Here is a 46,273-nt window from a genome sequence, read left to right on the forward strand (position 1 = left end):
GGCGCTTGGCTCCGGCCAGCCGACCGAGATAGCCCGGACCGGTGACGGCCGGTGCCGACCGGTCGACCATCACGCGGACGGTCGGGTCGGCCGACTCCGTGCCCGACTCGCCCGTGCCGGAGTCGGGTGACTGGTCGGCCGACTCGGTCCGCGCTGATCGTGCCTTGCCGAGGTCGACCACCTCGGCCCGGGGGTCGGCTGTCATCTCTGCTTCCAGCCGGTTGAAGAGTTCGTTGTTGTCGGGGTGGTTCACTGAACTTCCTTCCGCTTTCGGGTGTGAGGGAGAGCGGGCCCGGCCGACGCTGTAGGAGGTGGGCGGCCGGGCCCGTGTCATGACTCTTTCTGGTGGCCTTAAGCGCCGCTAGGCCATACAGCGGCCACCTGCGGCCATCTGGTGGCCACGCCGGTCAGGCGGCGTGGGCGGCGGTGCGGGCCAGTGCTGCGGTGACGCGTTCGCCGATCCACTGGGCGACGTTGCAGGACACGGCGTTTCCGGCCTGCATGGTCTGCTCGCCCTTGTTGCCGTGGACGATGTAGTCGGCCGGGAAGCGCTGCGCGAGCAGTTGCTCGCGCGGCTGGATCATCCGGTAGTGGCAGTCGTCCAGTTCTGGTGCCGGGCCGAGCAGCCCGGCGGAGTCCTTGGTGCCGAGCGTGTGCAGCGGCTCGCCGACCGATTTGGCGAGCGCGTTGCGGTAGGGGATGACGAGCCAGTGGTGCCGCCCTTGCCCGGTCACCGTGTCGACCGGCGTTGAGACCGGGCGGGCGGTGGCGTTGCGGCGCAGCGTGACGATGAACGAGTCGTCGACCGGCGGCGGGGTGAGCAGTGCCTCGAAGCCCTTGGGGTTGGCCAGCCGGGTGCGCATCGGCTCGCCTGTGAGGGTCGGGGTGGTGTTCCAGGTTCCGCCGGTCGGTATGAGGACCGCGTCTCCGATCTTCACCGTGCGGGCCGCGAGCGGCGCCGTGTCGGCGGGGACCGCGCGGCCGTCGTGCCCGCCGTGGTTGACCGTGAGGACCATCCGGGCGTCACCGAGCAGGTTCAGCCCGGCGCGGATGCGCTTGATGGTGTTCGCGGCCAGCGGGCGCAGCCCGTGCACACTACGGTCGCCGATCCGCACGCCGAGGTTGGACCAGTCGATGATGGACGCGGCCGGCCGCACGTACGGCTCCACCAGGGCGTGACGGCAGGCCGTGTTCGGGCAGCGGTAGTCGTACTGCTGCTTGTACTTGCCCACCCGGCGGCCGTTGCGCCAGGTCTGCACCGCCCCAACGTCCTGCCCGCAGGCGGTGCAGTACGCCAGCGGCGAGGGCGTCAGGTCCGGAGCGGGGACGTCGGTGCGGGTGAACGCGACGTAGATCCGGTCCCGCCACTGCGGGGCGGGCAGGTTGTCTCCTCCCCCGACGTGGGCGGAGGAAACGGACACGACCTGGGAGCGGTAGCCGAGCAGTTCCATGCCGCCGCGCCACCAGTCGAACAGCTCCCAGTCGACAGCGAATTCGAGGACGTTCTCGCACAGCACGGCGGCGTAGCGGTGGACTTCCGTCGCGCGGATCACGTCGTAGGCGGTGGCCCGGGTGCGTTCCCAGCCTGCGTCTTCCACCCGCCCGTACTCCTCCAGTTCGAGGGCGAGCTGTCCGTGCGTGCGGCGCCTGCCGCCGGCCGGGGAGATCTCCGTGCAGATCGGTGACGCCCACAGGATGTCCGTCCGGGGCAGGCGCCGCATGTCGTAGTTGTTGATGTCCGCGCACAGGTGCTCCGCCTGGCGGTGGTTGGCGGCGTGCGTCTCCACGGCGCGCTGCCAGTGGTTCGCGGCGAGCCGCAGTTCAAGGCCCGCGCCGACCAGGCCGGTGGAGGACCCGCCCGCGCCGCAGAACAGATCGGTGAACGTCAGGCTCATGTCTGATCTCCCTTTCAGGTCAGAGGTCGAACAGGGCCGGTGCCTCAACAGGCTGGACCTCGCTGGTGCGCACCGAGCGGGCGACGGCGGTGTGGCACTGCGGGCACCAGGCCCGCAGCTCCGACGTGGGCAGAGCGGCCGCCTTGACGGGCGGGGTGAGCGGGTCGGCGGGCGCGGCGATCAGGCGGATGCGGTGGCCGTGCTTGCTGGTGTAGCCGTCGTGCTCGCGCGGGCAGCGGCCGTCGCTCTTGGCGTGCTCGTTGCCGCACGCGCCGACGCACTGGCAGCGGTGCCCGGCCGCTTCCATCACGGGCCGCCAGGTGCCGACGGCCGCGAGGGGCTCGCTCATGCCGCCACCCCCACGACCGCCCGGTCCGTCCGTGCGCCGGTGCGCCCGGCACGCCGTCCGGTGACGGTGGCGAACAGCCGGCCCAGTCCCGCGCGGCGCAGTCCGGCGCGGGCTTGCTTGGCCGCGTACATCGCCTCATCCGCCCGCCGCAACAGGCCGGACAGGTCGTCAGCCGGGAAGTCCGCTGCCCGCACCCAGCCCAGCGAGACCGTGGTGCGTACGGCGGGGTCCTGGCCGTCGACAGGGCGGGCGAGGACGCCGCGCAGGACGGTGAGCAGGTCGGCGGCGGTGCCGTTCTCGTCGATGAGGACGGCGGCGAACTCATCGCCCCCGAGCCTCCCGGCGACCCCAGCCCGGCCGACGTGCTGGGCGAGCCGGTCCGCGGTCGCCTTCAGCAGCGCGTCGCCGGCGGCGTGCCCGTAGGTATCGTTAATCTGCTTGAAGCGGTCCACGTCGGCCAGCACCACGACCGACCGAGGGTCCTTGAGCAGGGCGGCGGCGCGGCGGGTGAACCCGTCACGGGTCCATAAGCCGGTCAGCGGGTCACGCCGTGCCGTGTCGAGGCGGGAGCGCAGCCGCCACGCGTGGACAGCCCAGCCCGCAGCGGGCGGCAGAGCGGAGAGCAGAGCGGTTACCTGGGTGTTCATGCCACCGCCTCCGGGGCGCCCTCGATGCTGTCGGTGATGGGGTGCAGGCGTCGGCCGTCGGCGCGCTCGCTGAGCAACAGGTCGCGCAGCACTCGGGAGTTCGCGGCCGAGCAGTGCAGCGTGGTCCGGATCGCCTCCGCGTTGATCGCGTCATCCGTCCACTCCGCCGTGGCCGTCCGCGCCTCCGCGAGCAGCTCCGCGGGAGTCCGGGGCGCTTTGCTGGTCTTGGCCTTGGTGGTGCGGCGCTTGCGCGCCGGCTTCGCGGCGTCCTGGTTGGGCGGCTCCGGGTCCTGCGGCAGCACGGGCGGCAGGTCCTCGCTGGCCGGGGCGAGTTCTCCCAGCTTCAGCAGAACCCGCTCGGGGCGGGGTGTCTTGGAGCGCCAGCGGCGGCCGTGCTGCTGCCGCAGCTGGGCGCGGGCCAGCTGCCGTTCCCGCTCGCGTCCCAGCGCGTCCGCGTATGAGGTGATCTCCCACAGCGTCATGCGGCGCCACAGGGCGAACGTGGACAGCGGGGCGAGCAGCCAGCGAGAGCGGCGGATCTTCTCCATCCGCCGGCCGGTGACGGCGCCGATCCGGGAGGCGTAGACGTGCGCGGCCACCTCGGACAGGACCACCCACAGCAGCGGCATCGTGCCGTGCGCCACCTTCGCGGACAGCGAGTGTCCGGCCGCGATGTTGAGCCAGCACGTCACCCCGGTCAGAGCCCACGGAACGAAGCGCACCCAGCTCAGCGGCATGTCCGTACGGATCAGCAGCAGGAACGCCGCCGTGAACACCGGGATGGCCACGTCGATACCGACCGGCAGCATCCACGGGGAGGCGAACCCCCAGCGGGCGCCTGCTGCCGATACCGCCTCGAACGAGGACGCCAGGCCCAGCCCGCCGACCCCGGCCGCCGTCACGGCGACTGTGCCCAACAGCCACAGCTCGGGCCTCGACAGCTGCGGCACCGCAGGGACGGGTGTCTCGGTCGCGGTGCTCATGCCGCAGCCCCCTGTCGCGGGGTGCGGTGCCGCGCCGGTCGCGGCAGTTCGACGATGTTGAACAGTTGCGGCGCGTAGGCTTCGATCGCCTCGGCGGCGACTCGGCTCACGCGGTCGGGCAAGTCCTGGTACTCGGGGGTGGCGAGGATGTCGCGGGCTGCGTCCAGCCGGGCCGCTCGTTCCTCGTCGCTCTCGCCGTGGACCCCGAGCCACAGCTCAACCGGGGTCCCGAGGGCGAGTTCGAGGAAATCGGTGTCGTTCACGGCCTGGTGGCCGCCGATGTAGGCACGCATGGCAGCGCTCCTGATGTCGAAGGGGTGGAGAGGCGCCGGGCGGTCGTGGCCTGGTGGTGAGAGGCGACCGCTCGGGATGTGCGCCCCGACCGGCTTGGCGGCCATCGGGGCGAAGTGATCAGCGCTGGACGATGGGCTTGTCCAGGTCGCGGTGGTGGACGGACACGTCGTGTCCGGCGTCGCGCAGCAGTTCGGCCAGTGCTCGGGCGAAAACGGGGGCGCGGTGGCGGCCGCCGGCGCATCCGTCGGCGACGGTGACGGTGCCGCAGGACGGCCCGGACGCGAAGGCGTCGACTGCGGCTGCGGTCGCCAGTGCCAGTGCCGCGATGCCCGGGGTGGCCAGCACCGCGGCGCGGACGGGTTCGTCGTTCGCGGTCATGTACCGCAGTTCGGGACTCACGTGCGGGTCGCGGAAGTGGTCGCGCAGGTCAATGGTCAAGTGCGCGGCGGGCGGCTCGTCGTGCAGGTAGCCGAAGGAAACGATCTCAACGGCAGCGGGCATGAGTGCTCCTCTGGGGTGGAGGGAGGGGCGGCCGTGGTCGGGATGTGGTGAGAGACGGCCGCCCGCAGTACCCCGAGACGGATTCGATCCGTCGCCATCACGGCGCGTCGGGGCCGCAACGCCTAGTGCGCTGCGCAAGGACTGGTTGCGCTGTACCTCACGAGGGACGAAGTCCCACGTGGCTGCCTACTTGGCCGAGGAGAGGCGGCGTGATCCCCATTCAGTTGTCAAAGATCAACGGCTTCCTCGGGCCCGTTTCGCTAGACCCATCGGAAGCAAGTTCAGATTGACCTATGTCAATCTGAACCGTCAAGAGGGTTCGTCAAAAGATCAGAGATTGACCTAGGTCCAGCTACTCTCGAACCCATGGAGCAGAGCCCAGGAGCGCCCAAGCAGACGCCTACGGCCAAGGAGATCGCGGCGGAGTTCCGCGAGAAGATCACGGGACCGAACCGCGAGTACGACCCGGGAGACCAGCTCCCCGCAGCCCGCAAACTCGCCAAAGACCTTGGCGTGCAGCTCATGACCGTGCAGAGCGCGTTCGGCCAGCTCCGTGACGAGGGGCTGGTACTCACTCAGCAAGGCCGCGGGACGTTCGTCCGTGACCCTTCGGTGCCGCTCGGCACCCAGCCGGGCAGCAGCCCCGCGTTCACGGCACTGGCAGCGGAACTCAGCTCGATTCATGACGCTCTCCGTTTGCTCGGTGAACGCCTCGACCGCCTTGAGCACCTTGTCGGCGACGGGACTCCACCCTCGCCGTGAGTTCATCCGCACGCTGCACGAGTCGCTCGACCGTGGCGCGCACGTCACTCAAACTCGCTTCGATCAGGGCAAGTTCTGCGGGAGTGAGACTCCCTAACTCGCCGCCCCGCTCATTGCTCCCTGACATGACAACGAGCATGCGGCCGGATGCAGCAGAGGACCCGGACAGACTGTCCGGGTCCTCTTTCCTTACAGATCAGCTGTGTTGACGGTTCGTCATTGAGTCGCCTCGTCCACGGCGTCCAGCACTGCGCCCCATGGGAGTTCGCGCCCTGCCGGCGCCCCCCTCGGCTCGCACAACGGCCAAACGTCTGGCCCATAGACGACGCGTACTCCTCCAGCCCGAAGGGCGTCGATATGGCCTTGCCACGCGGGGTGGCGGGCGTGCGCGGCGTTCACCCGAGGGAAGACGATGACCGGCAGGCCAAGAGTGCCGATCGCCTCGCCAACCTGGGTCAGAGCTTGGTTGTCCATCAAGCCAGTCGCAAGCTTGGCAACCATGTTCGCCGACGCGGGAGCGACCACGTAGCAGTCGACGGGCGGATGAGGCCGAGCCTCTCCAGGGAGACGTGGTTCATCGCGTACAGGAAGACCTGTGAGCTTCTCCAGCCGCTCAACCTCACCGCTCATTCGCAACCACTGAGCTGCGGTCGGGGTGAGTGTCACGGCCACCCGCCATCCGCGGTCCATCGCGGGTTCGACGAGACCCGTACGCAGTGCCTCCACTCCCCCTGCCGCCGACCCGACGACTCCGAGCGTCCCGCGCTTGCCCGACCTCACTGCACCGCCCTGCACCGTTGCGCCATCACGAATACCTCGGACGAACGCGAACCGCCGGTTACCGGGGACTGCTTGATCAAGTCCCGCAACGTGTCACGCACCCTCGGATTGTTGCGCACGAGCTGCGGCGACGTGCGCTCAGCCGTGCGCAGTTCCGCATACGCCTCGTCCCCCTGGCCGGCGAGGGACAGAGCGCGCGCGTAGTCGATGCGATGCGAGACGCTGCGCTCTTTCGGCATGTGGTCGACGTTGATCCGACCGTGCGCCACGACATACGAGACGTTGTCGAGGTCCAACTCGATGGACAGACGGTGGAGCAACACGTTCGTCGGCCCGAATCCGGTCTGCCAGTAGTTCTCGTCCGCCCCGAGGTCGTCCGCGAGTTCTTCTGCGCGGTCCAAGAGTGCCGTAGCGGTGAGGCGGTCCTGATGCCGCGCTGCCGCGACTGCGGCGCGCAGGTGGATCATCCCCAACAGGCTGAGTGCTGCCGGATCATGCTCCGTCAACTGAGATGACAGCCATGCTGCGGCCGTGTTGCCCAATTCGAGGGCATCGTCATACCGGCCGTTGGCCAGCAGGGCATGCGTGCCGGACCGCGCAGCGGACGCCAGCACGAGCGGATCGTCCGACTCGTCGGCGGCTCGCATCGCGCGCTCAGCGGAGAGCCACGAGATGTCCGACTCACCGATCTTGGCGAGCGTCGTCGCCGCAAGGTGGTGGGTTCGGGCCGACACCGCCCAGCAATCACCCCGGTCCTCACCACGGCGCCCGGCTCGCTCCTCCAGCTCCTGGGCCGTCTGGAGCAATGCCGGAAGCGCGGCGATGACACTGCCGAGCCTTCCGCCCTGGTAGTCGTTCCAGGTCTGCTCCACGCGCACGGCCGCAGGGGCAGGCGTCGGAAGCTGTGTTTCAGCGTCGGGACCGAAGAGTAGACGTGAGAGGCGACGCGGGCTCATGAGGGCGTCGCGCACGGCGGGGACATCGTCTTGGTGCCGCTCGTCTTCCATGAGCACGACCTGGCCGAGCAGATCCCCGAGCGGCACGCGCAGGATGCGCGACAGTTCCGCGAGCATGTCGATCCGGGGCGGCTTCCGGCGCCCGGTCTCGATCTTCGCAAGCCAGTCAGTGCTACGGCCGACTAAGCCGGCCAACACCTCTTGCGTGTGGCCGCGACGCTTCCGGTAGAACGCGATGCGCTCACCGATGCTGAGGTGATCTCCAAGACCACGCATTGCGCGTTGCCTCCCGGTTGTAGGGGCCAGCTTCACGGTACCGAGCCAGCCGCCACGCTGGACAGATGGTTCTCCTGTCCTCCCGACCAAGCTTGAGGCGCCCAACAGCCGAGGACCCTGACAAATTGTCCGGGTCTAATCCGTGTGGCCGAGATCCACGGAGGGGACGGAAGGTGTCCCGACTGTCCGAATATGGACCGCGACCTGCACAAACAGGTGGGACAGCAGGAACCTGGGCTGCCCCACCCGTCCCAGCGGGTTGCCACACCGGCCCACTCAGCGACTCTGTATTTGCGTAACAGCCTCTACTGAGCCCAGGCACTCACTACTGTTCGTCCATGAGCGACGAGAGGTCCTCCACCCCAGAACAACCAGACGCAAAGCGTGGCCACAGAACCTTGGGACTATGGCCAATATGGTATGCACTCACAGCATGCTTGATCACGGCGATGTCTCTCGTCGTCTCTGCTTGGCTGCTTTTTAATTGGCTGATTGGGTCGCCACCAAAGGCATCACCTAAACCTTTGGACATCACAACCCAACTCGAATTGGCCAAGCTAGCGTTCGCTACAGTGGCGGGACTCGGCGCCCTGGTGGCATTGGTAACTGCCTACCGGAAACAACGCATAGACGAAGTGGCGCAAATACTCGCCCGCCAAGTGGCCCGCGACACCAATCACGACGCAACCGAACGTCGAATAACGGACCTGTTCGGCCAATCCGTAGAACAATTGGGGCACGAACAGGCGCCAGTTCGCCTTGGCGGTTTATACTCACTCGAGCGTCTAGCGCAAGACAACCCGGACCACCGCGACACAGTGGTATCCGTCATATGTGCTTATCTGAGAATGCCGTTTCTTGCTCAGCGCGCTCCTGGCGTGGCACGCCAAGGGGTTACCTACCCTCTCGAACTTCTTGACACCTTGGACCGGCCAGGGCAACAGGAATTGCAAGTTCGCTTGACGGCACAGGGAATCCTAACCAAGCATGTCTTTCGGAGCACCCACTCAAACTCGAACTACTGGCCAGGGATTCATCTCGACCTATCCGGAGCGGAGCTAATTCACTTCTCACTGTCTGAATGCAAGGTTCGGATAGCAAATTTCGAAGGCGCTCGATTCATCGGCGGAGCCGGATTCCGCAAGGCTGAATTCACACAGATCGCCACCTTTATTGGAGCCAGCTTCCAAGGCATGGCCAACTTCAAAGAGGCAAATTTCACGCATTCGGCAAACTTTGATGGCGCCATATTCCAAGGAGCAACCGACTTCACTAAATCAACATTTGGCAGCATGGTAACTTTCAGTGGAACAAGCTTCGACAATGACGTAAATTTCACCGAAGCCAAGTTCTCGGGTTCGGCAATTTTTACGTCAGCCAAATTCACTGCCGCCACCCACTTCAACCAAGCCTCGCTTCGGGAGTGCACATTCTACGGATCGGAATTCAGCGGTTTCGCTGTCTTTGACTCTGCACGCTTCCACGCAGAACCCGACTTTGATGGAGCATCAGCGAGCCATCCAAACGACGATCACTCATGGCCCGGCCGCTGGCGCACGGATCCGACCGCTGCAACGGGCTTGGCACCCTTGGTCAGTTGGGAGTAGGTATAGACCGACCCGCTTCGGGTGGACCTGACAGCAATCGAGAGTATGAAACTGGTTGTGTCCCAGCTGTCCGACTGTCCCAATACCGCACTTGAGCTGCACAAACAGGTAGGACACCTGAAGCAGTGGCTGTCCCACCTGTCCGGTCCCGCTGACGACTGTCCCACGTTTAGCGATCGGCAGTGGAGGGCGGGGCGGCGCGCTCACCTGACTGCCGAGTCGCGCTGCGCGCAGGGGGTTTATCTCCGACGACCACGCGCTGTCAGTGTGCTGTGCCACGATGTCGCTACGGCCCGCTCCGGGCTCATCACAGACGTTCGGGCCAACGCCTGGGGGGAACGCACAATGACAGAGGACGACCGCACGATGAGAGAGACCGTGGTGGTCCCAGTGACCCAGGACGGGGTGCGCATCCATGTATTCGCGGACTCCACCGAGTCCGAGGCAGGCGGCGAGGAGACCGAGATCAGCGCCCGTCGTCCCGACCTCGGCCACGTCATGTCCGGGCTGAACACGGTGGCACGAGCCATGGGTGAGCAAGCCCGGCAGAGCACAGCGAGCAAAGTGACGGTGGAGTTCGGCTGCGACATCGCCCTGGAGTCGGGCTCTCTGGTGGCCGCCATCGGCAAGGCGAGCGCCAAGTCGGCGTTCAAGGTCACGCTCGAATGGGACAGCACCTCGGCGTGACGGCCCGTCCCCCAGGGTGGCAGGAGTCAGCACTGTCGGACTCCGTCGTCGCACTCGAAGTTCCTTCGCCCGACGGCGATCCGCTCGCTGTGGGTACCGGCTTCTTCGTGGCGCCGGGCGTGGTCGCCACGTGTGCCCACGTGGTTGCCGCCTCGGCCGCGGAGTTGCCACGCAGGATCGTTGGCCGCATCGCCTCACGCTCGCTGGTCCTGGAGCTCCAGGCACATCCGGAGCAGTACTTCCTGACCCCGAGGGACGGGCTCGACCTGGCATTCCTCCAGGTCACCGACGCCGACCGACATGAGAGCCCCGCCGCCCTACCTCTGTCTGACCGGCTGACCGTTGGGGACGCGCTTTGGACCCATGGGCACCCGTCCGGCATGTTCCGCGCCGGGCAGTCCGCGACCTTCACCTATGAGGGCACGTCTGCACGTGCCTTCGAACGACCGAACAGCCTGCACCGTCTGCGCGGCGCAGTGGTGACCGGCGGGTTTAGCGGCAGTCCCGTACTCAACCGCCGGACGGGGTGCGTGGCCGGCATGCTCACCACCGCCGACCGGAACGGCAGTTCGCACATGGTCGGGGCGCGTGAGCTGACCGCCCGGCTTGATCCCGACTGGTGCGACACCCGGTGGAACGCCGACTGTCGAACCTGGCTGGGCACGCTGTCGGACGCGCAGATCGAGGCGGGCGGCTGGCCCTTTCTCGGACCACGGCTGCGCGAGTTCCTAGACATCTCCGCGCGGGCAGCCCGGGAGCACCCGTACCCAGGCGTGGTCCCGGGCACGGTGCCGCCGCCGCTGTCCTCGGTCTATGTCCACCAGCACGCAACAACGTATCGGGGCCTCGACTCGGTGCCGGGCGACGGAGTACGGACCCCCGCCGACGAGCTCTTGGACGACCCCGACGACGTGATCGTCTTCGGCGGACCAGGTTTCGGGAAGTCGAGTCTGCTGCGGTCCTGGATCACCACTGCCGCTCGCAGGTGGACCGAGGAGCATTTCTACCACTCGGTTCCCGTTTTGGTAAGGGCTGCAGACCTAGTCGGCGACCGGCCCTTCGCGATCCTTCTGCACGACGCCGTCTCACGGGAGTTGAGCGGCGCCGGGCTGGTCAGCCCTATCCGCGAGGACCTCTTCGCTTCTCCCCCGGCGCCGGGCGTGCGCTGGTTGCTGCTGGTGGACGGCTTGGACGAGGTGATGAACCCGGAGGAGCGGCAGCGTGTTCTGGGCAAGCTCGCCTCGATCCGGGAACAGGACGCGTACGCGCGCCAATTCCGTTTCGTCCTGGCGACCAGGCCCACCCTCGACGTCCGGGACATACCGGAACCTCGTTTTCGCTACTGTTCGTTGCTGCCCTTCGACATCCAGCAGTTGCCCGGGTTTGCCCGCGCCTGGTTCACCGCCTTGGGCCTACCTGAGCCAGAGGCGAGGACCAGCGCCTTCCTGGATCACGTCAGGATCCCGAGCGTGCGGCACCTGGCGACGGTGCCGCTGATGGCGACCATGCTCTGCCAGCTGCACGCCGACTCCGGCCAGGAGCCGCTGCCTCGGGGCCGCTGGGCGCTGTACACGCGGTTCATGGACCTGCTCCGCGCCAAGCAGTACGACGGGCCAGCCAACGTGCTGGAGCAGGCGCACGCCGTGCTGGACCGCCACGGCGCCGAGGGGGCCCGCGCGGCGGAAGGACTCGGTGCTCTAACGGATCACGTCCTGCGGGAGCTTGCACTGGCCAAGTACGGCGGAGACATCACACCCGAGCGGCAGTTGATCGAACGGTGGACGGGCCACCTGCGACCCGCCTCGCTCCATACCGAGCGGTGGAACGCATTGTGCGAGGAGGTACTGCTGCGCGGCGGGCTCGTCGTCCGGCGGGGCGGCGGCCTGGAGTTCGTCCACCAGACGCTACTCGAACACCTCGCGGCGCAGGCCACGGTCGGGGACCCTGAGCGGAACCGGGCCGCTTACCGGTCAATCATTGGCGGCTGGCCACGCGGACGCCGGGTGGCCCCGCTGGCCGCTGTCGAGAGTCCCTATGTCGACTTCCTCGTCTCCTCCTGGTCCGGCCGTCCGGGGTTCGCGCGGCTGCTCGCGCACTGGTCCAGGGAGCTGCACGGCGCTCAGTACGTCGCTCGGCTGAGCAGTGAGGGCGCCGCCCTTCCCCCGCGGGTGCTGCGGGTGGCCACGAGGGAACTGTTCGCGGTGGTCCGCGACGAGCGGCGCGACCCGTTTACCCGGCTACAGGCCGCCCGGGCGCTGGTGGACTTCGGGGACGCCCGGGGCACTGCGGAGATTTCCTCGTTCGCGGCCTTTCCCACGCACGACCTGGGATCCCGGCTGCACGCCGCAGAGATGCTCGCGGACCTCGGCGCCGCAGACGCCAATGAGCTGCCAGCCTCCGTGGCCAGCAACCAGGAAGCAGACGCGGGGCGCAGGATCAGGGCCGCCGAGATCCTGGGGCGGCTCGGTGATGAGCGCGGCGCGATGGCGCTGGCGGACCTCGCCCGGTCCTCCGAGACCTGGTGGGTGGACCGATTGCGCGCTGCGGAGTCACTGGACCGCATCGCGCCCGAGAGTGCCGTTGCCATCCTGCTCGGCATCGCCGTCGACGGCCGGGCCCTCCCCCATGTCCGGTCCGCCGCGGTGGAAGCGCTCGCTCGGCTCCACCCGCACTTCGCCTTCCGGTACCTGCGGGAGGCCGCCGGAAACCGGGAGCACCCCGTATCCTCCCGGAACCGAGCACTGGAGGCCATGGAGTGGCTGGGCGGAAAGGACTCAGTCGAGTTCATGGCCCGGATCGCCCAAGACCCTTCGGAGGACCGTCTCCTGCGATTGTCGGCCGCCGACAGGCTCTCCCGGCTCCGGGACCCCCGCGTCGTGGACACCCTGGTCCAGTTGCTAACTGGGCCGTCCGACGAGCCAGGGCTGATCCTACGGGCGGCCGAGGCGCTGGCCCGACATGGCGATCCCAGAGCGGCCGACGCGCTGACCGCGATCGAGACGATGGAGCGGGTGACCGGACCGGAGCGACTCCAGGCGGGCCGAGTATTGCTCTCCCTCTCCGACCCGCGGGGCCAGGACGTCCTGTACACCTTGGCCGTCGACCCCGCAGTCGAGATCGAGCTGCGACTCCAGGCCGCCGCAGCGCTAGACGGCGTACAGGATCCGCGGGCGCTATACCCGCTCACCGTCATCGCGCTGCATCCTTCAGCGCCCCGGGCATCTCAGATCCTGGCCGCCGAACACCTCGACCAGTTCCGCACGCGCAAGGCCGCCGACGCCCTACTGTCCGTACTGGTCAACCCGGAACTTCTGGAGCAGATGCGGGTGCGGGCCGGCACGCTACTAGCGGACCTCGGCGACGGCCGGGCACGCCACTGCCTGGAGAGGCTCACCCAATCGGCATTCAGTACAGCGGCGCGGATCCGCGCCGCCAGCGCGCTGGGCAAAATCGCCCCGAAGGACGGGTACCGGGCACTGGAGGAGCTACTAACGGACGCGTCAGTCGACGCGGATTCGTGCGTCCGGGTACTGGAGACCCTGTGCCGGGCGCACCCGGAGCGGGCCAGGCAGGTGCTGCCCGACGTGGCGGCTGACGCCCACCATGAGACGGCGGTTCGGCTCCGCGCGCTGGCGCTGACCCGGGGTCGCCTGCTGCCGGAGACGAGTGCCGCCCACCGGGCGATCGCCGCCGCCCCGTACACGTCAGCGACGGTCCGCGGGGGCGCGGTCCAGGTTTTGCAGCACATGGGCGGCGCGGACGCCCTGGATCTGCTCGAACGGCTAGCCAAGGAGGAACCCAACCGCTACGTCCAGACCAGGGTGCTGATCGCCCTGGCTCAGCTGCAGCATGCACCGGCGGCAGCTGCGGCTCGGGACTTCGTATCCGATCCCCAGGTGTCCGTGCAGAACAAGTTCGAAGTGCTCCAGGTGTTGGCTGGCTCCCCCGTTGGGGAGCTGCGCCAGATCGTCCGGGACGTCTCGCTCGGCGCGGTCCCCTCCGTTCTTCTGCAGAACCACTGCAGCGCACTGCTCGCAAAAGCAGGGGGATTCGCAGGCGCCGACTGACCGCCGACTACGACGAAGCCTTGGTCCGACCCCGATAGAGCATCTTGGCATCGGATCTGTCGCTCGTCGGCGTCATCACGGCGCGCAGGAGCGGGATGCTCTAGCTCTCCTCCAGAGCACCGAACCTCTCCGTCGGCGTTGGGAGTCAACTCCCCGATTACATCTCGCGAGTGAGGGGCGAGTGACTAACGTTTGCCGTCAGCCTCATAGTCAGGTCCTTGCAGGTCAGATACCCCTATGCGTTGCGATGGCTCTTGCCCTCCGGAGCCGTGTGCGCAGGTTCGAATCCTGTCGGGGGCACCCCTTATGAGGTGCCCAAAGACCCCGGCCTCAGCGGAAACGCTGAGGCCGGGGTCTTCGCGTTTGTGCAGGCGGATGCAGCCCGAAGCGGCTCTGTGTCGGGGGCCGTGGATGGGATCTTGGTCTGTTGCCGCGGGCCGAGCCCGGGAACGAACACATCCTCCGGGCAAGGACGCGGAGCCTCGGACACAGGGCCGGATATCACTACAACCTCAGCGGCGATCGGTGTGTCCTAGCCCGTAACGGGGCGAGGAGGCGCAGATGAGTGAGCGCAGGTCCGTACAGAGCGACAGCCGGGGGAAGTACCGCTTCCTCAAGGGGTGGGCCTCGCTGGCAGGCGTCTCGGCCTTCGTCGTGTGGCTCGTGTTCGATCCGTTCGAGCTGACCTGGAACCAGGTCTTCGGCGGCGCGGTGGCGCTGTCCGCAGCGGGCGCCATCGCGAGCTTGCTGTTACGCCGGTGGGGCTGGGCTCGTCGTTGGGCCGGTCGGATTCCTCCGCCGGGCCGCCTCGCGGCGGGGCTGGTCTCCAGGCTTGGTGTGCCATCGGCGCTGCTGGACCCCCGCTGGGCCAGAGCCCGATCGACTGCTGTGGGTTTCCTGTTGTTCGCCACCGTGGCCGGATTCATGGGATGGAAAGCCGGCCAGGAGGACCAGACGCTGCAGAACCTCCGGGAGCACGGGCACAGGACCGAAGCGACCGTAGTCGCCATTTCCGGCCGGTCGGAGGAAGGCCGGGCGAACTCCTTGACCGTGCGCTTCAGTACACCGTTCAGCACGGTGCAAGCGGATATCGATGTCGGAGACGGCTCGGGAAACGACGCGAAGCCCGGAGGCCACGTATCCATCGTCTACAACCCGTCGGACCCCACCGAGGTCCGCCACGTCAGCCGTCTGGACGGGTCCGACGCCGACGGGATTCGACAGGGTTCTGTGGTGATCGGACTGCTCGCGGCAGGTTTTCTGGTGGGGACCGCCCGGGAGGTGGTGCGTGTCAAGGAGCAGACGGAAGCAGGCAAGACGCCGGACACCCCCCGCCCCGGAGCCTGAAAGCCACGATGCAATTCGCGATCAGGCCTTGCGATGTCAGCCCGGCTTCGCCGGTCTGACAGGCCACCACATAGTGCTGGGTGGAAAGGATGAGGCCCCTGGCGGGGACGTCAGGGGCCTCGGATGCGGGCCGGGGTGCTGCCCGTACTCGCGAAGCAGGTCCTCGATCCGTCGGTTGGCGACATCCTGCCGCCCGTCGAGGCACTTCGCGTAGCGGGTCAGCAGGACCTCGACACTGTTGCCGACCCGCTCCGCGACCTCGGTGGGGTCGACGCCCGCATTGAGCCACGTCGACTGGGCAGAGTGCCGAAGGTCGTACGGACTCCTTGTGAGCGGCGAGGCCGCGACGGCCGACGGCAGCGCGAACACCTGAGCTTCCTGCCACACGCGGTGGTGCGTGGAGGACGGGACGACGGCCCCTTTCTCGCTTTTCTCACTGAACAGGCGTGGACCAGGACAGATTGTCCGGGTCCGGCAAACCTGAGTTTGGAGTGTCCGGGCTGTCCGGTCACAGACGGCTGCAACACTCTGGGTGGTGCAGCCCACCGGTGAAGCCGACTTCTCATAGGCGCAGGAGTCGTAGACGACTTCCAGAGCGATCTATGCCACTGCACCTTATTCGCGGCCGACTCCGAGCCAGTCATGCCCTGACTGCCTCGACCATCACTTGCAGGTCAAGTCTTCGGTTCCTCGGCATATCGGGCTCCGGTTCAGGCATTCGGAGACTGGCCGAGATCTGCACCGTTGAGCGCCCCGACCCGAGTTCACCTGGCTGCTCCGGCCGAGGGTTGTTCCGAAGCAGACCGACCAGGAGTTCGCCCCAACCTCCGATGAGTCGCACGCCCAATCACCCAAGGCCGTGCCCGAGGAGGTGTACAGGTCCATGGCCGCTCTCGCGCTGGAGAGGCTGGACCGGTCGTTGCGCACGATTACTGCCGCCTGCACCCTGCTTCCGCTTGACGACCTGATCGCACCGACCTGATCGCACAGGCCTGCGCGAGCACGTCGGTGGCGACCGTCTTGATGCCGGCGCAATGCCACGTGCTGGAGCTGGAAGTGATCGGATTCGTGTTGCCGTAAGCACGCCAGGCGTCGGCGTCCGTAGCTACCTCTCCGCGGAACGGAACGAATCCCCATCGCGGGGCGATGAGGGTCGGCCCGGCAGCAATCGGGCGTTTCGCGCAAGCGGTCGAGAGGTCAGGCGCGGCTGTCAATGGGCTCAGATTCGCGCCATCTGCGGTACAGAAAGCCACCACGCGATATTCGTGATCAAGGAAACTGCCCGGATGCCGTCCTGCGGTGGCCCTGTCGCGGTGACGGGTGCGCATCAAGGGCCCGGAAAGCGCGCGTTGTTCGCCCGTCCCGAAGTCTCCGTGAGGCTCGACCGTGGAGTCGGCCCTCGACCCGGGCGGTGACTCAGTTCGCCCAGTCCCAGGTGGTTCCGCGAGGCTGGGCGCCCATCTCGGACATGAACGAGTCGGTGCCGTCCGCCGGCAACGGGTTCTGCTTGGAGGCCAGCTCGGGCGCGCACACCTCCCAGTAAAGGGTCCTGGTCCCGTACGGGGCGATGCCGGCGTCCTGGCTGAGCGTCTTGAGCGGACCGTCCACGTCGTCGGGGTACTCCCCGTCGGCGTGCTTGGGTGTGTAGGACGTACAGAAAGCCTGCCTGATGGAGATGACGGCCGTGTCGGAGCGGTTCTCGTAGACGGTCATCACGTTCACGCATGTGCTGGTCGCGTCGCCGTCGTGCCATTCGGTCAGAGCGACCGATCCCTGTGGAACGCGGGCCCGCGCAGTCACCGGCGCCGGGGAGACAGCCGATTCGAGGGTGGCCGACGTGGAGCCGGCAGCCGGTGCGGAGGTCGGCGTGGGGGTGGCCGTGACGGTGATGGTCTCGGTGACCGTGACCGTGGGGGCCGCCTTGGCGGTGGACCGCGGGGCGTGGCTTCCGCGACCGGCAGCGAGGAGCGGGAGCGCGCAGGCAGCTACGGCGGGAAAGAACCGGCGGACCATGTCTGCCCTTCACGTTCGGCTGGATGACTGCGGCAGGCACGGGTCAGCCGGTTCGGTTCGTGTGGGCACGAAAGCGGGGGCAGCCACCTGACGTTCGGTACGACGCGGATCATAGCTGCGGAGAGAACCACGGGCAGAGCTCCGGGCGGAGCTGCGGAGACCGCCACGGGCAGAGCTCCGGGCAGAGCTGCGGACAGGACCCGGCTTCTCCCGTCGCCGCAGGTCGCTGTCCTCTTGTCCTCACCTCTGCGCACCCGTCTCCGCGCCGCAGGGCCCCGCGCCGTGGCTCCCTCCTGTGCTGCTCGGATGATCATGCCGATCGGGCTGGTGGTATTCGACTGCGACGGGGTCCTGGTCGACAGCGAGCGCATCGTTGTCCGGGTCCAGGTCGCCCTCGGTGCCGAGCTGGGCCGGCCGCTCACCGAGGGGGACGTGGTGGCCCGGTTCATCGGGCGGTCGCATGCCGCCGTCCAGGAGCAGGTCGCCGCGCGTCGAGGACAGCCGCCCCGGGGTCCTGGCCGCCCGTGCCGCCGGGATGCGCGTCCTCGGCTACGCCGGCGGGCTCACTCCGGCCGGACACCTCGAAGGCCCCGGCACCGTCGTCTTCCATGGCATGCGCGAGTTGCCTGAGCTGTTGGGGCAATCGGGCAGTTCGGGGCAGTAGGGCCAGGTGTGAACGCGGGCGTGCGTCAGGGCGTGCGTCAGGGCGTGCGTCAGGGCGTCCGGCCGGCCCCGCGGACGGCAGAGTGTCGCCTCCCGCTCAACCGCCTTACCGCCTTACCGCCTTACCGCCTTACCGCACAGCCTTCTCCAGCAGCGTGAACGACTTGGGTGTGCCGACCGGCTGTGGTTTGCCCTCCTTGTGGCCCACGATCCGGTAGCCGGCGTCGACGTAGTACCCGGTCAGACGGTCGTTGCCCGCCAGGCAGTCGAGGCGGGTCAGGGTGCGGCCCGCCTCGGCCACGCGCCGCTCGGCGGCCCGCAGAAGGCGTCGTCCCGTGCCCGGCGGAACGCGGGCGTGGTCGACCATCAGGCGGTGTACGTATCCGGCCGTCGGGGGCTGCGGGCCCCAGGCGTCCGGGTCCGCCCACCACAGTTCCCAGGCGCCCACCGCGCGGCCCCGGATCTCCGCGATCCAGACCTCTCCGTCCCGCATGATCCGGCGAAAGTGGTCCTCCCCCAGTTCGCCGGGCTGCCACTGGCCGCTGGTGCCACGGGAGTTCATCCAGCGGGCGGCGTCGTCCCGCAGGCGCACGAGGGTGGAAAGGTCTTCTCCGGCAGCCGGACGGAACTCCAGATCGCTGCGGAACTCCAGATCACTCACGCGTCGATCTTCACACAGGCCCGTACGGTGGCCGCAGCCCGAGCCGTCCTCACGCCGACGCCCGCTTGCGCGGTGCCGTCTTCTTCGCCGGCGTCTTCTTCGCGGTCGCTCTCGCCGTTGCCGTCTTCTTCGCGGCGTTCTTCTTGGCCGTCGTCCGGGAGGACACCGTGGTCCGGCCCTCCGTTCCCGGCTCCGCCGTCGTCTGTCTCGCGGTCGGCTTTCTCGCCGTGGCCCTCTTCGCCGTGGCCCTCTTCGCCGCGGTCTTCTTCGCCGCGGTCTTCTTCGCCGCGGTCTTCTTCGCCGCGGTCTTCTTCGCCGCGGTCTTCTTCGCCGCGGTCTTCTTCGCGGCGGACGTCGGCTTCTTTCCGCCCGCCTCCTTCGGCGCAGCACGGGCCAGCCCCCGGGACCTGGCCCTGCCGGACGGCAGCGGGGTGCCCTCGGCGTCCTCGCCCGTTTCGGCGGACTCCTCGCCCCGCGACTCCCTGGCCGCGCGCACGCTCTTCTCCAGGGCCGCCATCAGGTCCAGCACCTTGCCGCCGGCCTTCTCCCCGGAGGGGGCCGCGGGTGCCTCGTGGCCCTCGGCCTTGGCGGTGACGAGTTCCTCGACGGCCTCGCGGTAGTCGTCGTGCAGGTCTTCCAGGTCGATCTCGCCGAGGGTGTCCATCAGGGCGTCGGCCAGGTCGAGTTCCTTGTCGCGGACCGTGATGGCGGCGTCCGGGGCGACCTCGTCGGTGGCGCGGATCTCGTCCGGCCAGAGGAGGCCGTGCATGGCGCCGACGCCGTCCGCCGACGTCAGCGCGTACGCGAAGGAGCTGGCCGCGGAGGCGGAGAAGGCGCTGCCCCGGCAGGTCGTGCACCGGATGACGCGGAGCCTGCGGCCGGGAAAGGTGTTCGTCGACTGGAGCCAGAACTCCGGCTGGAAGACGACCGCCACCCCCTACACGCTACGGGCCCGGTCGGAGCCCACGGTGTCCGCGCCCGTGACCTGGGCGGAGGTCGAGGCATGCGGGTCGCCCGCCCAACTGGCCTTCTGGGCAACGGACATCACGCCCCGGGTGCGGGACTTCGGTGATCTCCTGGCTCCGCTGTCCGACCCGGAACGCGCCGGCCGGCTGCCCTGAACGCCATGGAACGGGGTGCCCGGTCCGGGGGTCGCCGGAGAGCGACGCTCTCGGTCCGGGGACGCTGGTGGAGCGATGCGCCCGGCCCGGGGACGCCGGCGAGTGAGCGCCGGGTCCGAAGTCGCCGCGGCGCGGGTGCCCGGTCCTGGTCTCCGTCGAACGGGTGCCCGGTCCGGGGTCACACCCGCAGCCACGTGTGCCGGTCGCGGGCCATCGCGTGCAGGGCCTCCACGTCCGCCGGTTTCAGTACGCCGCCGAGGCGTGCGAGGCCCGCGAGGTCGGTGTCGCGCAGGACCCGGACCTCGCGCGGAGGCACCGGGGTGTCCAGGCGGGCGGGGCCGACCACGACGAGGACGGCGCGGACCTCTGCCGTCAGGGCGTGGGACGCGCGGTCGGCGTCGGCGCGGATCCGGCGGAGCAGCGGGCGCGGCTCGCGCCGGCCGACGGTGACCATCGGGTCGGCGACCAGGACGCGCTGCTTGTGGGCGTACAGGGCGTGCAGGCAGAAGAGGCCGGCCGGGCCGATCAGCAGGTGGTGGATGCGGTCGCCGCCCGGGAGCGGGACCGAGTGCAGGGTGTGCCGGCCGCCGCCCTCCAGCCGGTCGAGGGCCGCCCCGACGGCCTGCTCGGCGGCGAGCGCGCGGCGGCGCGGGTCGGGGCGCAGCCGGTGCGCGGGGCCCGGGTCCCGGTCGAGGTCGATCACCAGGGCCTCGCCGGGCCGGTTCGGCGCGAGGTCGTCGTCCGGGTGCAGCGCCAGGCGGGCCAGCTCGGCCGGGGTCGGGACGGGCGGCGGCCCGACCGTCACCGGGCCGGTCAGAAACGGGCCCAGGACGTCGAGCACGTCCTCGCGCCGATCCTCGCTGAGCAGGTTGACCCTGGCCGTGTCACGGTCGTACCAGGCGACGCTCCTGCCGTCGGTCAGGCACACGTACAGGCGCTCCTGTCCGTGACGCCGGGCCGGTACGACGCGCAGTCCGTTCATGCACCATCACCCCATGACCATGGGAACAGGCGGGGTGCTCCAGGGGCAAGAACCCGGTTACCTTTGGCAGGAGTTGGGGCAGTTGGGTGGGAGGCGCCGTTGCGAACTCGCAGAAGGTATCCGGATGTTCCGGCCCCGGACAGCCCGTGGAGTGAGATCGTGCCCGGCCTGTGGATGGGCGGGCACGAATTCGCGGGACGTTCGGGACAACCGCAGTCCGCTGTCGTGCACGACGAGTTCGACCTGGTCCTGACGCTGCTGCGGCAGCCGGGGCACGGGCCCGATCCGGGGGTCGAGCATCATGTGTGGCCGATCCCGGACGGGCCGCTGGACGGCACGCAGCTCACCGGGGTCATGCGGCTCGCGCGGGCCGCCGACGACGCGCTGGAGGACGGGCGCAGGGTCCTCGTCCGCTGCCATCACGGGTACAACCGATCGGGGCTGGTCGTCGCGCACGCGCTCATCCTGGCGGGGCACACCGCCGACGACGCGATCCAGCTGATCCGGGCCCGGCGCTCGCCCTGGGCGCTGCACAACGAACTGTTCGTGGAGTACCTGCGGGCCGGGCTCCCCACGGCACGCCTCCTCGAAGAGCTCGCGGAGTAGGGCCCCGGGGCCAGGGGGCTCGTCAAGGACCGGGGGGCCGCGGCTCGGGCTCTCGCCCGGGAAGCGGGAACGGGGCGGGGAGGGGTCCCGGGCGCGGCGACCGTTCATGCGGGCAAAGGCGACCGTCCATGCGGGCAAAAGGGATTTCTGCATGAATAAGGGGTACGGGTCGGCCTGTCGTCCCGTGCCGTGCCCGCTCGCCCGGGGCGTGGCCGTCCTCGGCGGTCACCCCGCGGACGGCGCGGACGGCGTCCTTTCCTTCGCCGGTCTCGTGCGGCAGCAGCGCGGCAGCGCCCGCGGACGGGACGGCCCGGACCCGGGAGCGCAGTGATCCACAGCCGCCTCGCGCGAGGGCGCCGGCCCGGAGGAACCGGCGGGACCGCCGGGACCGGGCGCGCCGTTCTCGGCGCGGCCGCCCTCGTCACCGCCCTGGCGACGGCCCTGGCGGGCTGCGGGGACTCCGGGGAGCTGCACGGAGCGGGTACGACCCCCACCGCGGTCGGCCCGGCCAGGCTGTGGCCGCGGCTGCCGCCCGCCTCGACGCCCGCGATCGACTACGGCGAGGCGGACACCGAGACGGTCAAGGGGGTCACGGCGCCCGGCGACGACGTCCGTGCCCTGGACCCGGTCGCGGTCGTACGCGCCGAGGTCGCGGCCCATCCGGACGAGTACCGCGGGCCGCACGCGCCGTACGCCGAGACCGCCCGGCGGCTGAAGGACTGCGGGCGGCCGGGCGCGCAGGGTGGGAGGTGCCCGGTCCTGCGGGCGTACTACCGCGATCTGACCGGCGACGGGAAGGCCGACATGGTGCTCGGCATCCGCTTCCCGGCCCACCAGCTGGCGGTACGCGTGTACACGTTCCTCGGCCACCGGCTGGTGCAGGTCATGGGAACCGCGGACAGCGTGGTCAGCGTGGAACTGGCGGGCCGCGACGTGATCATCCGCTCGCCCTCGACCCTGCCGGGGTACGAGTTCCGTACGGTCTGGTCCTGGGACCCGCACCAGAGCGCCATGCTGGCGACCCGCGACGAGATCCTGCGGGTCGGACCGCCGACGCCGGCCGGGTCACCCGTACCGACGCCGGCCCCCTCCGCGCGCCGGGCCTCCCCGGCCCCCTCCCCCGCGCTCTCCCCGTCCGCGAGCGCCTCATGAGGCCGCCACTGCGTCTGCCGCACTGGACCGCCACCCTCACCTGGAAGGCGGCCGCCTTCATCGCGGTCATGTGCTGCTGTCTCGTCGCCCTGCTCGGTGCCCTCGTGCACGTCTCGGTGACCGACCAGACAGTCGGCGAGGCGCGCGACCGCGCGCTCGGCCGGCTCGCGGAGGTCACGGCGGCCTACGAGGCGGGCGACCGGCTGCCGCCGGACGCGGGTGTCGACCCTCCCGGGCTGCCCCCGCCGCTGCGGAGACTGGCGGCGGACGGGAAGCGGGGCACGATGGTCGGCGAACACGACACGCACCCGACGATGTGGGCGGCCGGGCCGGCCGGCGGAGGGCGCGCGCTGGCCGTCCGGTTCGACTACGCCCAGGGCGCGCACGCCATCGCCGCCCTGGACCGGGCGATCGTGTGGTCGTCGGCCCTGGCGATCGGCGTGACGCTGCTGGTGGGGGTGTTCGCGGTGACCCGGGTGACACGGCGGCTGCACGCGACGGCGCGGGTCGCGCGGCGGATCAGCGCGGGGGACCTGGACGCGCGCGTCAACGACCCGCGCGCCCAGGATCCGACGCGCCCGCAGGACGAGGTGGCCGCGGTCGCCGGCGCCCTCGACACGATGGCCTCGTCGTTGCAGGGCAAGCTGCTGAGCGAGCAGCGGTTCACGGCGGACGTCGCGCACGAGCTGCGCACTCCGCTGACCGGGCTGCACGCGGCGGCCGAACTGCTCCCGCCGGGACGGCCGACGGAACTGGTGCGCGACCGGGTCGCCACGCTGCGGACCCTCACCGAGGACCTGCTGGAGATCTCCCGGCTGGACGCCCGTACCGAACGTCTGGAGCTGGACTTCGAACCGCTGGTGCCGCTGGCCGAACGGGTGGTGCGCGCGTCGGGGACCGACACCGAGGTCCGGGTGGTACGGGGCACGCGGGTCGAGACCGACCGGCGCCGGCTGGAGCGGGTGCTCGGGAATCTGGTGGCGAACGCGCACAAGCACGGCAGGGGGCCGGTGGTGCTGACCCTGGACGGTCCGGTCGTCACCGTCCGGGACCACGGGGACGGTTACCCCGGTTACCTGCTGGAGCACGGTCCGCAGCGGTTCCGCACCGAGGGGGGCGCCAAGGGGCACGGGCTCGGTCTGACCATCGCGCTCGGCCAGGCCGAGGTCCTGGGGGCGCGGCTGGAGTTCTCCGACGCCCCGGACGGCGGAGCGGTGGCGACACTGACGCTCCCTCAGGACGGGCGGCGGGAGCCGGGCGTCTCCGATGGCGGAGTGTGAACTGCGGTCCCCGGCTCCCGATCCTAATGTGGCGGTAAGTCAGCTTCACCCCCTTCCTGGAGGAGCCCTCCATGTCCCTGCGGTCCACGTACACCCGAATCGGTATGGCCTTCGCCGCCGGCAGCCTCGTCGCCCTCGCCGGTGCCACCCCCGCCCTCGCCGACGGCGACGGCGGCACCGCAAGCAGTGACAACCACCAGTGGAGCAACGGCTCCGGCGGCCACCAGTGGAACGACGGCGGTGGCGACGGGGGCGGCGACGGCCGCGAGCAGAGCGGCGGGAGCGGCCACCAGTGGAGCAACGGCGACGGCGGAGGAGGGGGCGGCCAGACATGGAGCGGCGGTGGCGGTGACGGCGGGGGGCACGCTTGGAGCAACGGCGGCGGCAGCGGTGGCGGCCACACATGGAACAACGGCGGTGGCGGCAGCGGGGGCGGCCACCAGTGGGACAACGGGGGTGGCGGGGGTGACGGCCGCGAACCGGCGGCCGGGAACGCGAACGGAAACTGGAGCGGACACGGGACCGGGACCGGGAACGCGAACGGGACCGGGAACGCGAACGGGAACGCGAACGGGAACGGCTGGGGCGACGGCGCCGCGCAGAGCAACTCGCGCCTCTACCAGGGCCGGATCACCGCGCGCGGCGGGCTGGCCCTGCGCAGCTCCCCGACCCGCGGCAGCCAGCTGATCCGGGTCGCCCGGCAGGGGGAGATCGTCTCCATCTTCTGCAAGACCCCGGGCGAGAGCGTCGACGGCAACTCGCTCTGGTACCTCCTCACGGACGGCACCTGGGCCTGGGGCGCCGCGCGCTACATCGACAACATCGGCCCGGCCCCCCGCTGGTGCTGACAACCCCGGTGACGAACCGGGCCCGCCGGTTCGTCACCACATAACGGGACATCGGGTCGCCTGCTTGCTACGTTCCGGACATGATCCAGCCCGGAATGTCCGGAACGGCCGTGGCAGTGGACCCGGCCCCTCCCGCTGAACGCCTGCCCAGGCGCCGTGGCATCGAGCTCGCCCTCATCGTCGTCGCCGTCCTGCTCTGCGTGTACGGCTACTGCGCCGTCGGTCTCGCCCGGCACGGCGCCGTTCCGCCCGGCGCCGCCGGTTACGGCGCCGGGCTCGGCGTGCTCGCCCTCCTCGCCCATGTCGCCGTGCGCCTGCGGGCCCCGTACGCCGATCCGCTCGTACTGCCCATCGCCGTCCTCCTCAACGGCCTGGGCCTGGTGCTGATCTACCGGCTCGACCTGCAGACCCCGGACGACCAGGCGGCCCCCATCCAGCTCGTCTGGTCCACGCTCGGTGTCGCCTTCTTCATCGTCGTCGTGCTCTGCCTGCGCGACCACCGGGTCCTGCAGCGCTACACCTACGTCTCGGTGGCCGGAGCGCTCGCCCTGCTCGTCCTGCCGATCTTCTTCCCCGCGGTGAACGGCGCCCGCATCTGGATCCGGATCGCCGGATTCTCCATCCAGCCGGGCGAGTTCGCGAAGGTCCTGCTTGCCGTCTTCTTCGCCGGCTACCTCGCCGCCAACCGCAACGCGCTCGCCTACAGCGGCCGTCAGATCTGGCGGTTCCGGCGCCTCCAGCTGCCCACCGGCCGCGTACTCGGGCCGATCGTGGCGATCTGGCTGCTCAGCGTCCTGGTCCTGGTCCTGGAGCGGGACCTCGGAACCTCGCTGCTCTTCTTCGGCCTGTTCGTCATCCTGCTCTACGTCGCCACCGGCCGCACCGGGTGGATCGCGGTCGGGCTGCTGCTCGCCTGCGTGGGCGCGCTCGCCGTCGGCCGGCTCGAACCGCACGTCCACAGCAGGGTCGAGGACTGGCTGAACCCTTTCGCCTCGATCACCGCGGGCCAGGGCCCCAACCAACTCGCCCAGTCCCTCTTCGCGTTCGCCGCCGGCGGGATGCTGGGCACCGGTCTCGGACTCGGCCACTCGGTCCTCATCGGCTTCGCCGCCAAGTCCGACTTCATCCTGGCGACCGCGGGCGAGGAACTCGGACTGATCGGTCTGTCCGCCGTCTTCCTCCTCTACGCTCTCCTCGTCGAGCGCGGCTACCGCGCGGGCCTCGCGCTGCGCGACCCCTTCGGCCGGCTGCTCGCGGTCGGGCTCGCCTCGATCGTGGCGCTGCAGGTCTTCGTCATCGCGGGAGGCGTGACCGGCCTGATCCCGCTGACCGGCATGGCGATGCCGTTCCTCGCGCAGGGCGGCTCCTCGGTCGTCACCAACTGGATCATCGTGGCCCTGTTCATCCGGATCAGCGACTGCGCCCGCGGTCAGTACGACGGGACACCGGCGCCATGACCAAGTACATCCGCCGGGCCGTCGGACTGTGCGCCCTGCTGCTCGCGGCCCTTCTGGTCAACGCCGCCCGCGTCCAGGTCGTGCAGGCCCCGTCGTACGACCGCAATCCCGCCAACCGCCGTACGGCGATCGCCCGTTACGGCCAGCCGCGCGGGGACATCGTCGTCGACGGCCGGCCGGTCACCGGCTCCAGGGACACCGGCCGGCAGTTCCGCTACGAACGGACCTACCTGGACGGGCCGTTGTACGCGCCCGTCACCGGCTTCGCCTCGCAGCTGTACGGGAACACGCTGCTGGAGGGCACCGAGGACGGTGTCCTGTCCGGCAGCGACCCGATGCTCGCCCCGTACCCGCTGCTGAACGGACTCACCCGGGCCCGTGGCGCCGGCGGCAGGATCGTCACCACCATCGACGCGGCGGCGCAGCGGGTCGCCTACGAGGGGCTCGACGGCCGCCGGGGCGCGGTCGCCGCGATCGAGCCGTCCACCGGCCGGATCCTGGCCCTGGTCTCCACCCCGTCGTACGACCCCGGGCAGCTGGCCGGGACGGGGCCGACCGCGTCCCGGGCCTGGGCGCGGCTGAACAGCCAGGACGACAAACCGATGCTCAACCGGGCCATCCGGCAGACGTATCCGCCGGGATCGACGTTCAAGGTGCTGACCGCCGCGGCAGCGCTGGACTCGGGCGTCGTGGACGACGTGGACGCGCCGACCGGATCGCCGAACCCCTACCGGCTCCCCGGCACCACGACCAGGCTCACGAACGAGATCGAGGGCTGCGAGGACGCCTCCCTGCGGTACGCCTTCACCTGGTCCTGCAACACCGTCTTCGCGAAACTGGGCGTGGATGTCGGGCTCGACGGCATGACCCGGACGGCAGCCGGCTTCGGCTTCAACGACCGCAAGCTGCGCATCCCCCTCTCGGTGACGCCCAGCAACTTCGATCTGCGGCTCGACAACGCGCAGTTGGCGCTCTCCTCCATCGGCCAGTTCAACACCCGGGCGACACCCCTGCAGATGGCGATGATCGCGGCGGCCGTCGCGGGCGACGGCTCCGTCAAGACGCCCTATCTGGTGGATCGGACGACCTCGCGCGGCGGGGGGACGCTGACCACGACCGGGCCGCGGATCCTCCACCAGGCGATGAGCGCGTCGACGGCACAGCGCATGCGCGAGCTGATGACCGACGTGGTGGAGAAGGGCACCGGAACCGTGGCCGCCATCCCCGGTGCCACCGTCGGCGGCAAGACCGGCACCGCCCAGCACGGCCTCGGGAACTCCGGTACCCCGTACGCCTGGTTCATCTCCTGGGCCCGCGCCGACGGCGCCACGGAACCCGCGGTGGCCGTCGCGGTCGTCGTCGAGGACGCGGCGGCGGACCGGGGGGACATCACCGGGGGCGGGTTCGCGGGGCCGATCGCTCGGGCGGTGATGGAAGCGGTGCTGGACTCGTGAGAGGTCGCCCCCCCGACGCCGGGTTCGTCGCGCCTCGCGCCTGTACGGGTGCACTGTGCGGGTGCACTGTGGGCCCCCCTTCGGGCTTCCCTGTCGGGTGGCGGCCGTTGGTCCCCCGTCCGCGGCGGTGCCTCTCACTGCGTGAGACGGGGGCTGTGCCTGTCCTTGGGCCGACCTACCGTTCGGTCATGACTTCGTCGACAGCCTCGTTCGAGCTCGCCCAGGTCAACATCGCCCGCCTCGAAGCACCTTTGGATTCACCCCAGTTGAAGGACTTCGTGGATGCCCTCGAACCCGTGAACGCGGTGGCGGACGCCGCGGACGGATTCGTCTGGCGCCTTCAGGACGACTCCGGCGACGCCACGGACATCCGCGTCCTCGGCGACGCGTGGATGATGGTCAACATGTCCACCTGGCGCGACACGAACGCGCTGACGGCGTTCATGTACCAGGGCCTGCACCGCGAGCTGATGGCGCGGCGCCGCGAGTTCTTCGAGCGACTGGAGGAGGCGGTGACCGCCCTGTGGTGGGTCCCGGCCGGTCACCGCCCCACCGTCGCGGAGGCCGAGTCCCGCCTGCTGCACCTGCGCGAACACGGCCCCACCCCGCACGCCTTCACCCTGCGGACGTCCTTCCCGCCGGGGGCGGCGGACGGGCACTAGTCACTGCGGCCCGGGGATCCGGGTTCATTCTGTGGCGGCGGTCGTGTCCCTCCCCTGGCCGATCGTGCTCTCGATCTCCGCCACACGGTCCCGTTCCTCGGCGGCGAAGCGTTCGGCGTCCAGTTGTTCGGCCAGTTCCTCGTCCTGCGCCATCAGCAGGTCCAGGTTGGAGTCGCCCATGTCGAAGACGCCCATCTCCACGTAGGCGCGCTGGAGACGTTCGCCCCACAGGCCTATGTCCTTGACGCACGGGACGATGCGACTGAAGAGCAACCGGCGGAAGAGGTGCAGGAATTCGGAGTTCTCGCTGAACTCCTCGGCCTCCGCCTTCGGGATGCCGAAGTTCTCCAGCACCTCGACCCCGCGCAGCCTGTCCCGCATCAAGTAGCAGCCCTCGATGACGAATTCCTCGCGCTCGCGGAGTTCGGCGTCGGAGAGCTGGCGGTAGTAGTCGCGCAGGGCCATGCGGCCGAAGGCGACGTGGCGGGCCTCGTCCTGCATCACGTAGGACAGGATCTGTTTCGGCAGCGGCTTGTCGGTGGTGTCCCTGATCATCCCGAAGGCGGCCAGCGCGAGGCCCTCGATCAGGACCTGCATGCCCAGGTAGGGCATGTCCCAGCGGGAGTCGCGGAGGGTGTCGCCGAGGAGGGACTGCAGGTTGTCGTTGATCGGGTAGAGCATCCCGATCTTCTCGTGCAGGAAGCGGGAGTAGACCTCCGCGTGCCGGGCCTCGTCCATGGTCTGGGTGGCCGAGTAGAACTTGGCGTCGAGGTCGGGGACCGACTCCACGATCCGCGCCGCGCAGACCATCGCGCCCTGTTCGCCGTGCAGGAACTGGCTGAACTGCCAGGCGGCGTAGTGCTTGCGCAGTTCACCCTTGTCCCGGTCGGTCATCTTCGCCCAGTACGGGGTGCCGTGCAGGGTCATCGCCTCGTCGGGGGTGCCGAGCGGGTCGTCGGGGTCGACCTCCAGGCTCCAGTCGATGCGCTTCTGTCCGTCCCACTGTTTGTCCTTGCCCTTCTGGTAGAGGGCGAGCAGCCGGTCACGGCCGTCGTCGTACTCCCAGTTGAAGCGGGCCGCCCCCGAGGCCGGTATCTGCCAGAGGGGGTCTCCCGAGTCCGCGGCGTAGAGCTCATGCGTCGGCATACTTCGGAGGTTCACATGGAGTAGACGCGCCGTCAACAAGTCCGGCACAGGGGATTGACGAGCTTGCTGACGAGCAGTCTCATAAGTGGTGACCGCCGGTAACTCCTGAAGTGATCCCGTACGACGAGGTGGAACAGCCATGACGACGGTGCCCGAGGCCGATGTGCTCCGTGACGCGCTCGGTCTGCTCAAGGACCGGGAGCAGGTGGCCGAGCGCCTCCTCGACTCCTCCGCCAAGCACTCCTTCGACCCCGACAAGGAGCTCGACTGGGACGCGCCCTTCGAGGAGGGCAAGTGGTTCTGGCCGCCCGAGCTGGTGTCGCTGTACGACACGCCGCTGTGGCGGAAGATGGGCGAGGAGCAGCGGATCGCGCTGTCGCAGCACGAGGCGGCCGCGCTGGCCTCGCTGGGCATCTGGTTCGAGATCATCCTCATGCAGCTGCTGGTGCGGCACATCTACGACAAGGCGGCGACGAGCGCGCACGTGCGGTACGCGCTGACCGAGATCGAGGACGAGTGCCGGCACTCGAAGATGTTCGCGCGGCTGATCACGCGCGGGGGCACGCCGCACTACCCGGTGAGCCGGGCGCATCTGAATCTGGGGCGGGTCTTCAAGACCGTCTCGACCACTCCGGGGTCGTTCACGGCGACGCTGCTCGGGGAGGAGATCCTCGACTGGATGCAGCGGCTGACGTTCCCGGACGAGCGGGTGCAGACCCTCGTCCGGGGGGTCACGCGGATCCACGTGGTGGAGGAGGCGCGGCATGTCCGTTACGCCCGGGAGGAGTTGCGGCGCCAGATGCTGACCGCTCCGCGGTGGTCGCAGGAGTTCACCCGGATCACCTCGGGCGAGTTCGCCCGGGTGTTCTCGGTGGCGTTCGTCAATCCCGAGGTCTACACGAACGTCGGGCTCGACCGGCGTGAGGCCGTGGCGCAGGTGAAGGCCAGTGGGCACCGGCGGGACGTGATGCAGACCGGGGCCAAGAAGCTGACGGACTTCCTGGACGAGATCGGGGTGCTGCGGGGGGCCGGGCGGCGGCTGTGGAGGTCCTCGGGGCTGCTGGCCTGAGACCGGGGCGCCGCCGGGCCCGTGGTGCCCTCGCTCCGAGGGCGGGGCTCGGGTCGGGCTCGGGGCTCGGGGCTCGGGCCCGGGGAGGGGCGCCGGGCCTTCCGTGGGGGCGGGGCCGGTACATCCGCCCGCATCCGAACGGATCCCACCGGTGTTTCACGGTGGGCGCGGGTTCTGATCCGTCCGGCCTGCGGGTATCTGATGTACCGGCACGGCCCCTCGCGTCGTACGGCGGCTGCGGGAGGTGCGTGACCGGTGCCGCAGGAGTCGGCCCTCGCGTGGTTCGGCTCCTGCGGGGGCGGTGCGTGGCCGGCGTCGCACGGGGTGGCCCGGATGCGTGCCGTACGGCGGCTGCGGGGCTGTGTCCCGGGGGCTTTCTGTCCGTACGGGGGCGTCGGCTGGTGGGCGGTTACGCTGCCCGTCATGACCTCGCAGGCTTCCACCCCCGCTTACCGTCGGCTCAGTGTCGAGGAACGGCGCAGTCAGTTGCTCGAAGCCGCGCTGTCCCTGTTCGCCCAGCGGGTGCCCGAGGAGGTCTCGCTGGACGATGTGGCGGAGGCGGCCGGGGTGTCGCGGCCGCTCGTGTACCGGTATTTCCCGGGCGGCAAGCAGCAGTTGTACGAGGCCGCCCTGCGGTCCGCCGCGGAGGATCTGGAGCACTGTTTCGCGGAGCCCGCGGAGGGGCCGCTGACCGAGCGGCTCTCCCGGGCCCTCGACCGGTACCTCGCGTTCGTGGACCAGCACGACGCCGGATTCAGCGCTCTGCTGCAGGGCGGGAGCGTCATCGAGACCTCGCGGACCACGGCGATAGTCGACGGGGTCCGCCGGGCGGCGGCGGAGCACATCCTCGTCCATCTGGCGGTGAAGGATCCCGGCCCCCGGCTGCGGATGACCGTACGGATGTGGATCACGGCCGTGGAGGCCGCCTCGCTGGTCTGGCTCGACGAGGACAAGGAACCACCGCTGGACGAGCTGCGGGACTGGCTCGTCGAGCAGTTCGTGGCGGTGCTCGTGGCGAGCGCGGGGCGCGACGAACAGGCCGCGGCGGTGGTGCGGGCCGCGCTCGCGATGGAGAGCCCGGACGGCATCGTGGGAGCGCTGGTCCGCCGGGTGCTGCCCGTTGTCGGGAACGCGGCCCACCTGCTGTGACACTGGTCCGGTGAAGAGCGAAGACACCCCCTTTGTCGGCGGCCCGCTGGACGGGCGCGTCCTGCCCGTCCTGATCGGGATCACCGGTCATCCGCCGAAGACGTACCGGATCCCGGTGCCCGGCCTCGACGGTGGTCCGCCCACGGTGCTGGTCTACCGGCGCGTCCAGGCCGCGACGAGCAAGCGGCTCGGGCTCCATCAGGGGTGGAAGTACGAGTACGACCCCGAGGCCGACGCGTCGGAGCGCCGGTTCAAGCTGCCGTGGCCCCCGGGCACCCGCAAGGGCGGGGGCAGGGGCGGCGCCACGCCGGAGAACAACGCCGACGAGTGATGTTCTTGGGCCGAAGCGGTCGCCCGGCGCGCGGCCGGGGTGCGGCGGTCCGATCCTTCCGGTGCGAGACGGGCGGTGGACGGGCCGCCCCGGCACCGGAGGTGATGACGTGTCAGGAATGCTTCTGCGCCTGGTCTGTACGGGGGCGGTGCTTGTCGGGGGAATCCTTCCTTCGGCTCCCGCGGTGGCCGCTCCGGAGCCGGGGCAGGGTTCCGAGCGGTCCGTCGCCTCGTTGCTGACGGATCTTCAGCGCCTCTACCAGGAAGCCGAACGCGCCACCGAGACGTACAACGGGACCGCCGAGAAGCTGAAGAAGCAGCGCGCGGAGGTCGCCGGGCTCGACGCCCGCCTCGCCAGGGCCCGTCTGTCGCTGGAGGACAGCCGGGGCGCCGCCGGGCGGCTGGCCCGGCAGCAGTACCAGAGCGGCGATGAGATCTCCACGTACGTACGGCTGCTGCTGGCCCGGGATCCGCAGCACGCCCTCGACCAGGGGCACCTGATCGGACAGCTGTCGCTGGAGCGGGCCGCGACCGTGCGCCGGGTCGCGGGCGGCGAGAAGCGGACCGACGGGCTCGCGCGGGCGGCCCGCAAGGCGCTGGACGGACAGCTCGCGCTGGCCGCACGGCAGAAGAAGGAGCAGGACGATGTGCGCGAGCGCCTCGACGACGTCCAGCGGCTGCTCGCCTCCTTGACCGCGGACCAGATCGCCGAACTGGGCCGGGTCGAGCAGTCGGGAACGGCCACGGCGCAGAAGAAGATCATGGCGTCCGGTGCGCTCAGCAGCGTGCGTCCGCCCACCCGGGAGGGCGAGGAGGCGCTGCGCTACGCCGTCGAGCAGGTCGGGAAGCCGTACGAGTGGGGTGCCGAGGGACCGAAGGCCTATGACTGCTCGGGGCTGACGTCACAGGCCTGGGAGCGGGCCGGCCGGCCCATCCCGCGCACCAGCCAGGAACAGTGGGCCGAGCTTCCGCGCGTCCCGCTGGACGAGCTGCGTCCCGGAGATCTGGTGGTCTACTTCCCCGAGGCCACGCATGTCGCCCTCTACCTCGGCGACGGGATGGTGGTGCAGGCTCCGCGGCCCGGGGCGCGGATCAAGGTGTCCCCCATCGCGGCGAACCCGCTGCTGGGCGCCGTGCGCCCGGACCCGGACGGGGAGCCCCTGCGGCAGTACACGCCGCCGAAGCTCCCCGAGAGCGCCGCGCAGGGATCCGACGAGGGCTACGCTTCCGCCGCCCCGGCGACCGAGGCCAGGTAGGCGCCCGTCTTCTCCGGGTCGAAGAAGTAGTTCTCGAAGTCGGCCGGGTTGTCGAAGCCGTTGGCGAAACGGTCGGCCACGGGCGGGAGTTGGCCGGCCGCTCCGATCAGGTTCAGGACGTGCTCCGGCGGGACGCCCAGCATCGCGTTGGTCCACTTGGTGACGTGCTGCGCGGTGTCCCAGTAGCGGTCGAACGTCGCTTGCATCCACTCCTCGTCGAAGGGCTTGTCGCCCTGCTCGACGATCGAGGCGAGGTAGGCGGCGGCGCACTTGGCGGCCGAGTTGGAACCCTGGCCGGTGATCGGGTCGTTGGCCACGACGACGTCGGCGACGCCGAGGACCAGTCCGCCGCCGGGAAGACGGCCGATCGGGTTGCGCACGGTGGGGGCGTACCGCCCGGACAACGTGCCGCCCGCGTCGGTCAGTTCGACGTTGGTGGCGCGCGCGTACTCCCAGGGCGTGAACCGCTCCATGAGTTCCAGGGTCAGGGAGAGGTGCTCCGCGGGGTCCTTGACGCCGTTGAACACGTCGAGCGGGCCGCCGGGTATGCCCTCCCAGAAGAGGATGTCGGCGCGTCCCGAGGTGGTGAGGGTCGGCATGATGAACAGCTCGCCGACGCCGGGGACCAGGTTGCAGCGGACCGCGTCGTAGTCCGGGTGCTCCGGGCGCGGGCCCAGGCCGTGCACGTAGGACACCGCGAGGGCGCGCTGCGGCTCGGTGTACGGGGAGCGGTCGGCGTCACGGCCGAACATCGAGACGAGTTCGCCCTTGCCCGCCGAGACGAGCACCAGGTCGTACGCGCGGGAGAAGTAGTCGAGGTCGGAGACCGCGGCACCGTGGATGACCAGCTGGCCGCCGCGCTGCGCGAACGTCTCCATCCAGCCGGCCATCTTGACCCGCTGGTCGACGGACTGCGCGTACCCGTCGAGCTTGCCGACCCAGTCGATGGCACGCTGCGAGGGGCCCGGGTCGAAGGAGCCGGGGACCGCGACGGAGACGCCGAGTCCTTCGATCTTCGGGGCCTGGGACTCCCAGAAGTTGAGCTGGAGATCGCGCTCGTGCTGGAGCGCCGTGTCGAACATGCACTGCGTCGACATGACCCGGCCGGAGCGGATCTCGTCCGCCGTCCGGTTCGACATCAAGGTGACCTCGTACCCCTGCGACTGGAGTCCGAGGGCGAGCTGGAGTCCGGACTGGCCGGCTCCGACGACGAGTATCTTCCGCATGCGGGGTGCTTCTCCCAGTCCTCGGGCGTCCCTATTCGGGGCTGACTTCGAGCGCGTGGCCGACGAGCGCGAGCAGGGTCTCGACGACCGAGATCCGGCGGCGCGCGTCCATGATCATGACAGGTACGTGCGGAGGAACCGTGAGGGCTTCGCGCACATCCTCCGGCTCGAACACGTCGCTGCCGTCGAAGTGGTTGACGGCGACGACGTACGGCAGTCCGCAGCTCTCGAAGTAGTCGAGCGCCGGGAAGCAGTCCGAGAGGCGGCGGGTGTCGGCGAGGACCACCGCGCCGATCGCGCCGCGCACCAGGTCGTCCCACATGAACCAGAAGCGCTGCTGGCCCGGCGTGCCGAAGAGGTAGAGCACGAGGTCGTCGTCGAGCGTGATGCGCCCGAAGTCCATGGCCACCGTGGTGGTCAGCTTGTCCGGCGTCCCCGTGAGGTCGTCGGTCTCCTCGCTGGCCTGGGTCATCAGCGCCTCCGTCTGGAGAGGCGTGATCTCCGAGACGGAGGTGACGAGGGTGGTCTTGCCGGCGCCGAAGCCGCCGGCCACCACTATCTTCGTGGCGATCGGCGCGCGCGTGCGGTCCGTCTGCCAGGCCTGCAGGTTCTCCTCTTCGTCGAGGAGGGGGGCGACGCCGGGTTCGGCGTCGGAGGCGACGCCGGCTTCGGCGTCAGAGACGACGGAGTCCACTCAGTACCCTTTCCAGCAGGGCACGGTCGGGCTGTCCCGGACCGTGACCTGTTCCGTACACACGGATCTTTCCCTGGTCCGCCAGGTCGCTCAAGAGCACGCGCACCACTCCGAGCGGCATCCTGAGAAGAGCGGCGATCTCGGCCACCGTACGCATCCGGCGGCAGAGTTCGACGATGGCCCGCATCTCGGGCATGACCCGGGCGGTGAGGGAGCCCGCGGTCAGCTCCTTGCGCGTCTCCGGGGCGTCCAGCGCGGCCACGAACGTCTCCACCAGCAGGACGTGGCCGAAGCGCGTCCGTCCGCCGGTGAGCGAATAGGGGCGTACGCGGGCCGGCTTGCGGTCGCCACCGCGGACCGGGAGCTTCTTGACGCCGTTCGAAGCGGTCATCAGGCGCTCCCGGGAGCGTCGGCCTCGATGGATTTTCGGAGCTCGATGCGCAGCTCGGGGGTCAGGACGTGTCCGGCCCGGCCGACGAAGAGCGCCATGTGGTACGCCACGACGCTCATGTCGCAGTCCGCGGAGCCGTGCGCTCCGAGCAGCGAGCCGTCGCTGATCGCCATGACGAAGAGACTGCCCTCGTCCATCGCGATCATGGTCTGCTTGACGCCGCCGCTGTCCATCAGCTTGGCGGCGCCGAGGGTGAGGCTGCCGATGCCGGAGACGATGGTGGCGAGGTCGGCGGCGGAGCCCTTGGGGCCCTTCGGTTTGGCGCTGTCCGCCGTCCTCGCCTCGGCGTTGCGGCCGGGGTCCGAGGAGAGCAGGAGCAGGCCGTCGGAGGAGACGACCGCGACCGACTGGAGGCCGGGCACCTCCTCGACGAGATTGGTCAGCAGCCAGTGCAGGTTACGTGCTTCGCTGCTCAGGCCGAAGGTACTGGTCGCGGTCAACTGCTTGCCTCCTCGACTGTGCCCCCCGATGCTTCTACGTCCTGTGCGTCGGTCCGGTGCGCGGTGGGCGCGGGCCCTGCGGGCGCGTGTGCTGGTGTGGGGGCCGACGGGGCCTGTCCTTCGGGCGTGGGGGTCTCGCCCGTCCGTTCGGCGATCTCGGCCTCCACGTCGCGGCGGCCTTCGATCGCACCCCGGTGGAACCCGCCGAGCCTGCGGCGCAGTGCGTCGGCGTCCACGCCGCCCACGCGGGGCCGCGGTGCGGCGGCGGGGGCGGAGATCTTCGGCGTGCGTTTGGGCAGGCCCTTGTCGGTGAGCCTGGGCTGCTCGTCGGGGGCCCGCTCGTGGTGGTCGGGGCCGATGGCATAGGGGTCGGCGGCGGTCCCCGAGGGTGCCCCGGTGGCCGTCTCCGCGGATACGTCCGCCGAAGGGGCGGGCTCCGCGGCCGGTCCGCCGGGGTGGGAGGCGGCGGCGTCCGTGGCACCGGGAGCCGGCTCCGCGGGGACTCCGGTCGTCCCGGAGGAGCCGGGGACGGGTGCGGCGGCCGACCCGGGCGTGCCGGACGGCTCGTCGGCGGCGTCCGGGCCGGTGTTCTCCGGTGCGGGGGTCCGCGGTCCGGACGCGTCCGGGGCGAGTTCCGGGAGCAGCAGCTCCATCGTCGTCTCGGAGGTGGTTTCCGGCACGGCGGCCGGCTCGGGCTCACGGGGCGCCGGGATGACCGGGGTCTGCGCGGCCGGCCCGGACTCGGGCGCCGGCGTCCCCTCGGGTGCCGTCTCCGGGTCGGAGGCGGTCTCCCGTACGGCCGCCTCGGCCGCCGCGATCAGCGGGTCCTCGCCGCCGGCCGAGACCGGGACCGAGGCGCGCCGGATCGAACGGCCGCGCAGCACATTGGAGTTGGCCTCGGCGTCGGCGCCGGGCAGGGCCACCGCGGGGGCTCCGCCGACGAGCCGGACGGAGGAGGGGACGGTGGACGCGGGCGCGGCGGCCAGCAGCGCCTTCGGGAGGACGACCACGGCGGCCACTCCGCCCTGCTTCTGCTCGCGCAGCTTCACGCGTACGCCGTGGCGGTGGGCGAGCCGGGCCACGACGTACAGGCCGAGCCCGAGTCCCTCCCCGCTCTCCTGGTCGTACGAGTCCTCGGGGTCGAACTCGGTGAGGCGGGCGTTGAGGTGCCTCATCCGGTCGTCGGTCATGCCGATGCCCTCGTCCTGCACGGAGAGCATCACGTCACCGCTCTCCAGCAGCCAGCCGGAGACCTCGACGGGGACGTCGGGCGGCGAGAACGAGGTGGCGTTCTCCAGGAGTTCTGCCACCAGGTGGCTGATGTCGTCGGCGGCGAACCCGGCGATGTGCGCGTGCGGGGGCAGCGCGGCGATCCGTACGCGTTCGTAGCGCTCGATCTCGCTGACCGAGGCCCGGGCGACGTCGACGAGCGGCACCGGGTGCGCGTGGTGCTGGACGTGCTCGGCGCCGGCGAGGACGAGGAGGTTCTCGCTGTGCCGCCGCATGACGGTGGCGAAGTGGTCGAGCTTGAAGAGGGTGGCGAGGCGGTCCGGGTCCTGCTCGCGCTCCTCCAGTCCCTCGATGACGCCGAGCTGGCGCTCGACGAGGCCGAGGGTGCGCAGCGCGAGGTTGACGAAGGTGCTGTGGATGGTGCCGCGCACCTGCTCCAGGTGAGCGGCCGCCTCGGCGAGTTCGGCGCGCAGCCGGTCGCGCTCGTCGGCCATCTGCTGGCGCTGGCCGACGAGGTGCTTGCGGTCGGCCTCGAGGGTGGTGATCCGCTCGTGCAGGCCGGCCGCGTGGGCGTGCAGCGCGTTGACGGAGCGGACGACCTGGGCGAATTCGTCGTTGCGGCCGGTGAACTTGACCGGTTCCCCGGAGGCCGGGTCGGCGGCGAGCCGGGCGGAGCCGAGGCGCAGGACGGCGAGCGGCCGGGTGAGGGTGCGGGCCATGGCCATCGTCATGCCGGCCGCGACGAGCATCAGGACGCCGAGGAGCGTGACGCGCAGCTCCAGCGCGGTGACGTCGTCGTCGCGCAGCTTCTCGAGGTCCTTGGTGCGGTGGTCGTTGAGGGAGGACTCGGCGCCGCGCATCAGGTCGATCCGGGCGGACAGGGCGGCGTCGAGCTTCTTGACGCCGGTGCCGAGCGCGGAGTCGGAGAGCTTCGGCTGCCCGGTGAGGTTCGCCAGGTACTTGTCCGCGGTGCCGACGTCGGGGCCGGTGACCGTGGAGTCGTAGGACGACACGGCCTGCTCGGGCGCGGTCTCGCGGAAGTCCGCGACGGCCGCGTCGGAGCGGACGCGCGCCTGCTGGGCGGCGGCGCTCAGCGCGTCGCGCTGCTTGGTGTCGGCGGCCGACGAGACGTTCGTGGTGCTCGCCAGACCCGTGACCGGGTTGTAGACGCTCTGGGTGGTGTGCGGGACGGCGAGGGCCGCCAGGAGCAGTCCGCGGGCCGCGGCGGACTGCTGGACGGCGGTGTCCAGCTCGGCGAGGGCGTGCGCGCCGGAGCCCGCGCGCGGCGGCATCTCCTCGGCCAGCTGCTCGGCGAGGGCGTGGAGTTCGGCGATGGCCCCGGAGTACGCCTGGTGCGCCTCCAGGGCGGAGCTCTTCCCGGTGAGCGCAGCCCGCCTGAGGGTCTCGATGCCGTCGAGGTCCTCGATCAGCGCGGCGGGGGCGTCCGCGTCCGCGCGCAGCTCGTCGACCTGGCGGTCGACCAGGGCGCTGCGCTCCTCGGAGGGCGCCTTGGCCCTGGGCCTGCCGGCGGCGACGTAGGAGGTGACCTCGTCGCGCTCGTCGGCCAGCGCGTGCGCGAGGGTCAGTGCCTGCTGGGTGCGCTGGGCGAGCGTCACCAGATGCTGGGAATCGTTCAGTTCTTGTGAGGCCGACAGCACCATGGGCGCGCCGGCTCCGGCGATGGCGGCCGCGACGACCGCCACGGCCACGATCAGCCGGTTGCGTACATGGGCGGTCCTGCCCCGGCCCGTGGAGTCGGTGGCGTCGCCGACGGCGCCACCCTCTGTGGAGTTGGAGGCCGTCTTCTTGCCTGTGCGCCTCGGCCGCGTCTTCTGCACCGGTGCTCGCATTCCTGACTCGTGTACCCATTTGGGGCCCGGGTGACGTCCCGTCAATCGAGGCGTACGCCCGGTACGGCTCCCGACCCTCCCAGTGCCGGTGGGCAGTGGTCCCGCATCATCTGACCCGCCACCCGAAGGAGTGAACATCGGAGGGGAGTTGGCGAGCAAGTCTCCGGGGCGCTCGCGGCGGGCCCGCACGGCGGGCCGGTTGGACGTCCGGGGCGGGCTTTGACAGTATTCGCCGCCACGTTCCGCCGGAGTCGATCATTCCGGGCCAAACCCGGCGGCCGGGCCGCTGAACCGCACGTCGGGCGTTCCGCGGCGGCCTCGGGGGCCCCGGGTGAAGGGCTCGTGCAGACTGGCGGAATGCGCACTGAACTCGTGTCCGAGCCCGGGGACCCGGACCGTCCCAACGAGGACTTCGCATCGGTCGGGCTTCCCGCTTCAGGACAGGGCGGTTCGCTGGTCCTGCTCGACGGGGTGACGCCGCCGCGGGGTGACTACGGCTGTCTGCATCCGGTCCCCTGGTTCTGTGCGCGGCTCGGCGGAGCGCTGACCGAACTGTCCGTTTCGCAGGGGGATTTGCCCTTGCGGGAGGTCCTCGCGCGGGCCGTCCGCCGTGTCGCCGACGCGCACGCCGACACCTGTGACCTTTCTCACCCGCGCACGCCCCAGGCAACCGTGGTCCTCGCGCGGTGGTCCGCTTCGCAGGTCGAGTACCTGATCCTCTCGGACTCGGCCCTGCTGGTGGAATCCCCCGCCGGTGAGGTCACCGCCCTGCTGGACGACCGTCTCTCGCTGCTCCCGCGCGCCTCCCTCGTCTCGGACGCCGTCGCCGACGCCACCGTCCGCAACAAGGAGGGCGGCTTCTTCACGGCGGCCGCGGACCCCTCGGTGGCCTCGCGCGCGGTGACGGGCACGCTCCCCCGGTCCTCGGTCCGCGCCCTGGCGGCCCTCACGGACGGCGCCACCCGCTGGGTGGAGCGGTTCCACGCGGGCGACTGGACCGACTTGTTCGCCCTCGTGCGGGAAGAGGGCTCCGCCGCCCTCGTCGAGCGCGTACGGCGCCTGGAGCGCTCGGACGCGCGGGAGCGGCCGGGGGCCCGGCGGGGCAAGGTGCACGACGACGCGACGGTGGTGTTCGCGGAGCTCTGAGAACGCGCGGAGCTCCGGAGAAGGGGCGATGCTCCGCGAAGGGCCGACGCTCCGGGAAGGAGCGGGGCCGCGGACGGGCGGGGGTTACTTCTCCATGCCGCGGTTCAGCTGGTTCAGCAGCCGGGCGAGTTCCGCGACCTCGTCCTGGTCCCAGTGGGCGAGCTGGCGGACATAGCGGGCCCGGCGGGCCTCGCGGACGCTGGAGACCCGGCCGCGGCCCTCCTCGGTGAGGTGGACGAGCCAGGCGCGCCCGTCGGCGGGGTCGGGTTCGCGCGCGACCAGTCCCAGCTCCTCCAGGGCGCGCAACTGCCGGGACATCGTGGCCTTGCCGACGCCGATGTAGGCGGCGAGTTCCGTGGCGCGCTGGCGGCCGCACTCCTCCAGGCGGACGAGAAGTCCGTAGGCCGCGGACTCGAGGTCCGGGTGGACCTCGCGGGCCATCTCCCCCTGGCTGGCGCGGGCACGGCGCAGGAAAACCGTCAGCTCCCGTTCGAGAGAGAGGAATTCGCGTTCCACACCACCCTGCACCGCGGGCCGGTCCATACCATTTCCCGACACACCGGATTCGACCGGACGTCCGCCGTCGTTTCCGCCCTCGTGCACGTCAGCACCCCTGACCCGGTTTCCCGATCCTGAAAGTTTCTGCCAGAACTCGCCCGTTGCCGCAGCTCCGCCAGTATTTCGCAGGCGTAGACCAACGGCAGCCTCCGGCCCCTCTTCCCACGCCACCGTCTACGTGCGTAGCTTCTTTATCAGACACTTATCTGCCGGCATGCGCACGCCACCCCCGGGCCGAGGACGGCCTGATCCCCCTACCGGCACGCGTGCCCGCGCTCTCCCCCCCACCGAGCTCCATCGGGCTCCCCCGGGCTCCCGGAGCTCCATCGCCCTTCGGAGGCCCGCACATGCCCGTGCACAGATCCCGAACGGCCCGCCGCCTGCGAGCACTCGCGGTGGGAACCCTGCTCGCCGCCTTACCCCTCCTCTCCGCCCTCCCCTCCTCCGCCGCCGACATCCCCGCCCGGGGCACCGCCCGGATGGGCATGGGAGTTCTCGCCCACGACGGCCAGGACGGGACGCCGTCCACCGGTGACGCCACCCAGACCGAAGGCGTGGACGTCGCCGGCTACCAGGGCAACGTCGCCTGGTCGACCCTGTGGAGCAGCGGGGTCAGGTGGGCCTACACCAAGGCGACCGAGGGGACGTACTACACGAACCCCTACTTCGCGCAGCAGTACAACGGCGCGTACGGCATCGGCATGATCCGCGGGTCGTACCACTTCGCCACCCCGGACACCACGAGCGGTGCCACCCAGGCCAACTACTTCGTCGACCACGGCGGCGGCTGGTCGGGCGACGGCAAGACGCTGCCCGGCACCCTCGACATCGAGTGGAACCCGTACGGGGCCGCCTGCTACGGCAAGACGCAGAGCGCGATGGTGAGCTGGATCAGCAGCTTCCTCACCCAGTACAGGGCCCGGACCGGCCGCGACGCGGTGATCTACACGGCCGCGAGCTGGTGGACCCAGTGCACCGGCGACTACAGCGGCTTCGCCTCGTCCAACCCCCTGTGGATCGCGCGCTACGCCTCCGACCCGGGGACGCTGCCCGCCGGCTGGGGGTACTACACGATGTGGCAGTACACGTCGTCCGGCCCGACGGTCGGGGACCACGACAAGTTCAACGGCGCCCTGGACCGCGTCCGGGCTCTCGCCGACGGCTGACGCACGCATGCCGTACGACGGGGCACGCGGCCTCACGGCGAACGGGCCCCCGGCGTACGGCGAAGGCCCGGGCCTCCCTCACGGGACCCGGGCCTTCCCTTCCGGCAGCGTCCGTCACGCCGCTACCGGAACCTCCGGCACCGCGCCGTTCGTCGCCGGCGCCAGTGCCAGCTCCAGGACCTGGCGGACGTCCGTGACGGTGTGGACGTCGAGCTTCTCCAGGACCTCGGCCGGGACGTCGTCCAGATCGGCCTCGTTGCGCTTGGGGATGATCACGGTCGTGACACCCGCCCGGTGCGCGGCGAGCAGCTTCTGCTTCACCCCGCCGATCGGCAGGACCCGGCCGGTCAGCGACACCTCACCGGTCATGGCCACGTCGGTGCGGACCAGCCGGCCGGACAGGAGCGACGCCAGGGCGGTCGTCATCGTGACGCCCGCGCTCGGGCCGTCCTTGGGGACCGCGCCCGCCGGGAAGTGGATGTGCGCGCCCCGGTCCTTCAGGTCTCCGACGGGGAGTTCGAGCTCCGCGCCGTGCGAGCGCAGGAAGGAGAGCGCGATCTGCGCCGACTCCTTCATCACGTCGCCCAGCTGGCCGGTCAGGGTCAGACCGGCCGCGCCCGTCTCCGGGTCGGCCAGCGACGCCTCCACGTAGAGGACGTCCCCGCCCGCGCCGGTGACGGCCAGACCGGTGGCGACACCGGGGACCGCCGTGCGGCGCTCGGCCGGGTCCTGCGCCGACTCGGGCACGTGGTGCGGGCGCCCGATGAGCCCACGCAGGTCTGCGTCGGTCACCGTGAACGGCAGTTCCCGCTCGCCCAGTTCGTGCTGGGCCGCGACCTTGCGCAGCAGCCGGGCGATGCTCCGCTCCAGGTTCCGTACGCCCGCTTCCCGGGTGTACTCCCCGGCGAGCCTGCGCAGCGCACTCTCGTCGAGGACGACCTCGTCCTTCTCCAGACCGGCCCGCTCCAGCTGGCGCGGCAGCAGGTGGTCCCGGGCGATGACGACCTTCTCGTCCTCGGTGTAACCGTCGAGGCGGACCAGCTCCATACGGTCGAGCAGGGCCTCCGGGATGGCTTCGAGGACGTTGGCCGTGGCGAGGAACACCACGTCGGAGAGGTCGAGTTCGACCTCCAGGTAGTGGTCGCGGAAGGTGTGGTTCTGCGCCGGGTCGAGGACTTCGAGCAGCGCCGCCGCCGGGTCGCCCCGGAAGTCGGAGCCGACCTTGTCGATCTCGTCGAGCAGGACCACCGGGTTCATCGACCCGGCCTCCTTGACCGCGCGGACGATCCGGCCGGGCAGCGCGCCGACGTACGTACGGCGGTGTCCGCGGATCTCGGCCTCGTCCCGGACGCCGCCGAGGGCGACGCGGACGAACTTGCGGCCCATGGCGTGTGCGACGGACTCGCCGAGCGAGGTCTTTCCGACGCCGGGCGGGCCGACGAGCGCGAGCACGGCGCCGCCGCGCCTCCCGCCGACGACTCCCAGACCGCGGTCCGAGCGCCGCTTGCGCACGGCCAGGTACTCGGTGATGCGCTCCTTCACGTCCTCCAGGCCGGCGTGCTCGGCGTCGAGCACGGCCCGGGCGCCCCGGATGTCGTACGCGTCCTCGGTCCGTTCGTTCCACGGCAGCTCCAGGACGGTGTCGAGCCAGGTCCGGATCCAGCCGCCCTCGGGCGACTGGTCACTGGACCGCTCCAGCTTCTCGACCTCCTTGAGCGCCGCCTCGCGGACGTTCTCCGGGAGGTCGGCGGCCTCCACGCGGGCACGGTAGTCGTCGGACTCGTCCTCGCCGTCCTCTCCCTTGAGGTCGCGCAGTTCCTTGCGCACGGCCTCCAGCTGGCGCCGCAGCAGGAACTCGCGCTGCTGCTTGTCGACGCCCTCCTGGACGTCCTTGGCGATGGACTCGGCGACGTCCTGCTCGGCAAGGTGCTCGCGGAGCTGTTCGGTGGCGAGCTTGAGCCGGACGACCGGGTCGGCGGTCTCCAGGAGCTCGACCTTCTGTTCCACGGTGAGGAAAGGTGAGTAACCGGAATTGTCGGCAAGGGTGGAGACGTCGTCGATCTGCTGCACCCTGTCCACGACCTGCCAGGCGCCGCGCTTGCGGAGCCAGCTGGTGGCCAGGGCCTTGTACTCCTTCACCAGGTCGGTGACCCGGCCGGGCAGCGGGTCGGGCACGGTCTCCTCGACCCGGGTGCCCTCGACCCACAGGGCGGCACCGGGACCGGTGGTCCCCGCGCCCACCTTCACGCGCCCGCGCCCCCGGATCAGCGCGCCCGGGTCGCCGTCGGCCAGCCGGCCGACCTGCTCGACGGTGCCGAGCACCCCGGTGCTCGCGTAGGTCCCGTCGATGCGCGGCACCAGGAGTACCTGGGGCTTCCCGGGCGTTGAACGGGCGGCGGCCTGAGCGGCCTCCACCGCGGCGCGCACGTCGGTGTCGTTCAGGTCCAGCGGAACCACCATTCCGGGCAGCACTACCTCGTCGTCGAGCGGCAGCACGGGCAGGGTGAGTGATGCGGACGTCGAAGCCATGATCTCCCCTTCGGCAGTCAAGTTGAGCTATGTCGACTCAATGCACGGGGGCTCCGCAATGTTCCCCCGGAGCCGTTCGCTCTGAGCGATCGCTTGCGATCCGTGGGTGGGGGCTCGGAGGCACGGGCCTCGCGGGGCCTCGGGGGCGCAAGGCGAGGTGCCCGGGAACGGGCCTGCTCGGGATGCGGGGCTGTTCGGGATGCGGGGCTCTCGGGATGCGGGGCGGGCCTCGGCCACGGATCGTGGGGACATGAACCATCACCTCGCCCAGCACAAGATCGACATCGACACCCGGCTCGTCACGGCCGGTGCCGTGCTCACCGTGGCCGGCACCGCGGTGGCGGCCACCGGCATGGTCATCGCGGCCGTCGCCCTGCTCGCCGCGGGCCGCCGCATGGTCCGGGCCATGGACGTGCCGCCGTCCCAGCAGGCGGTCCAGCAGTGGCGGCGGGCCAAGGAGGCCTCCCTGGCGGGTCTGCAGGCCTGGCAGTCCGCGACCGACGCCCAGAACGGTTCGCCCCGCTAGGTCGTGTCCGGGAGGCGGCCCGCGCACCCGACGCAGCCCCGGGACCGGGCGTACACCCGACCCCGGGGCGTGGGCACCCGTGCGTGCGCACCGAGTGCGGTCGTGCCAGGCCGTGTCGCGCCGGGGCCGTTCCGCGCCCGGGCATCTCGGTCACCACTCGAACGGCGCAACCCGTCCGGCCCTGCCCGGTCCGCCGGGAAGAAGGGGACGGCCCCGGAGCCGGCGGGACGCGATCCCGCCCCGAGCCCGCCTCAGGGCCGCGAGACCACCGGCCCGGGAACGCGAAGCCGGTCCCGTTGCCGTTGCCGTTGCCGTTGCCGCACCAGGGGCCAGGTCGCGATGCCGATCGCCAGCGCGATCAGATGGCCCGCGTCCGTCACGGGGTCGGCGAGGAGGATCAGGTCCTGGGTGAGGACCGAGCCGAAGGCGATCAGCATCGGCCGGCGCAGCCAGGGAGAGAGGAGTCCCGCGAGCGAGCCGACGCTCGCGGCGACACCGAAGCTGATGCCGTAGTCGAGCCGGTGCAGCGAGCCGACGGGCAGGACACCGGCCAGCACCGCCACGCCGACCGGCACTTCGGTGACGAGCGTGGCCACCACGTGCCCGAGCAGGAAGACACCGGCCGCCCACGCGGTGCCGGTACGGCGCTCCAGCGCGGTCAGCACGAGCAGAAAACCGGCCGCGTACGGCGAGGCGATCCCGCCGACGATCCACAGCGCGCTCGCGATCAGGACGAGCACGGGGTGCCGCGCGAGATGTGCGACGTCCGTACTGGACGCCTGGTGCAGGGCGTGGACGAACGCGGGGTGCGCGTGGTCGGCCAGGTAGGAGGTGGCGGCGAGGACGGCCGCGTACCCGAAGGTGAAGGGCGTACTCCGCGGGGTGGGCACGAGCCGCAGCACCGAAAGGCCGCCCGGTCGGCCGGGGCGGCCAGGGTGGCCGGGCGGGGCGACGTCGGGTCCGGAAGCCGGGCCGCGCGCCGGCCCCGGCGAGGGCGACTCCGTCGGCGTGGCCGCCGGGGCGGAGCAGTCGCGCGGCCGAGGCATGGCGGAGAGACGGTTCGAAGGAGAGGAACCCGGCGCCCGCCCGATGGACGCACAGGTCCGGCCGACGGGTGCGGAGGCGCCACCGGCGGACACGGCACCCCGGCCGGCCGACACCGAGACGCCACCAGCGGGCACGCCGGCCCGGCCGGCAGATGCGGAGGTCCGGCCGACGGGCGCGGAAGCGCCACCGGCGGACACGGCACCCCGGCCGGCCGACACCGAGACGCCACCAGCGGGCACGCCGGCCCGGCCGACAGATGCGGAGGTCCGGCCGACGGGCGCGGAAGCGCCACCGGCGGACACGGCACCCCGATCGGCCGACACCGAGACGCCACCAGCGGGCACGCCGGCCCGGCCGGCAGATGCGGAGGTCCGGCCGACGGGCGCGGAAGCGCCACCGGCGGACACGGC

The 46,273-nt window shown here is 70.7% G+C and carries 42 protein-coding genes and 4 pseudogenes (1 of these 46 running past the window's edge); 23 read left to right on the forward strand and 23 right to left on the reverse strand.

Annotation, left to right across the window (positions count from 1 at the left end; all coding sequences use genetic code 11):
* The 7 genes from ACH4S8_RS16295 to ACH4S8_RS16325 all read right to left on the reverse strand — a co-directional run.
* Positions 1 to 253: the start of a cell division protein FtsK gene (locus ACH4S8_RS16295; RefSeq protein ID WP_398394302.1), read on the reverse strand. Its footprint begins 1,952 nt before the window's first position; only the first 253 of its 2,205 coding nucleotides appear in the window; it begins with the start codon at positions 251 to 253; its stop codon lies beyond the left edge, outside the window.
* A gap of 154 nt (positions 254 to 407) precedes the next feature.
* A complete protein-coding gene (locus ACH4S8_RS16300; RefSeq protein WP_398394304.1) occupies positions 408 to 1,895 on the reverse strand; it encodes a DNA cytosine methyltransferase in 1,488 nt (495 codons plus the stop codon).
* 19 nt (positions 1,896 to 1,914) lie between these two features.
* Positions 1,915 to 2,244, reverse strand: coding sequence for a hypothetical protein (locus tag ACH4S8_RS16305; RefSeq protein ID WP_398394306.1), 330 nt, complete (start codon positions 2,242 to 2,244; stop codon positions 1,915 to 1,917).
* A complete protein-coding gene (locus ACH4S8_RS16310) occupies positions 2,241 to 2,891 on the reverse strand; it encodes a GGDEF domain-containing protein (protein ID WP_398394308.1) in 651 nt (216 codons plus the stop codon). Before ACH4S8_RS16310 ends, ACH4S8_RS16305 begins: the two co-directional genes overlap by 4 nt.
* Positions 2,888 to 3,874: a DUF2637 domain-containing protein gene (locus ACH4S8_RS16315; RefSeq protein WP_398394310.1), complete on the reverse strand. Its 987-nt coding sequence runs from the start codon at positions 3,872 to 3,874 to the stop codon at positions 2,888 to 2,890. The genes ACH4S8_RS16310 and ACH4S8_RS16315 overlap by 4 nt, the downstream gene beginning before the upstream one ends.
* On the reverse strand, positions 3,871 to 4,167 hold the full coding sequence (locus ACH4S8_RS16320) for a hypothetical protein (protein WP_398394312.1): 297 nt from the start codon (positions 4,165 to 4,167) through the stop codon (positions 3,871 to 3,873). The genes ACH4S8_RS16315 and ACH4S8_RS16320 overlap by 4 nt, the downstream gene beginning before the upstream one ends.
* 118 nt (positions 4,168 to 4,285) lie before the next feature.
* Positions 4,286 to 4,669, reverse strand: a complete 384-nt coding sequence (locus ACH4S8_RS16325) for an ATPase (RefSeq protein WP_398394314.1) — start codon at positions 4,667 to 4,669, stop codon at positions 4,286 to 4,288.
* 366 nt (positions 4,670 to 5,035) lie between these two features.
* Between ACH4S8_RS16325 and ACH4S8_RS16330 the strand changes: the two genes are divergently transcribed.
* Entirely contained in the window at positions 5,036 to 5,431 is a 396-nt protein-coding gene (locus ACH4S8_RS16330; RefSeq protein ID WP_398394316.1) for a GntR family transcriptional regulator, read from the forward strand.
* A gap of 216 nt (positions 5,432 to 5,647) precedes the next feature.
* Here ACH4S8_RS16330 and ACH4S8_RS16335 read toward each other — a convergent pair whose 3' ends face one another.
* Both ACH4S8_RS16335 and ACH4S8_RS16340 read right to left on the reverse strand, forming a co-directional pair.
* Positions 5,648 to 6,226, reverse strand: a complete 579-nt coding sequence (locus tag ACH4S8_RS16335) for a flavoprotein (protein ID WP_398394318.1) — start codon at positions 6,224 to 6,226, stop codon at positions 5,648 to 5,650.
* On the reverse strand, positions 6,208 to 7,443 hold the full coding sequence (locus ACH4S8_RS16340; RefSeq protein ID WP_398394320.1) for a helix-turn-helix domain-containing protein: 1,236 nt from the start codon (positions 7,441 to 7,443) through the stop codon (positions 6,208 to 6,210). Before ACH4S8_RS16340 ends, ACH4S8_RS16335 begins: the two co-directional genes overlap by 19 nt.
* Positions 7,444 to 7,892: 449 nt before the next feature.
* Between ACH4S8_RS16340 and ACH4S8_RS16345 the strand changes: the two genes are divergently transcribed.
* The 4 genes from ACH4S8_RS16345 to ACH4S8_RS16360 all read left to right on the forward strand — a co-directional run bounded on the left by ACH4S8_RS16345 (position 7,893) and on the right by ACH4S8_RS16360 (position 15,151).
* Positions 7,893 to 9,050, forward strand: coding sequence for a pentapeptide repeat-containing protein (locus ACH4S8_RS16345; protein ID WP_398394322.1), 1,158 nt, complete (start codon positions 7,893 to 7,895; stop codon positions 9,048 to 9,050).
* A gap of 345 nt (positions 9,051 to 9,395) precedes the next feature.
* Positions 9,396 to 9,737: a CU044_2847 family protein gene (locus tag ACH4S8_RS16350; RefSeq protein ID WP_398394324.1), complete on the forward strand. Its 342-nt coding sequence runs from the start codon at positions 9,396 to 9,398 to the stop codon at positions 9,735 to 9,737.
* Complete coding sequence (locus ACH4S8_RS16355) at positions 9,716 to 13,804, forward strand: trypsin-like peptidase domain-containing protein (RefSeq protein WP_398394326.1); 4,089 nt, start codon at positions 9,716 to 9,718, stop codon at positions 13,802 to 13,804. The genes ACH4S8_RS16350 and ACH4S8_RS16355 overlap by 22 nt, the downstream gene beginning before the upstream one ends.
* Before the next feature lie 561 nt (positions 13,805 to 14,365).
* Positions 14,366 to 15,151: a DUF3592 domain-containing protein gene (locus tag ACH4S8_RS16360; RefSeq protein ID WP_398394329.1), complete on the forward strand. Its 786-nt coding sequence runs from the start codon at positions 14,366 to 14,368 to the stop codon at positions 15,149 to 15,151.
* Between the two features lie 144 nt (positions 15,152 to 15,295).
* On the opposite strand, the pseudogene ACH4S8_RS16365 reads toward ACH4S8_RS16360, so the two are convergent.
* Positions 15,296 to 15,580 (reverse strand): annotated as a pseudogene (locus tag ACH4S8_RS16365) (site-specific integrase); the annotation flags it as partial.
* A gap of 430 nt (positions 15,581 to 16,010) precedes the next feature.
* Here ACH4S8_RS16365 and ACH4S8_RS16370 point away from each other — a divergent pair.
* A complete protein-coding gene (locus tag ACH4S8_RS16370; protein ID WP_398394331.1) occupies positions 16,011 to 16,133 on the forward strand; it encodes a hypothetical protein in 123 nt (40 codons plus the stop codon).
* A gap of 434 nt (positions 16,134 to 16,567) precedes the next feature.
* Here the strand turns inward: ACH4S8_RS16370 and ACH4S8_RS16375 are convergent, their stop codons facing one another.
* Positions 16,568 to 17,164, reverse strand: coding sequence for a hypothetical protein (locus ACH4S8_RS16375; RefSeq protein WP_398394333.1), 597 nt, complete (start codon positions 17,162 to 17,164; stop codon positions 16,568 to 16,570).
* 306 nt (positions 17,165 to 17,470) lie between these two features.
* On the opposite strand from ACH4S8_RS16375, the pseudogene ACH4S8_RS16380 reads away from it, so the two are divergent.
* Positions 17,471 to 17,828 (forward strand): annotated as a pseudogene (locus ACH4S8_RS16380) (hypothetical protein).
* A gap of 129 nt (positions 17,829 to 17,957) precedes the next feature.
* Here the strand turns inward: ACH4S8_RS16380 and ACH4S8_RS16385 are convergent.
* Both ACH4S8_RS16385 and ACH4S8_RS16390 read right to left on the reverse strand, forming a co-directional pair.
* The gene (locus tag ACH4S8_RS16385; RefSeq protein ID WP_398394335.1) at positions 17,958 to 18,488 is read right to left on the reverse strand and encodes a GNAT family N-acetyltransferase; all 531 of its coding nucleotides are present in this window, start codon (positions 18,486 to 18,488) and stop codon (positions 17,958 to 17,960) included.
* Positions 18,489 to 18,537: 49 nt separating this feature from the next.
* Positions 18,538 to 19,260, reverse strand: a pseudogene (locus ACH4S8_RS16390) (histone H1-like repetitive region-containing protein); the annotation flags it as partial.
* A gap of 10 nt (positions 19,261 to 19,270) precedes the next feature.
* Between ACH4S8_RS16390 and ACH4S8_RS16395 the strand changes: the two are divergent.
* Positions 19,271 to 19,609 (forward strand): annotated as a pseudogene (locus ACH4S8_RS16395) (ATP-dependent DNA ligase); the annotation flags it as partial.
* A 178-nt stretch (positions 19,610 to 19,787) separates the two neighbouring features.
* Here the strand turns inward: ACH4S8_RS16395 and ACH4S8_RS16400 are convergent.
* Positions 19,788 to 20,591 carry a nuclease-related domain-containing protein gene (locus tag ACH4S8_RS16400; RefSeq protein ID WP_398394337.1) on the reverse strand — a complete coding sequence of 268 codons (804 nt, stop codon included), beginning with the start codon at positions 20,589 to 20,591 and terminating at the stop codon, positions 19,788 to 19,790.
* 99 nt (positions 20,592 to 20,690) lie between these two features.
* Here ACH4S8_RS16400 and ACH4S8_RS16405 point away from each other — a divergent pair, with 99 nt between their 5' ends.
* The 8 genes from ACH4S8_RS16405 (at position 20,691) to ACH4S8_RS16440 (ending at position 28,050) form a co-directional block, all read left to right on the forward strand.
* Positions 20,691 to 21,197 carry a dual specificity protein phosphatase family protein gene (locus ACH4S8_RS16405; protein WP_398394339.1) on the forward strand — a complete coding sequence of 169 codons (507 nt, stop codon included), beginning with the start codon at positions 20,691 to 20,693 and terminating at the stop codon, positions 21,195 to 21,197.
* A 151-nt stretch (positions 21,198 to 21,348) separates the two neighbouring features.
* The gene (locus ACH4S8_RS16410) at positions 21,349 to 21,528 is read left to right on the forward strand and encodes a hypothetical protein (RefSeq protein ID WP_398394341.1); all 180 of its coding nucleotides are present in this window, start codon (positions 21,349 to 21,351) and stop codon (positions 21,526 to 21,528) included.
* Complete coding sequence (locus ACH4S8_RS16415; protein ID WP_398394343.1) at positions 21,525 to 22,349, forward strand: hypothetical protein; 825 nt, start codon at positions 21,525 to 21,527, stop codon at positions 22,347 to 22,349. The genes ACH4S8_RS16410 and ACH4S8_RS16415 overlap by 4 nt, the downstream gene beginning before the upstream one ends.
* Positions 22,346 to 23,629: an ATP-binding protein gene (locus ACH4S8_RS16420; RefSeq protein WP_398394345.1), complete on the forward strand. Its 1,284-nt coding sequence runs from the start codon at positions 22,346 to 22,348 to the stop codon at positions 23,627 to 23,629. Before ACH4S8_RS16415 ends, ACH4S8_RS16420 begins: the two co-directional genes overlap by 4 nt.
* Before the next feature lie 71 nt (positions 23,630 to 23,700).
* Entirely contained in the window at positions 23,701 to 24,477 is a 777-nt protein-coding gene (locus ACH4S8_RS16425; RefSeq protein ID WP_398394347.1) for an SH3 domain-containing protein, read from the forward strand.
* Positions 24,478 to 24,557: 80 nt separating this feature from the next.
* Complete coding sequence (locus ACH4S8_RS16430) at positions 24,558 to 25,934, forward strand: FtsW/RodA/SpoVE family cell cycle protein (protein WP_398394349.1); 1,377 nt, start codon at positions 24,558 to 24,560, stop codon at positions 25,932 to 25,934.
* Positions 25,931 to 27,388: a penicillin-binding transpeptidase domain-containing protein gene (locus tag ACH4S8_RS16435; protein ID WP_398394351.1), complete on the forward strand. Its 1,458-nt coding sequence runs from the start codon at positions 25,931 to 25,933 to the stop codon at positions 27,386 to 27,388. Before ACH4S8_RS16430 ends, ACH4S8_RS16435 begins: the two co-directional genes overlap by 4 nt.
* Positions 27,389 to 27,576: 188 nt before the next feature.
* A complete protein-coding gene (locus ACH4S8_RS16440; RefSeq protein ID WP_398394353.1) occupies positions 27,577 to 28,050 on the forward strand; it encodes a DUF3291 domain-containing protein in 474 nt (157 codons plus the stop codon).
* Positions 28,051 to 28,074: 24 nt separating this feature from the next.
* Here ACH4S8_RS16440 and ACH4S8_RS16445 read toward each other — a convergent pair whose 3' ends face one another.
* Positions 28,075 to 29,196 carry a ferritin-like domain-containing protein gene (locus ACH4S8_RS16445; protein WP_398394357.1) on the reverse strand — a complete coding sequence of 374 codons (1,122 nt, stop codon included), beginning with the start codon at positions 29,194 to 29,196 and terminating at the stop codon, positions 28,075 to 28,077.
* A 139-nt stretch (positions 29,197 to 29,335) separates the two neighbouring features.
* Here ACH4S8_RS16445 and ACH4S8_RS16450 point away from each other — a divergent pair, with 139 nt between their 5' ends.
* From ACH4S8_RS16450 to ACH4S8_RS16465, 4 genes are all read left to right on the forward strand, one after another.
* Positions 29,336 to 30,265: a diiron oxygenase gene (locus ACH4S8_RS16450; RefSeq protein ID WP_398394359.1), complete on the forward strand. Its 930-nt coding sequence runs from the start codon at positions 29,336 to 29,338 to the stop codon at positions 30,263 to 30,265.
* Between the two features lie 423 nt (positions 30,266 to 30,688).
* Positions 30,689 to 31,414, forward strand: a complete 726-nt coding sequence (locus ACH4S8_RS16455) for a TetR/AcrR family transcriptional regulator (RefSeq protein WP_398394361.1) — start codon at positions 30,689 to 30,691, stop codon at positions 31,412 to 31,414.
* 10 nt (positions 31,415 to 31,424) lie between these two features.
* Positions 31,425 to 31,745 carry a hypothetical protein gene (locus tag ACH4S8_RS16460; protein ID WP_398394363.1) on the forward strand — a complete coding sequence of 107 codons (321 nt, stop codon included), beginning with the start codon at positions 31,425 to 31,427 and terminating at the stop codon, positions 31,743 to 31,745.
* A gap of 109 nt (positions 31,746 to 31,854) precedes the next feature.
* Complete coding sequence (locus ACH4S8_RS16465) at positions 31,855 to 33,000, forward strand: NlpC/P60 family protein (RefSeq protein WP_398394365.1); 1,146 nt, start codon at positions 31,855 to 31,857, stop codon at positions 32,998 to 33,000.
* Here ACH4S8_RS16465 and ACH4S8_RS16470 read toward each other — a convergent pair.
* From ACH4S8_RS16470 to ACH4S8_RS16490, 5 genes are read right to left on the reverse strand one after another with little or no spacing between them, the layout of a single operon-like run.
* Positions 32,964 to 34,226 (reverse strand): styrene monooxygenase/indole monooxygenase family protein, encoded by a 1,263-nt coding sequence (locus tag ACH4S8_RS16470; RefSeq protein WP_398394367.1) that lies wholly within the window; start codon positions 34,224 to 34,226, stop codon positions 32,964 to 32,966. The two genes, ACH4S8_RS16465 and ACH4S8_RS16470, sit on opposite strands and share 37 nt — an antisense overlap.
* Before the next feature lie 31 nt (positions 34,227 to 34,257).
* Positions 34,258 to 34,920, reverse strand: coding sequence for a GTP-binding protein (locus ACH4S8_RS16475; RefSeq protein WP_398394369.1), 663 nt, complete (start codon positions 34,918 to 34,920; stop codon positions 34,258 to 34,260).
* The gene (locus ACH4S8_RS16480) at positions 34,901 to 35,311 is read right to left on the reverse strand and encodes a DUF742 domain-containing protein (protein ID WP_398394371.1); all 411 of its coding nucleotides are present in this window, start codon (positions 35,309 to 35,311) and stop codon (positions 34,901 to 34,903) included. The genes ACH4S8_RS16475 and ACH4S8_RS16480 overlap by 20 nt, the downstream gene beginning before the upstream one ends.
* Positions 35,311 to 35,811: a roadblock/LC7 domain-containing protein gene (locus ACH4S8_RS16485; protein WP_398394373.1), complete on the reverse strand. Its 501-nt coding sequence runs from the start codon at positions 35,809 to 35,811 to the stop codon at positions 35,311 to 35,313. Before ACH4S8_RS16485 ends, ACH4S8_RS16480 begins: the two co-directional genes overlap by 1 nt.
* Positions 35,808 to 38,891: a nitrate- and nitrite sensing domain-containing protein gene (locus tag ACH4S8_RS16490; protein WP_398394375.1), complete on the reverse strand. Its 3,084-nt coding sequence runs from the start codon at positions 38,889 to 38,891 to the stop codon at positions 35,808 to 35,810. Before ACH4S8_RS16490 ends, ACH4S8_RS16485 begins: the two co-directional genes overlap by 4 nt.
* Positions 38,892 to 39,248: 357 nt before the next feature.
* On the opposite strand from ACH4S8_RS16490, the gene ACH4S8_RS16495 reads away from it, so the two are divergent.
* The gene (locus ACH4S8_RS16495; protein ID WP_398394377.1) at positions 39,249 to 40,037 is read left to right on the forward strand and encodes a protein phosphatase 2C domain-containing protein; all 789 of its coding nucleotides are present in this window, start codon (positions 39,249 to 39,251) and stop codon (positions 40,035 to 40,037) included.
* A gap of 84 nt (positions 40,038 to 40,121) precedes the next feature.
* Here the strand turns inward: ACH4S8_RS16495 and ACH4S8_RS16500 are convergent, their stop codons facing one another.
* The gene (locus ACH4S8_RS16500; RefSeq protein ID WP_398394379.1) at positions 40,122 to 40,640 is read right to left on the reverse strand and encodes a MarR family winged helix-turn-helix transcriptional regulator; all 519 of its coding nucleotides are present in this window, start codon (positions 40,638 to 40,640) and stop codon (positions 40,122 to 40,124) included.
* Positions 40,641 to 40,942: 302 nt separating this feature from the next.
* Here ACH4S8_RS16500 and ACH4S8_RS16505 point away from each other — a divergent pair, with 302 nt between their 5' ends.
* Positions 40,943 to 41,761 (forward strand): lysozyme, encoded by an 819-nt coding sequence (locus ACH4S8_RS16505; RefSeq protein ID WP_398394381.1) that lies wholly within the window; start codon positions 40,943 to 40,945, stop codon positions 41,759 to 41,761.
* A gap of 114 nt (positions 41,762 to 41,875) precedes the next feature.
* Here the strand turns inward: ACH4S8_RS16505 and lon are convergent, their stop codons facing one another.
* The gene (gene lon / locus ACH4S8_RS16510; RefSeq protein ID WP_398394383.1) at positions 41,876 to 44,290 is read right to left on the reverse strand and encodes an endopeptidase La; all 2,415 of its coding nucleotides are present in this window, start codon (positions 44,288 to 44,290) and stop codon (positions 41,876 to 41,878) included.
* A gap of 250 nt (positions 44,291 to 44,540) precedes the next feature.
* On the opposite strand from lon, the gene ACH4S8_RS16515 reads away from it, so the two are divergent.
* Positions 44,541 to 44,816: a hypothetical protein gene (locus tag ACH4S8_RS16515; RefSeq protein WP_398394385.1), complete on the forward strand. Its 276-nt coding sequence runs from the start codon at positions 44,541 to 44,543 to the stop codon at positions 44,814 to 44,816.
* A gap of 251 nt (positions 44,817 to 45,067) precedes the next feature.
* Here the strand turns inward: ACH4S8_RS16515 and ACH4S8_RS16520 are convergent, their stop codons facing one another.
* Positions 45,068 to 45,706 carry a rhomboid-like protein gene (locus ACH4S8_RS16520; RefSeq protein ID WP_398394387.1) on the reverse strand — a complete coding sequence of 213 codons (639 nt, stop codon included), beginning with the start codon at positions 45,704 to 45,706 and terminating at the stop codon, positions 45,068 to 45,070.
* Positions 45,707 to 46,273: the final 567 nt, after the last annotated feature.

It is taken from the genome of Streptomyces sp. NPDC021080 (genome assembly GCF_044333225.1).
GTDB lineage: Bacteria > Actinomycetota > Actinomycetes > Streptomycetales > Streptomycetaceae > Streptomyces.

What these genes read in the sequence shown, in the direction of transcription:
- ACH4S8_RS16300 (WP_398394304.1), bottom strand. Translation starts at nt 1,895, where the DNA reads ATGAGCCTGACGTTCACCGATCTGTTCTGCGGCGCGGGCGGGTCCTCC.
- ACH4S8_RS16305 (WP_398394306.1), bottom strand. Translation starts at nt 2,244, where the DNA reads ATGAGCGAGCCCCTCGCGGCCGTCGGCACCTGGCGGCCCGTGATGGAA.
- ACH4S8_RS16310 (WP_398394308.1), bottom strand. Translation starts at nt 2,891, where the DNA reads ATGAACACCCAGGTAACCGCTCTGCTCTCCGCTCTGCCGCCCGCTGCG.
- ACH4S8_RS16315 (WP_398394310.1), bottom strand. Translation starts at nt 3,874, where the DNA reads ATGAGCACCGCGACCGAGACACCCGTCCCTGCGGTGCCGCAGCTGTCG.
- ACH4S8_RS16320 (WP_398394312.1), bottom strand. Translation starts at nt 4,167, where the DNA reads ATGCGTGCCTACATCGGCGGCCACCAGGCCGTGAACGACACCGATTTC.
- ACH4S8_RS16325 (WP_398394314.1), bottom strand. Translation starts at nt 4,669, where the DNA reads ATGCCCGCTGCCGTTGAGATCGTTTCCTTCGGCTACCTGCACGACGAG.
- ACH4S8_RS16330 (WP_398394316.1), top strand. Translation starts at nt 5,036, where the DNA reads ATGGAGCAGAGCCCAGGAGCGCCCAAGCAGACGCCTACGGCCAAGGAG.
- ACH4S8_RS16340 (WP_398394320.1), bottom strand. Translation starts at nt 7,443, where the DNA reads ATGCGTGGTCTTGGAGATCACCTCAGCATCGGTGAGCGCATCGCGTTC.
- ACH4S8_RS16345 (WP_398394322.1), top strand. Translation starts at nt 7,893, where the DNA reads ATGTCTCTCGTCGTCTCTGCTTGGCTGCTTTTTAATTGGCTGATTGGG.
- ACH4S8_RS16350 (WP_398394324.1), top strand. Translation starts at nt 9,396, where the DNA reads ATGACAGAGGACGACCGCACGATGAGAGAGACCGTGGTGGTCCCAGTG.
- ACH4S8_RS16355 (WP_398394326.1), top strand. Translation starts at nt 9,716, where the DNA reads ATGGGACAGCACCTCGGCGTGACGGCCCGTCCCCCAGGGTGGCAGGAG.
- ACH4S8_RS16360 (WP_398394329.1), top strand. Translation starts at nt 14,366, where the DNA reads ATGAGTGAGCGCAGGTCCGTACAGAGCGACAGCCGGGGGAAGTACCGC.
- ACH4S8_RS16375 (WP_398394333.1), bottom strand. Translation starts at nt 17,164, where the DNA reads ATGGTCCGCCGGTTCTTTCCCGCCGTAGCTGCCTGCGCGCTCCCGCTC.
- ACH4S8_RS16400 (WP_398394337.1), bottom strand. Translation starts at nt 20,591, where the DNA reads ATGAACGGACTGCGCGTCGTACCGGCCCGGCGTCACGGACAGGAGCGC.
- ACH4S8_RS16410 (WP_398394341.1), top strand. Translation starts at nt 21,349, where the DNA reads ATGAATAAGGGGTACGGGTCGGCCTGTCGTCCCGTGCCGTGCCCGCTC.
- ACH4S8_RS16420 (WP_398394345.1), top strand. Translation starts at nt 22,346, where the DNA reads ATGAGGCCGCCACTGCGTCTGCCGCACTGGACCGCCACCCTCACCTGG.
- ACH4S8_RS16425 (WP_398394347.1), top strand. Translation starts at nt 23,701, where the DNA reads ATGTCCCTGCGGTCCACGTACACCCGAATCGGTATGGCCTTCGCCGCC.
- ACH4S8_RS16430 (WP_398394349.1), top strand. Translation starts at nt 24,558, where the DNA reads ATGATCCAGCCCGGAATGTCCGGAACGGCCGTGGCAGTGGACCCGGCC.
- ACH4S8_RS16435 (WP_398394351.1), top strand. Translation starts at nt 25,931, where the DNA reads ATGACCAAGTACATCCGCCGGGCCGTCGGACTGTGCGCCCTGCTGCTC.
- ACH4S8_RS16440 (WP_398394353.1), top strand. Translation starts at nt 27,577, where the DNA reads ATGACTTCGTCGACAGCCTCGTTCGAGCTCGCCCAGGTCAACATCGCC.
- ACH4S8_RS16445 (WP_398394357.1), bottom strand. Translation starts at nt 29,196, where the DNA reads ATGCCGACGCATGAGCTCTACGCCGCGGACTCGGGAGACCCCCTCTGG.
- ACH4S8_RS16450 (WP_398394359.1), top strand. Translation starts at nt 29,336, where the DNA reads ATGACGACGGTGCCCGAGGCCGATGTGCTCCGTGACGCGCTCGGTCTG.
- ACH4S8_RS16455 (WP_398394361.1), top strand. Translation starts at nt 30,689, where the DNA reads ATGACCTCGCAGGCTTCCACCCCCGCTTACCGTCGGCTCAGTGTCGAG.
- ACH4S8_RS16470 (WP_398394367.1), bottom strand. Translation starts at nt 34,226, where the DNA reads ATGCGGAAGATACTCGTCGTCGGAGCCGGCCAGTCCGGACTCCAGCTC.
- ACH4S8_RS16480 (WP_398394371.1), bottom strand. Translation starts at nt 35,311, where the DNA reads ATGACCGCTTCGAACGGCGTCAAGAAGCTCCCGGTCCGCGGTGGCGAC.
- ACH4S8_RS16490 (WP_398394375.1), bottom strand. Translation starts at nt 38,891, where the DNA reads ATGCGAGCACCGGTGCAGAAGACGCGGCCGAGGCGCACAGGCAAGAAG.
- ACH4S8_RS16495 (WP_398394377.1), top strand. Translation starts at nt 39,249, where the DNA reads ATGCGCACTGAACTCGTGTCCGAGCCCGGGGACCCGGACCGTCCCAAC.
- ACH4S8_RS16505 (WP_398394381.1), top strand. Translation starts at nt 40,943, where the DNA reads ATGCCCGTGCACAGATCCCGAACGGCCCGCCGCCTGCGAGCACTCGCG.
- lon (WP_398394383.1), bottom strand. Translation starts at nt 44,290, where the DNA reads ATGGCTTCGACGTCCGCATCACTCACCCTGCCCGTGCTGCCGCTCGAC.
- ACH4S8_RS16515 (WP_398394385.1), top strand. Translation starts at nt 44,541, where the DNA reads ATGAACCATCACCTCGCCCAGCACAAGATCGACATCGACACCCGGCTC.